Source organism: Salmonella sp. SAL00653, assembly GCF_046552515.1.
Classification (GTDB): domain Bacteria; phylum Pseudomonadota; class Gammaproteobacteria; order Enterobacterales; family Enterobacteriaceae; genus Salmonella; species Salmonella enterica.
The window spans coordinates 172,397-230,067 of sequence record NZ_JBGDTY010000004.1; the positions used below are offsets into that span (position 1 = coordinate 172,397).

52 protein-coding genes (1 of these 52 cut by a window edge) are annotated in these 57,671 nt (G+C 54.4%); 24 read left to right on the forward strand and 28 right to left on the reverse strand.

The annotated features are described in order from the left end of the window. Positions 1-241: 241 nt before the first annotated feature. Both nfuA and gntX read right to left on the reverse strand, forming a co-directional pair. Positions 242-817 carry a Fe-S biogenesis protein NfuA gene (nfuA, locus tag ACLJRU_RS07175; RefSeq protein WP_000619387.1) on the reverse strand — a complete coding sequence of 192 codons (576 nt, stop codon included), beginning with the start codon at positions 815-817 and terminating at the stop codon, positions 242-244. A 58-nt stretch (positions 818-875) separates the two neighbouring features. Further along, positions 876-1,559 (reverse strand): DNA utilization protein GntX, encoded by a 684-nt coding sequence (gntX, locus tag ACLJRU_RS07180; RefSeq protein WP_000958742.1) that lies wholly within the window; start codon positions 1,557-1,559, stop codon positions 876-878. Between the two features lie 37 nt (positions 1,560-1,596). On the opposite strand from gntX, the gene bioH reads away from it, so the two are divergent. Further along, entirely contained in the window at positions 1,597-2,367 is a 771-nt protein-coding gene (bioH, locus tag ACLJRU_RS07185) for a pimeloyl-ACP methyl ester esterase BioH (RefSeq protein ID WP_000998145.1), read from the forward strand. A gap of 35 nt (positions 2,368-2,402) precedes the next feature. Here bioH and ACLJRU_RS07190 read toward each other — a convergent pair whose 3' ends face one another. The 6 genes from ACLJRU_RS07190 to greB form a co-directional block, all read right to left on the reverse strand. Continuing rightward, positions 2,403-3,317 (reverse strand): Rpn family recombination-promoting nuclease/putative transposase, encoded by a 915-nt coding sequence (locus tag ACLJRU_RS07190; RefSeq protein ID WP_000235955.1) that lies wholly within the window; start codon positions 3,315-3,317, stop codon positions 2,403-2,405. A 245-nt stretch (positions 3,318-3,562) separates the two neighbouring features. Next, positions 3,563-3,799 carry a [Fe-S]-dependent transcriptional repressor FeoC gene (feoC, locus tag ACLJRU_RS07195; RefSeq protein WP_000157587.1) on the reverse strand — a complete coding sequence of 79 codons (237 nt, stop codon included), beginning with the start codon at positions 3,797-3,799 and terminating at the stop codon, positions 3,563-3,565. 12 nt (positions 3,800-3,811) lie between these two features. Next, positions 3,812-6,130: a Fe(2+) transporter permease subunit FeoB gene (gene feoB / locus ACLJRU_RS07200; protein WP_000736983.1), complete on the reverse strand. Its 2,319-nt coding sequence runs from the start codon at positions 6,128-6,130 to the stop codon at positions 3,812-3,814. Positions 6,131-6,148: 18 nt separating this feature from the next. Further along, positions 6,149-6,376, reverse strand: a complete 228-nt coding sequence (gene feoA, locus ACLJRU_RS07205) for a ferrous iron transporter A (RefSeq protein WP_001160955.1) — start codon at positions 6,374-6,376, stop codon at positions 6,149-6,151. A 436-nt stretch (positions 6,377-6,812) separates the two neighbouring features. Then, on the reverse strand, positions 6,813-9,143 hold the full coding sequence (locus tag ACLJRU_RS07210; protein ID WP_000980658.1) for a Tex family protein: 2,331 nt from the start codon (positions 9,141-9,143) through the stop codon (positions 6,813-6,815). 98 nt (positions 9,144-9,241) lie between these two features. Beyond that, positions 9,242-9,715, reverse strand: coding sequence for a transcription elongation factor GreB (greB, locus tag ACLJRU_RS07215; RefSeq protein ID WP_000856695.1), 474 nt, complete (start codon positions 9,713-9,715; stop codon positions 9,242-9,244). Positions 9,716-9,940: 225 nt separating this feature from the next. Between greB and ompR the strand changes: the two genes are divergently transcribed. Both ompR and envZ read left to right on the forward strand, forming a co-directional pair. Beyond that, the gene (gene ompR / locus ACLJRU_RS07220) at positions 9,941-10,660 is read left to right on the forward strand and encodes a two-component system response regulator OmpR (protein WP_001157751.1); all 720 of its coding nucleotides are present in this window, start codon (positions 9,941-9,943) and stop codon (positions 10,658-10,660) included. Beyond that, entirely contained in the window at positions 10,657-12,009 is a 1,353-nt protein-coding gene (gene envZ / locus ACLJRU_RS07225; protein WP_001541021.1) for a two-component system sensor histidine kinase EnvZ, read from the forward strand. Before ompR ends, envZ begins: the two co-directional genes overlap by 4 nt. 74 nt (positions 12,010-12,083) lie before the next feature. On the opposite strand, the gene pckA is transcribed toward envZ, so the two are convergent. Further along, positions 12,084-13,703 (reverse strand): phosphoenolpyruvate carboxykinase (ATP), encoded by a 1,620-nt coding sequence (gene pckA / locus ACLJRU_RS07230; RefSeq protein WP_001265689.1) that lies wholly within the window; start codon positions 13,701-13,703, stop codon positions 12,084-12,086. A 379-nt stretch (positions 13,704-14,082) separates the two neighbouring features. Here pckA and ACLJRU_RS07235 point away from each other — a divergent pair, with 379 nt between their 5' ends. Next, positions 14,083-15,792 carry a DUF4153 domain-containing protein gene (locus ACLJRU_RS07235; protein ID WP_000446458.1) on the forward strand — a complete coding sequence of 570 codons (1,710 nt, stop codon included), beginning with the start codon at positions 14,083-14,085 and terminating at the stop codon, positions 15,790-15,792. 110 nt (positions 15,793-15,902) lie between these two features. On the opposite strand, the gene hslO is transcribed toward ACLJRU_RS07235, so the two are convergent. The 4 genes from hslO to igaA form a co-directional block, all read right to left on the reverse strand. After that, positions 15,903-16,781 (reverse strand): Hsp33 family molecular chaperone HslO, encoded by an 879-nt coding sequence (hslO, locus tag ACLJRU_RS07240; protein ID WP_001135571.1) that lies wholly within the window; start codon positions 16,779-16,781, stop codon positions 15,903-15,905. Positions 16,782-16,805: 24 nt separating this feature from the next. Next, entirely contained in the window at positions 16,806-17,207 is a 402-nt protein-coding gene (gene hslR, locus ACLJRU_RS07245) for a ribosome-associated heat shock protein Hsp15 (protein ID WP_000660722.1), read from the reverse strand. A 10-nt stretch (positions 17,208-17,217) separates the two neighbouring features. Beyond that, the gene (gene yrfG / locus ACLJRU_RS07250; protein WP_001541018.1) at positions 17,218-17,886 is read right to left on the reverse strand and encodes a GMP/IMP nucleotidase; all 669 of its coding nucleotides are present in this window, start codon (positions 17,884-17,886) and stop codon (positions 17,218-17,220) included. 64 nt (positions 17,887-17,950) lie between these two features. After that, a complete protein-coding gene (gene igaA, locus ACLJRU_RS07255; protein WP_023235338.1) occupies positions 17,951-20,083 on the reverse strand; it encodes an intracellular growth attenuator protein IgaA in 2,133 nt (710 codons plus the stop codon). Positions 20,084-20,405: 322 nt separating this feature from the next. Between igaA and nudE the strand changes: the two genes are divergently transcribed. Continuing rightward, on the forward strand, positions 20,406-20,969 hold the full coding sequence (gene nudE, locus ACLJRU_RS07260) for an ADP compounds hydrolase NudE (protein ID WP_000045725.1): 564 nt from the start codon (positions 20,406-20,408) through the stop codon (positions 20,967-20,969). Between the two features lie 95 nt (positions 20,970-21,064). Here the strand turns inward: nudE and mrcA are convergent, their stop codons facing one another. Next, a complete protein-coding gene (gene mrcA, locus ACLJRU_RS07265; RefSeq protein WP_001541017.1) occupies positions 21,065-23,617 on the reverse strand; it encodes a peptidoglycan glycosyltransferase/peptidoglycan DD-transpeptidase MrcA in 2,553 nt (850 codons plus the stop codon). 120 nt (positions 23,618-23,737) lie between these two features. Here mrcA and ACLJRU_RS07270 point away from each other — a divergent pair, with 120 nt between their 5' ends. From ACLJRU_RS07270 to trpS, 12 genes are all read left to right on the forward strand, one after another. Continuing rightward, the gene (locus tag ACLJRU_RS07270) at positions 23,738-24,517 is read left to right on the forward strand and encodes a hypothetical protein (protein WP_000874745.1); all 780 of its coding nucleotides are present in this window, start codon (positions 23,738-23,740) and stop codon (positions 24,515-24,517) included. After that, on the forward strand, positions 24,517-25,056 hold the full coding sequence (locus tag ACLJRU_RS07275) for a PilN domain-containing protein (RefSeq protein WP_001541015.1): 540 nt from the start codon (positions 24,517-24,519) through the stop codon (positions 25,054-25,056). The genes ACLJRU_RS07270 and ACLJRU_RS07275 overlap by 1 nt, the downstream gene beginning before the upstream one ends. Further along, complete coding sequence (locus ACLJRU_RS07280; protein WP_000992483.1) at positions 25,040-25,513, forward strand: hypothetical protein; 474 nt, start codon at positions 25,040-25,042, stop codon at positions 25,511-25,513. Before ACLJRU_RS07275 ends, ACLJRU_RS07280 begins: the two co-directional genes overlap by 17 nt. Then, positions 25,503-25,904: a HofP DNA utilization family protein gene (locus ACLJRU_RS07285; RefSeq protein WP_000868830.1), complete on the forward strand. Its 402-nt coding sequence runs from the start codon at positions 25,503-25,505 to the stop codon at positions 25,902-25,904. The genes ACLJRU_RS07280 and ACLJRU_RS07285 overlap by 11 nt, the downstream gene beginning before the upstream one ends. After that, positions 25,819-27,057, forward strand: a complete 1,239-nt coding sequence (gene hofQ / locus ACLJRU_RS07290; RefSeq protein WP_001541012.1) for a DNA uptake porin HofQ — start codon at positions 25,819-25,821, stop codon at positions 27,055-27,057. The genes ACLJRU_RS07285 and hofQ overlap by 86 nt, the downstream gene beginning before the upstream one ends. Before the next feature lie 464 nt (positions 27,058-27,521). Beyond that, positions 27,522-28,043 (forward strand): shikimate kinase AroK, encoded by a 522-nt coding sequence (aroK, locus tag ACLJRU_RS07295; protein WP_000818621.1) that lies wholly within the window; start codon positions 27,522-27,524, stop codon positions 28,041-28,043. A gap of 56 nt (positions 28,044-28,099) precedes the next feature. Further along, entirely contained in the window at positions 28,100-29,188 is a 1,089-nt protein-coding gene (aroB, locus tag ACLJRU_RS07300; RefSeq protein ID WP_000439824.1) for a 3-dehydroquinate synthase, read from the forward strand. A 97-nt stretch (positions 29,189-29,285) separates the two neighbouring features. Further along, a complete protein-coding gene (gene damX, locus ACLJRU_RS07305; protein ID WP_187790637.1) occupies positions 29,286-30,494 on the forward strand; it encodes a cell division protein DamX in 1,209 nt (402 codons plus the stop codon). Positions 30,495-30,674: 180 nt separating this feature from the next. Continuing rightward, a complete protein-coding gene (gene dam, locus ACLJRU_RS07310) occupies positions 30,675-31,511 on the forward strand; it encodes an adenine-specific DNA-methyltransferase (RefSeq protein WP_000742132.1) in 837 nt (278 codons plus the stop codon). Between the two features lie 17 nt (positions 31,512-31,528). Continuing rightward, positions 31,529-32,206 carry a ribulose-phosphate 3-epimerase gene (gene rpe, locus ACLJRU_RS07315; RefSeq protein WP_000816284.1) on the forward strand — a complete coding sequence of 226 codons (678 nt, stop codon included), beginning with the start codon at positions 31,529-31,531 and terminating at the stop codon, positions 32,204-32,206. Further along, positions 32,199-32,957: a phosphoglycolate phosphatase gene (gph, locus tag ACLJRU_RS07320; RefSeq protein WP_000359654.1), complete on the forward strand. Its 759-nt coding sequence runs from the start codon at positions 32,199-32,201 to the stop codon at positions 32,955-32,957. The genes rpe and gph overlap by 8 nt, the downstream gene beginning before the upstream one ends. Further along, the gene (gene trpS / locus ACLJRU_RS07325; RefSeq protein WP_000165562.1) at positions 32,950-33,954 is read left to right on the forward strand and encodes a tryptophan--tRNA ligase; all 1,005 of its coding nucleotides are present in this window, start codon (positions 32,950-32,952) and stop codon (positions 33,952-33,954) included. Before gph ends, trpS begins: the two co-directional genes overlap by 8 nt. A gap of 144 nt (positions 33,955-34,098) precedes the next feature. Here the strand turns inward: trpS and ACLJRU_RS07330 are convergent, their stop codons facing one another. The 7 genes from ACLJRU_RS07330 to tsgA form a co-directional block, all read right to left on the reverse strand. After that, positions 34,099-34,269: a YhfL family protein gene (locus ACLJRU_RS07330; RefSeq protein ID WP_000472323.1), complete on the reverse strand. Its 171-nt coding sequence runs from the start codon at positions 34,267-34,269 to the stop codon at positions 34,099-34,101. Between the two features lie 192 nt (positions 34,270-34,461). Then, positions 34,462-40,098, reverse strand: coding sequence for an autotransporter adhesin BigA (gene bigA, locus ACLJRU_RS07335; protein ID WP_374194426.1), 5,637 nt, complete (start codon positions 40,096-40,098; stop codon positions 34,462-34,464). A 329-nt stretch (positions 40,099-40,427) separates the two neighbouring features. After that, positions 40,428-41,801, reverse strand: coding sequence for a siroheme synthase CysG (gene cysG, locus ACLJRU_RS07340; RefSeq protein ID WP_000349897.1), 1,374 nt, complete (start codon positions 41,799-41,801; stop codon positions 40,428-40,430). An 11-nt stretch (positions 41,802-41,812) separates the two neighbouring features. Next, complete coding sequence (gene nirC / locus ACLJRU_RS07345; RefSeq protein WP_000493576.1) at positions 41,813-42,622, reverse strand: nitrite transporter NirC; 810 nt, start codon at positions 42,620-42,622, stop codon at positions 41,813-41,815. A 183-nt stretch (positions 42,623-42,805) separates the two neighbouring features. Next, positions 42,806-43,132: a nitrite reductase small subunit NirD gene (gene nirD, locus ACLJRU_RS07350; RefSeq protein ID WP_000084814.1), complete on the reverse strand. Its 327-nt coding sequence runs from the start codon at positions 43,130-43,132 to the stop codon at positions 42,806-42,808. Next, entirely contained in the window at positions 43,129-45,672 is a 2,544-nt protein-coding gene (gene nirB / locus ACLJRU_RS07355; protein ID WP_000049249.1) for an NADPH-nitrite reductase large subunit, read from the reverse strand. The genes nirD and nirB overlap by 4 nt, the downstream gene beginning before the upstream one ends. 261 nt (positions 45,673-45,933) lie before the next feature. Continuing rightward, positions 45,934-47,115 (reverse strand): MFS transporter TsgA, encoded by a 1,182-nt coding sequence (tsgA, locus tag ACLJRU_RS07360; protein WP_038394048.1) that lies wholly within the window; start codon positions 47,113-47,115, stop codon positions 45,934-45,936. A 276-nt stretch (positions 47,116-47,391) separates the two neighbouring features. Between tsgA and ppiA the strand changes: the two genes are divergently transcribed. The 5 genes from ppiA (at position 47,392) to ACLJRU_RS07385 (ending at position 50,730) form a co-directional block, all read left to right on the forward strand. After that, entirely contained in the window at positions 47,392-47,964 is a 573-nt protein-coding gene (gene ppiA / locus ACLJRU_RS07365; protein WP_000920482.1) for a peptidylprolyl isomerase A, read from the forward strand. Between the two features lie 108 nt (positions 47,965-48,072). Beyond that, positions 48,073-48,240, forward strand: coding sequence for a YhfG family protein (locus ACLJRU_RS07370; protein WP_001620545.1), 168 nt, complete (start codon positions 48,073-48,075; stop codon positions 48,238-48,240). Continuing rightward, positions 48,230-48,832 (forward strand): putative adenosine monophosphate-protein transferase Fic, encoded by a 603-nt coding sequence (locus ACLJRU_RS07375; protein ID WP_001280676.1) that lies wholly within the window; start codon positions 48,230-48,232, stop codon positions 48,830-48,832. Before ACLJRU_RS07370 ends, ACLJRU_RS07375 begins: the two co-directional genes overlap by 11 nt. A 31-nt stretch (positions 48,833-48,863) precedes the next feature. Then, on the forward strand, positions 48,864-49,427 hold the full coding sequence (gene pabA, locus ACLJRU_RS07380; RefSeq protein WP_001541010.1) for an aminodeoxychorismate synthase component 2: 564 nt from the start codon (positions 48,864-48,866) through the stop codon (positions 49,425-49,427). An 85-nt stretch (positions 49,428-49,512) separates the two neighbouring features. Further along, complete coding sequence (locus ACLJRU_RS07385; RefSeq protein WP_001541009.1) at positions 49,513-50,730, forward strand: aspartate aminotransferase family protein; 1,218 nt, start codon at positions 49,513-49,515, stop codon at positions 50,728-50,730. Positions 50,731-50,772: 42 nt separating this feature from the next. Here ACLJRU_RS07385 and ACLJRU_RS07390 read toward each other — a convergent pair whose 3' ends face one another. Both ACLJRU_RS07390 and crp read right to left on the reverse strand, forming a co-directional pair. Then, a complete protein-coding gene (locus ACLJRU_RS07390; RefSeq protein WP_023235334.1) occupies positions 50,773-52,860 on the reverse strand; it encodes a YccS/YhfK family putative transporter in 2,088 nt (695 codons plus the stop codon). Positions 52,861-52,908: 48 nt separating this feature from the next. Next, entirely contained in the window at positions 52,909-53,541 is a 633-nt protein-coding gene (gene crp, locus ACLJRU_RS07395) for a cAMP-activated global transcriptional regulator CRP (protein WP_000242758.1), read from the reverse strand. 307 nt (positions 53,542-53,848) lie between these two features. On the opposite strand from crp, the gene ACLJRU_RS07400 reads away from it, so the two are divergent. Then, positions 53,849-54,253 (forward strand): OsmC family protein, encoded by a 405-nt coding sequence (locus tag ACLJRU_RS07400; protein ID WP_001148919.1) that lies wholly within the window; start codon positions 53,849-53,851, stop codon positions 54,251-54,253. 95 nt (positions 54,254-54,348) lie between these two features. On the opposite strand, the gene ACLJRU_RS07405 is transcribed toward ACLJRU_RS07400, so the two are convergent. Genes ACLJRU_RS07405 through ACLJRU_RS07415 form a run of 3 tightly spaced genes read right to left on the reverse strand, consistent with a single transcriptional unit; the run spans position 54,349 to position 56,552 of the window. Further along, entirely contained in the window at positions 54,349-55,218 is an 870-nt protein-coding gene (locus tag ACLJRU_RS07405) for a phosphoribulokinase (RefSeq protein WP_001274690.1), read from the reverse strand. Positions 55,219-55,269: 51 nt separating this feature from the next. Further along, positions 55,270-55,488, reverse strand: a complete 219-nt coding sequence (locus tag ACLJRU_RS07410; RefSeq protein WP_000586568.1) for a YheU family protein — start codon at positions 55,486-55,488, stop codon at positions 55,270-55,272. Continuing rightward, positions 55,485-56,552, reverse strand: a complete 1,068-nt coding sequence (locus ACLJRU_RS07415) for a hydrolase (RefSeq protein ID WP_001214115.1) — start codon at positions 56,550-56,552, stop codon at positions 55,485-55,487. The genes ACLJRU_RS07410 and ACLJRU_RS07415 overlap by 4 nt, the downstream gene beginning before the upstream one ends. Before the next feature lie 196 nt (positions 56,553-56,748). On the opposite strand from ACLJRU_RS07415, the gene ACLJRU_RS07420 reads away from it, so the two are divergent. Further along, positions 56,749-57,060 carry a monooxygenase gene (locus ACLJRU_RS07420; protein ID WP_000047689.1) on the forward strand — a complete coding sequence of 104 codons (312 nt, stop codon included), beginning with the start codon at positions 56,749-56,751 and terminating at the stop codon, positions 57,058-57,060. Position 57,061: 1 nt separating this feature from the next. On the opposite strand, the gene ACLJRU_RS07425 is transcribed toward ACLJRU_RS07420, so the two are convergent. Together ACLJRU_RS07425 and ACLJRU_RS07430 are read right to left on the reverse strand one after the other, a co-directional pair. Further along, complete coding sequence (locus ACLJRU_RS07425; protein ID WP_001054025.1) at positions 57,062-57,283, reverse strand: LysR family transcriptional regulator; 222 nt, start codon at positions 57,281-57,283, stop codon at positions 57,062-57,064. Positions 57,284-57,445: 162 nt separating this feature from the next. Next, positions 57,446-57,671 carry the 3' end of an ABC transporter ATP-binding protein gene (locus ACLJRU_RS07430; RefSeq protein WP_023235333.1) on the reverse strand. Its footprint extends 1,682 nt past the window's final position, so only the last 226 of its 1,908 coding nucleotides appear in the window; its start codon lies beyond the right edge, outside the window; its stop codon occupies positions 57,446-57,448.

Below are 57,671 nucleotides of genomic sequence, written 5' to 3' on the forward strand. Positions count from 1 at the left end.
ATATGGATGTTAGGTGCCCATAAGAATGATACGGGTAACATGTGGGTGTTGAAAATGACCCTGGCAGGCAAAATTTAAATTATGAGACACAGGTCATGTTATCGGCGAAAGAAGAAGGACCATCGTTCTGAGATGTGGCTGATGGCGCAGGATGGCGGCGTAGACGCCTTATTCGGCCTACGGTGGGGCAGATAAGGCCCGACAGGCGCAAGCGCCATCGGGCATGGATGCGGGGAAAATCTTAGTAGTAGGAGTGCTCGCCGCGCTGGTGTTCGGTCAGATCGCGAACCCCTTTCAGCTCCGGGAATTCATTCAGCAACTGTTTTTCGATCCCTTCTTTCAGCGTGACGTCAACCATCGAGCAACCGTTACAACCGCCGCCAAACTGCAGAATTGCATAGCCTTCATCGGTAATTTCCATCAGCGAGACGCGACCGCCGTGGCCCGCCAACTGCGGGTTAATCTGCGATTGCAGAGCATATTCCACGCGCTCCATCAGCGGCGCGTCATCGGCCACTTTGCGCATCTTCGCGTTTGGCGCTTTCAATGTGAGTTGAGAACCTAGCTGGTCGGTCACGAAATCAATTTCCGCGTCTTCCAGATAGGGCGCGCTCAGCTCGTCGACATAAGCGGTCAACAGGTCAAATTTCAGTGCAGTATCGGTGGCTTCTACGGCGTCGGGCGGACAATAAGAAACGCCGCACTCTGCGTTAGGAGTACCGGGATTAATGACAAATACGCGGATTTGCGTCCCTTCTTCCTGATTTGCCAGCAGTTTGGCAAAGTGCGCTTGTGCAGCATCGGAAATACGGATCATAGTAATGGCCTAATAGTTGACTATTTTAGTTGGTTATAATACGCCCATCATCGAGGCTCTACAAGGTTCGACACAGGCACCATACCTGGACAGTCGCTGCGCCGTTGCGCAAAAGTAGTTGCGCGATTTCCGCGACGGTACTTCCGGTAGTGACGACATCATCCACAATAACCATATGGAGACCCTGTACCGGCAATTCAAGGCGAAACGCGTTTTTCAAATTGCGTTTCCGTAACCTGGCGCTGAGATGATGTTGTGTTGCGGTCGCCCGTACCCGCGTGATGGTCTGGCTGTCCCACGCGCAGCCCAGCCAGTGCGCTAACGGTTGGCATAACAGATCGCTTTGGTTAAATCCCCGCCGCCAGTGTCGGCGCGACCAGAGCGGAACGCTGACGATTCTGTCGGGAAGCTGCAAGCCAGTGCTGCGGCGCGCCATGAGGACTTCCTGCAACAGTAGACGCGCCAGAGCGGCGGCAATTTCGTTACGGCGGGTAAATTTAAGCTGATGCACCAGTAAACTCAAGGGCGGCGTATAGTTACTGACGCTCACCAGACGCTGCCAGGGCGGCGGTTTTTGCAGGCAGCGACCGCAGGGGAGCGAAGGATGCCTGGCGGGTAATCCACATTGCGGACACACGCTGACGCGCTGGCGGACGGCGCGCGCGCATACGGAACAAATCCCCCAGTGGCTTAACGCCAGCGGCATTCGGCATAGCCAGCATAATCCCGGTACTGTTAGCATAGGTGCATCCTTGTTAGACAAAAGAGAACAGTAACTGATGAATGACATCTGGTGGCAGACCTACGGCGAGGGAAATTGTCATCTTGTGCTGCTGCACGGATGGGGATTGAACGCGGAGGTATGGCATTGCATTCGCGAGGAACTCGGCTCGCATTTTACGCTGCATCTGGTCGACTTGCCGGGCTATGGTCGCAGCTCGGGGTTTGGCGCCATGACGCTTGAAGAGATGACGGCGCAGGTAGCGAAAAACGCGCCGGACCAGGCTATCTGGCTTGGCTGGAGCCTGGGCGGCCTGGTGGCGAGTCAGATGGCGCTCACCCACCCTGAACGCGTCCAGGCGCTGGTGACTGTCGCCTCTTCGCCATGCTTTAGCGCGCGTGAGGGGTGGCCGGGAATAAAACCAGAAATCCTCGGCGGATTCCAGCAGCAGCTTAGCGACGATTTTCAGCGCACGGTGGAGCGTTTTCTGGCGCTGCAAACGTTAGGGACGGAGACGGCGCGTCAGGATGCCCGCACCTTAAAAAGCGTAGTGCTGGCGCAGCCTATGCCGGATGTAGAGGTGCTCAATGGCGGACTGGAAATCTTAAAAACGGTCGATCTACGAGAAGCGCTTAAAAATGTGAACATGCCGTTTTTGCGTTTGTATGGTTATCTGGACGGTCTGGTGCCGCGTAAAATCGCGCCTTTGCTCGATACGTTATGGCCGCACAGTACATCACAGATAATGGCGAAGGCGGCCCATGCGCCGTTTATCTCGCATCCGGCGGCGTTTTGTCAGGCGCTGATGACGCTAAAATCATCGCTGTAACCAGGGCGTTGCCGGGCCTGGACCATTCTGCAAGATTAATGACTTTCAGACGCCAGATCGGCAGGCGCCAGCCCGGTAACCCTAAGCACGGTATCGCGATCGAAACCATCGTTTAGCATGGAGCGGGCAATGCGCAATGCGGCGAGCCGTTGGCCTTCCTGCTTGCCTTGCTGTAACCCGTTACGATGTCCTTCCTGACGTAATCTGTCTGCGATAGTCATGATCTTCTCCTTATGCTGTGGGATACGCATAGCCACCTGGCGGATAAACGTATTGAAGCGCGCGGCGTCGCCAGTGTGCATCATGTAATTAAACAAACTTTGAAGCTGGGTGTCATTAGCGTATCCCTTAACCAGCAGGGCGACCAGCTGTTCGACAAGCCCCATCAGATCGCGCTGGCGGATGTGTTTTTGTATGAGTTCCAGCAGCGCGACCCGTCGGTGTCGCATAATCTCGTCGTCCGGCACGACCGTAATATCGACCAGAGGAAAGGCGGTGGCGTATAGCTTACGCGCCATCACCGGGTCGGCAAATTCATCCAGCCAGCATAATGAGAACGGATACGGGCTGCGGTTTCCGTGATAAAACAGCATTGGCACCACTAACGGCAACGTCTTATGCCCGGCCTCCAGGTGCCGTTGCATTGCAGCCATTGCGTAACGCATCAGCCGAAATGCCATATGCGCGTCCGGCGTACTCTGATGTTCAATAACCACGTAAATGTAACCTTCACCTTCACTTGTTTCCAGCGACCAAAGAATATCGGAATAATGGGGGCGTAAATCCTCTTCAATAAAGCTACCGGACTCCAGCCGTAACGTATTCAGATTACAGATTTGACGTAATGTCGTCGGGAGATGGATTTCCAAAAAATCCCGTGCAGTATCGGGGTGGCATAAAAACTGTTTGAATACCGCGTCATGCGGCGTGGATGTTGTTGAGGTCGCCATATCGATCCGTCATCGGTGAAGTTCAATGGCGTGACACTACGCGCAGACCGGGCTGATTGCAGTAGAGGATTAGTGCGCTTGCGAGGCGCGTGGGGAGATAAATGCGCACGGCGGTAACGCTTTCATCTTTGTGGAAGGCATGACGCAAAATTGCCCGGCAGCGTGACGCGTACCGGGCAACATAACGCGGGATAAAGGCGGGATAAAGGCCGGATAAGACGCGTTACGTCGCTACCCGGCGAAGGCTAACGCAAGGCCCACCATTCGCGCAGGCAGGCTTTACCTTCCGGACAACTTTTACAGCTGCCTGAAAGGCAGCCGTCCGCTTCTTCCGGGATACGTACCGCTTTACCCATGATCTCCAGTTGATTCAGCATGGCGTCGATCATGGGCTGCGGAGCGTGCAGCGTATGGCTGATCTGCGTTGCCTCCATACGCCCCCGTAGCGCCAGTAGATCGCGAACCTGTATCAATGAAGCCATTTTTTACATCCCTTAGTGACAATTGCCCGCAGTGCCCGAACAACAGGAACTGACGTTTTTGCGGGTTGCCAGCAGTTCAATGTCTACACGGCTGCGGGCGCGGCGCAACAGGCTTAACACCACAACGTTAAAGACGATCACCGCCAGAATACAGATCAGACTGTATGTCGGGTGTTGACTGAAGCTGGTAACTTGGTAGAACAGCGTGGCGAGCGAATAGGCGATATTCAGTCCCCACAGGATGGAGAAGCCCATCCAGCCGCGGCTGGACTCGCGGGCGATAGCGCCCATTACCGAGATACACGGTACGTAAAGCAGGACAAAAATCAGGTAACTGTACGCCGCCGCGGCGCTGCCGAATTTTTGATCCATCACGCCCATCGCGCCGGTCGCCATTTCGCCGTCGCCTTTACTCGCTTCGATCGGGTTAGCCAGTACGCTCAGGCTAAAGGTGTCTTTCAGGCTTTGCCAGGTATCGTCAACCGCGCCCAGCAGTTCATCGCCGAGGTGGAAGTCGGCAGGATTAAATGCTTCGTCCTGAATATTTTCGGCGGTGTAGAGCGTGTTCAGCGTACCGACGACAACTTCTTTAGCCATGGCGCCCGTAAACAGACCCACGGTCGCTTGCCAGTTATCCTCATGGACGCCGATCGGTTTAAAGACTGGCGTGATGACCCGGCTTACAGAGGCGAGGGCGGAGTCATTAATGTTATCGACGATTTTGCCGCTCAGCGAGAAACTGTTAAACGCGCTCAGGAAAATACTCACGATGATAATGACTTTACCGGCGCGTAGTACAAAACCTTTCAGGCGTTGCCAGGTCTGGATGATCAGGCTCTTGATATGCGGGACGTGGTAAACCGGCAGCTCCATCACAAACGGAGAGGCTTCGCCGCGCATAATGGTATGCTTCAGCATCAGGCCGGTTAATACCGCCATGACAATACCCAGCACGTACAGCGAGAAGACCGCCAGCGCGCCGTTTTGCCCGAAGAAGGCGGCGGCAAAGACGGCGAAAATCGCCAGGCGCGCGCCACAGGACATAAACGGCGCCATCATGATGGTCATCAGACGTTCGCGCGGAGCGTCAAGCGTGCGGGCGCCCATCACGGAAGGCACGTTACAGCCGAAGCCGACAATCAGCGGCACGAAGGATTTACCCGGTAGTCCCAGCGCCTGCATCAGGCGATCCATGACGAAGGCCGCGCGCGCCATATAACCGGAGTCTTCAAGGAAGGAGAGGAACAGGTACATCATCCCGATTTGCGGCACCAGCGGCAGGACGGTATTGATCCCGCCGCCAAGACCTTGCGCCAGGAAGATGGTTAACCAATCCGGGAAGTGCAACGTGTAGCCAATCCATTGAATGCCATGAATAAAGATGGCGACGGAACCGGCATCAAACAGGGGTTGCAACGCGCCGCCGATGTTAATGGCGAGCAGGAACATCAGGTACATCACGAACAAAAAAATCGGTAAGCCGAGGAAGCGGTTCAGGATAATTTTATCGACCGCCCTGGTGAAGCGGCTGGGTTCGGCTGTCAGGGTATTGCTGACCACGTCGCAAATAGCGGCGATACACTGATAACGGGCGTCGGCGATATGCAGCGCCGGGTCGTCCATTTCATCCTTCAGACGGGCAAGGGAGGTGTCCAGGTTTTGCGCCGCCTCGCCTGCGTAAGCCCGGCTGTAGATATCGCCCTCCAGCATTTGCAGACCCAGCCAGCGGCGCTGTTGTAAAGGCATCTCCTGGGCCATCGCGTCGGCCAGGAAACCCGCTTCGCGCAGCAGCGGCTGGGCATAATGCACCAGTTCGACGTTGTCGTTAGCGTTGTGACGGTCAATGGCCAGTTTCAGCGCCTCGATACCGCGGCCGCGAGTCGATACCAGCGGTACGACAGGGCAACCCAGACGCGTGGACAGAGCGTCGACATCAATACGAACCTGCTGTTTTTCGGCGATATCCAGCATGTTGAGCGCGACAATACAGGGGATACCCAGCTCCAGCAGTTGCAGCGTCAAATAGAGGTTGCGCTCCAGATTGGAGGCGTCCACAACGTTTATCAACAGGTCGGCGTCGCCGCTCAGGATGTAGTGGCAGGCGATCTGTTCGTCGAGAGAGGTTTGTGACGAGATGGTCGTCAGAGAATAGGTGCCGGGTAAATCTACCAGCGTGACCTGGTGGTCAGTTGTCGCGAACTGGCCCTCTTTACGCTCGACGGTGACGCCCGCCCAGTTCCCCACGCGCTGACGCGCGCCGGTGAGTTGGTTAAATAAGGTGGTCTTGCCGGAATTAGGATTACCAATTAAACCAATGGTTAATTTTTTCATTTTTATAGACTCACTGTATTAACAGGAAACCGCTTCCACTTCTATTAACGCCAAATCCTTTTTACGCAAAACCAGACTCACGCGTCGTGTTTCGATATGGATCGGATCGCCTAAGGGCGCGACGCGGACGACATTAAATGAAGAGCCGGGCAACATGCCGAGCGAAAGCAGTTTTTGACGATACGCCGGGCTGATTTCACGCGCAAAGCCGGTGATTTTCCACGCAGTGTCAGGAGTGAATTGCATACGACCTACTTGTTTCTTACTAACTGGATGTATACCTCATGCGGCGCTCAGGGGGGCGGCAGGAGACCCGATGTTTAGCCAACGAAGGAAAGAGTAAATAATCAACAACACAATGATAATGAGAATGGTTTCTATCTTCAACGATTAAAATGTGACGGAATGTACAAATAAGCGATAATTTGCGCCGATGTTGATATGGCTCAACATTTATTTGTCTTTTTGCAAATACCCCTATTGTGCAAATATCCACCGTTTTTAATGTTTAATTAAGGTTTCATCTGTTAATAAAGTGATAATTAATAGTGCGGATAGCAGAAGGAAATTAATTAACAGATTCTAATGGGTAAGATTTAATTGTTAATTAAAAAAGAAAGGGTTGGACGTATTGCAAAATCGCAGGCCGGATAAGAAGTAACCCGGCCTGCGTATTACCCGATTAGCGTTTTTTCCCCATTGCCGCTGCCAGCGCGTCCATCATGGCGCTGTTACCGGCTGGCTGGGCGTCACGACCGCGCGGTTTCGCCGCTTTTGACGCCGGGCGGTTGCCCTGCGCGCGATCGGCGGCGCCGCCGCGGCGAGCGGCGGTTTCGCCGGGCTGTTCATCCAGACGCATCGTCAGCGCAATACGCTTACGTTGCAGATCCACTTCCAGCACTTTCACCTTCACGATGTCGCCAGCTTTTACCACGGTGTGTGGATCGTCGACGAACTTATTCGAGAGCGAGGAGATATGCACCAGGCCATCCTGATGAACGCCGATATCGACAAACGCGCCGAAATTGGTGACGTTAGTGACCGCCCCTTCCAGAATCATCCCCGGTAGCAGGTCGTTCATGGTTTCAACGCCATCGGCGAATTGCGCGGTTTTAAATTCAGGACGCGGGTCGCGGCCCGGTTTTTCCAGCTCTTTGATGATATCGCTCACGGTCGGCACGCCGAATTTATCGTCGGTAAAATCAGCGGCCTTGAGGTGACGCAATTCGTTGCTGTTGCCCATCAGATCTTTTAGCGCTTGCTGCGTCGCCGCCAGAATGCGTTCGACAACCGGATAGGCTTCCGGGTGGACGGTGGAGGCATCCAGTGGGTTATCGCCGTGGTTAATACGCAGGAAGCCCGCGCACTGCTCAAACGCTTTCGGCCCCAGACGGCTCACCTTCAACAGTTGCTGGCGGTTCTGAAACTGACCGTTCTCATCGCGCCAGGCGACGATGTTTTGCGCCATCATGCGCGTTAAGCCCGCAACGCGGGTCAGCAGCGGCACGGAGGCGGTATTCAAATCGACGCCGACGGCGTTTACGCAGTCTTCGACCACCGCATCCAGTTTACGGGCCAACTGGGTCTGGCTGACATCGTGTTGATATTGGCCGACGCCGATCGATTTCGGATCGATTTTCACCAGTTCCGCCAGCGGATCCTGCAGACGACGCGCGATAGAGACCGCGCCGCGCAGGGAGACGTCGAGATCCGGAAACTCCTGCGCCGCCAGCTCAGAAGCGGAATACACGGACGCCCCCGCTTCGCTGACGATCACTTTCTGCGCCGTCACGTTCGGGAACTGTTTTTGTACGTCGAGATAGAAGCGTTCGGTTTCACGCGAGGCCGTACCGTTGCCAATCGCGACCAGTTCGACGTGGTATTTTTCGCACAGCGCGGCGATCACGGTAGCCGCTTTGGCCGCCTGACCGGTATGCGGATAAATGGTATCCGTCGCCACCAGCTTGCCGGTGCCGTCAACGACAGCGACTTTTACGCCGGTACGCAGGCCAGGATCAAGGCCCATCGTGGCGCGCAGGCCTGCGGGGGCTGCCATCAGCAGGTCGTGCAGGTTACGCGCAAACACGTTAATCGCTTCGTCTTCCGCACGTTCGCGCACGGTGCCCATCAGTTCGGTTTCAAGGTGCATTAAGACTTTGATACGCCACGTCCAGCTCACTACGCCTTTGCGCCAGCTATCCGCCGGGGCGTTATTCAGCCGCAGGCCGAGATGGTCCATGATGATTTGCTCGCAGTAGCTCTCTTTCGGCGGCTCATCAAACTGTGGGTCGGCATTGAGCGAAAGTTGCAGAATGCCTTCGTTACGACCACGGAACATGGCCAGCGCACGGTGAGACGGGACGTTAGCAATGGGCTCATGATGGTCGAAATAGTCGCGGAATTTTGCCCCTTCTTCCTCTTTGCCGCTCACGACTGTGGCGACCAGATGGGCGTTCTTCCACAGGTAATCACGCACTTTCGCCAGCAATGCGGCGTCTTCGGCAAAGCGCTCCATCAGAATGTAGCGTGCGCCGTCGAGCGCGGCTTTCGTGTCCGCCACGCCTTTGTCGCCATCAATGTACTTTGCCGCTTCCACGTCAGGATCGTGGGACGGCTCGTTCCAGAGCAGATCGGCCAGCGGCTCAAGGCCGGCTTCAATGGCGATTTGTCCACGGGTGCGGCGTTTAGGTTTATAGGGCAGGTAGAGGTCTTCGAGCTCGGTCTTACTTAACGTAGCGTTGATGGCGCCAGCCAGCTCATCGGTCAGTTTGCCTTGTTCGGAAATGGACTTGAGGATAGCCTGACGCCTGTCTTCCAGCTCACGCAGATAGCCCAGACGCGTTTCCAGGTTACGCAACTGCGTGTCATCCAGACCGCCGGTGATTTCTTTACGATAACGTGCGATAAACGGCACGGTGTTCCCTTCGTCAAGCAGGCGAACGGCAGCTTCAACCTGCCCGGCATTTGCCTGGATTTCACCCGCAATAATGCGGCAGAAAGAATCATTCATCATGGGTTAGCTTCGTCTTCAGGATAAAAATCAGGGGATAGTTATACGGATTGGCTGGCAAAAATGCCAGCCATCAGCGGGGGCTTAGGATTCTTCTTGTCTTATTTGACGTATTCGATCGCATTGACGTACCAGTTTGCTTCGCCGACAGGGGTGTTGACCACCGCCAGATCGCCCACTTCTTTTTTCAGTAGCGCCCGCGCCATTGGCGAGTCGATAGAGATGTAATCCTTACGTCCGAAAATTTCATCGTAGCCGACAATGCGGAACTTCAGCGTATCGCCGTCATCATTTTCGATTTCCACCCAGGCGCCGAAGAAGACTTTGCCCTCCTGCTGCGGGGAATAATCCACGATTTTGAGATTTTCCATGCATTTGGTCAGATATCTGACGCGTCTGTCGATCTCACGCAGGCGCTTTTTATTATACTGATAGTCGGCATTCTCGCTGCGGTCGCCCAGACTCGCAGCCCAGGTCACTTTTTTGGTGACCTCCGGGCGCTCTTCACGCCAGAGATAATTGAGCTCTTGTTTGAGTGTTTCGTACCCTTCGCGGGTGATCAGGGGCGTTTTCATCTCGTTGATTTACCTTTGCTGTCGATATTGCGCACACGGGGTATAACGTGATCGTCCCGACAGAATAAATAATGGGATTGCCGATTAATTGTATATTTAAGCTGCTGTTAAATATGCTTTGTAACAATTTAGCCTGAAATTCATACCAGAATTTGCTGGTGACTCACGTGAGCTTTTTTAAGAATACACACTTACATTTGTTGCGAACCTTTGGGAGTACAGACAATGCAAGAGAATTATAAGATTCTGGTGGTTGATGACGATATGCGTCTGCGGGCGCTACTGGAACGTTATCTGACCGAGCAGGGCTTCCAGGTTCGAAGCGTCGCTAACGCCGAGCAGATGGATCGTCTGCTGACCCGTGAATCTTTCCATCTCATGGTACTGGATTTAATGCTGCCAGGTGAAGATGGTCTGTCGATTTGTCGTCGCCTGCGTAGTCAAAGTAATCCAATGCCGATCATTATGGTCACGGCGAAGGGTGAAGAGGTTGACCGTATCGTCGGGCTGGAAATCGGCGCCGATGACTACATTCCTAAACCGTTTAACCCGCGCGAGCTGTTGGCGCGTATCCGTGCCGTGTTACGTCGTCAGGCAAACGAACTGCCCGGCGCGCCGTCGCAGGAAGAGGCCGTTATCGCGTTCGGTAAGTTTAAACTGAACCTCGGTACGCGCGAGATGTTCCGTGAAGATGAACCGATGCCGCTGACCAGCGGGGAGTTTGCGGTACTGAAAGCGTTAGTCAGCCATCCGCGCGAGCCGCTCTCTCGCGATAAGCTGATGAATCTGGCCCGTGGCCGCGAGTATTCCGCGATGGAACGCTCCATCGACGTCCAGATCTCCCGCCTGCGCCGTATGGTGGAAGAAGATCCGGCGCATCCGCGTTATATTCAGACCGTCTGGGGCCTGGGCTACGTCTTTGTACCGGACGGTTCTAAAGCATGAGGCGAATGCGCTTCTCGCCGCGAAGTTCATTTGCCCGCACGCTGTTGCTCATCGTCACCTTGCTGTTCGTCAGCCTGGTGACGACCTACCTGGTGGTGTTGAACTTCGCGATTTTGCCGAGCCTCCAGCAGTTTAATAAGGTTCTGGCTTACGAAGTCCGTATGCTGATGACCGATAAGCTGCAACTGGAGGACGGCACGCAGTTAGTCGTGCCGCCTGCGTTTCGCCGGGAAATCTATCGCGAGCTGGGGATCTCTCTCTACACCAACGAAGCCGCTGAAGAGGCCGGGCTGCGTTGGGCGCAACACTACGAATTCTTAAGCCACCAGATGGCGCAGCAATTAGGCGGCCCGACGGAAGTGCGCGTTGAGGTCAACAAAAGCTCGCCTGTCGTGTGGCTCAAAACCTGGCTGTCGCCCAATATCTGGGTGCGCGTGCCGCTGACCGAGATTCATCAGGGCGATTTTTCTCCGCTTTTCCGTTACACGCTGGCGATCATGCTCCTGGCGATAGGCGGCGCGTGGCTGTTTATTCGTATACAGAATCGACCGTTAGTGGATCTGGAACATGCCGCCTTGCAGGTAGGGAAGGGAATTATTCCGCCGCCGCTGCGTGAATATGGCGCCTCTGAGGTGCGCTCTGTGACCCGGGCGTTTAACCATATGGCCGCCGGCGTGAAACAATTGGCCGATGACCGTACGCTATTGATGGCGGGCGTCAGCCACGACTTGCGCACGCCGCTGACCCGTATTCGTCTGGCGACGGAGATGATGGGCGAGGAAGACGGTTATCTCGCGGAGTCGATCAATAAAGACATCGAAGAGTGTAACGCCATTATCGAACAGTTTATTGACTATCTGCGTACCGGTCAGGAAATGCCAATGGAGATGGCGGATCTCAATTCCGTGCTGGGCGAGGTGATTGCGGCGGAAAGCGGCTATGAGCGTGAGATTAACACTGCGCTTCAGGCAGGCAGTATCCAGGTGAAAATGCACCCGCTCTCGATTAAGCGCGCGGTGGCGAATATGGTGGTCAATGCTGCCCGCTATGGGAACGGCTGGATTAAGGTCAGCAGCGGCACCGAGTCGCATCGCGCCTGGTTCCAGGTAGAAGATGACGGGCCGGGCATTAAGCTGGAGCAGCGTAAACATCTGTTCCAGCCTTTTGTGCGTGGCGACAGCGCCCGTAGCACCAGCGGCACAGGGCTAGGGCTGGCGATTGTGCAGCGCATTATCGATAACCATAACGGGATGCTGGAGATTGGCACCAGCGAGCGTGGCGGCTTGTCAATTCGCGCCTGGCTACCGGTTCCTGTGGCTCGCGTCCAGGGGACGACAAAAGAGGCATAAGAAAGGGAGGTATTACCCTCCCTTTCTTCTCAACGCCGGATGACGCCGTTCAAAGCCGCCGTCCGGCCTGTTCCTTACAGCTTCGGTCCGGCGCTAACCAGCGCTTCGCCTGCCGGGGTATCCGTATATTTCTCGAAGTTCTCAATGAACAGTTTCGCCAGCGCGGTGGCTTTTTCCTGCCATTGTTCCGGCGACGCGTAGGTGTTACGCGGGTCGAGAATGTGGGTATCCACGCCTGGCAGTTCAGTCGGGATCGCCAGATCGAACAGCGGCAGACGGAAGGTTTCCGCGTTATCAAGAGAACCGTTCAGAATGGCGTCGATAATTGCGCGCGTATCTTTGATGGAGATACGTTTGCCGGTGCCATTCCAGCCGGTGTTAACCAGATAAGCCTGCGCGCCTGCTGCCTGCATACGTTTCACCAGCACCTCAGCATACTGCGTCGGGTGCAGCGTCAGGAACGCGGCGCCGAAGCAGGCGGAGAAGGTGGGGGTCGGTTCGGTGACGCCGCGTTCGGTGCCGGCCAGTTTAGCGGTGAAACCTGACAGGAAGTGGTACTGCGTCTGGTTAGCGGTTAAACGGGAAACCGGTGGCAACACGCCGAAGGCGTCCGCCGTCAGGAAGATAACCTTGGTGGCGTGACCTGCTTTGGACACAGGCTTAACGATGTTATCGATATGATAGATCGGGTAAGAGACGCGGGTGTTTTCGGTTTTGGAACCATCGTCGAAATCAACGGTGCCATCTTCGCGTACGGTGACGTTTTCCAGCAACGCATCACGGCGAATCGCATGATAAATTTCTGGCTCCGCTTCTTTCGACAGTTTGATGGTTTTGGCGTAGCAGCCGCCTTCAAAGTTGAACACGCCGTCGTCATCCCAACCGTGCTCATCATCGCCAATCAGACGACGTTTCGGGTCGGTGGACAGAGTGGTTTTTCCGGTACCGGAAAGGCCGAAGAAGACCGCGACATCGCCTTTTTCACCCACGTTGGCGGAACAGTGCATTGAGGCGATACCTTTGAGCGGCAGCAGGTAGTTCATTACCGAGAACATCCCTTTTTTCATTTCGCCGCCGTACCAGGTGCCGCCAATAAGCTGAATACGTTCAGTCAGGTTGAACGCCACGAAGTTTTCCGAGTTCAGCCCTTGCTCTTTCCACTGCGGGTTGGTGCACTTCGCGCCGTTCATGACAATAAAGTCAGGTTTGAAGCCTACCAGCTCTTCGTCCGTTGGGCGAATGAACATATTTTTAACGAAGTGGGCCTGCCAGGCGACTTCCGTAATAAAGCGCACGGAAAGACGCGTATCGGCATTTGCGCCGCAGAACGCATCAACAATGAATAAGCGTTTACCGGAAAGCTGATGCGTCACCAGACCTTTCAGGTGTTGCCAGGTTTCCTGGGAAAGCGGCTTATTATCGTTTTTACCTTTACCCTTATCGGACCACCACAGCGTATCACGCGTGGTGTCGTCGCGAACAATATACTTATCCTTAGGCGAACGACCGGTAAAAATACCGGTATCAACGGCAACAGCGCCCAGGTTAGTTAACACGCCACGCTCATAGCCTTCCAGACCAGGATTAAGTTCTTCCTGATAAAGGGTGTCGTAGCTGGGATTGTAAACGATATCCTGGACGTCGTTGATACCATAAGCCTTGAGATCTTGCGGGGTTAAATTGTTAACGCGCATATCACTGCTCCTTAGCCAATATATATTACCGAAAATAGTAAGGTTTTTTGAGGTTGGTTAACCGCGACAAGGCTCATAGATTTACGTATCTGGACAAAATCACGATTGACGAAAAACACTGTGACTCCTGTCACGCAGCGGCGGTTATTATGGCAGGAAACCTACTTTTGTTGTGGAAAATGTTCTGAAAACGTTAAAAGGAAGTGTTTTTGACCGACATAATGTGACTGTAATCGCATTCATGTAAGAAAGTTACGTAACACCAACATTAACAATATCGATTCACCTCTCTGCGTTTTTTTCTGAATTATGCATGACGACGTCTGGCGGTGAACAGATGATGCAATAATGCGACTTTCTCATCATTCTGGATAACGACATGGAAAGTGTAGCGCTTTCACGTACTACTCGCTGGGGTATGTTGCTCACCGGTTTGCTGCAGGGCGTTTTGTGCTACCTGCTGATGGCCTGGCTGGTACCACAAAATAGCGACTGGCTGTTCTATGGTATGCCTGCGACGATAGCGTTGTCGTCAATGCTATTGCTTACCGTGGTCTCTTTTAAACAGCGCGCGCTGTGGGGCTGGCTGGGGCTGACCTTTGTGGTCGTGCTGGCAATGAGCGGCTGGCTGAAATGGCAGGTTGAGACGGTGGAGAAATGGCGCCTAGCCGAGCTCCTCTGGCTGTATGGTCTCCGGCTTGTGTTGATGGCGATGCTGGTCTTACCCTGGATGCAATATCAGTTACATTCGCAAACCGGTTCGGCGCGTTATCCCCAGTTTTATCTGCGGTTATGGCATAACGTACTGACATTGTTTATCGTCCTGGTCGCCAACGGACTGTTCTGGCTGGTGCTTCTGCTCTGGAGCGCGCTATTCAGGCTGGTGGGCATCCGCTTTTTCAGCACCCTTTTCTTTGAAACTGAAGCCTTTATTTATGTGACCATCGGCCTGATTACGGCGCTGGCGGTCATTCTCGCCCGCACGCAGTCGCGCCTTGTGGCGGCGGTGCAAAAGCTGCTGACGCTGATCGCGACAGGTTTACTGCCGGTGGTGTCGCTGCTGGCATTGCTGTTTATTGTGACGTTACCCTTTACCGGACTGGAGGCGATTTCTGCGCGTGTTTCCGCTGCGGGGCTGCTATCCACGCTGACGCTGATGCTGCTGCTCCTCGTGGCGATTGTCAATGAACCGCAAAAGCGCGTATTACCCTATCCGCGCGTACTACGCGGCATGATTAGCGCCTCGCTGTGCGTTGCCCCGATATATATGCTGCTGGCGGGCTGGGCGTTATGGGTACGCATTCAGCAATACGGCTGGACGCCGGATCGTCTGTATGGCGCGCTGACGGCGTCTGTCTTGCTGGTATGGTCTTTCGGTTATCTGATCGGTCTGTTACGCCGCGGACGCGACCCTGGTGAGTGGCAAGGCAAGGTGATACTGAGCGTCTCTTTGCTGACGCTGGTGATATTGCTGTTGCTGGCCTCGCCTGTACTTGATGTCTGGCGTATTAGCGTCAACAGCCATATGGCGCGTTACCATAGTGGTAAAATTACTGCGGATCAGATCAGCCTGTATATGCTGGATCACAGCGGCAAACCTGGCCAGGAAGCGCTGAAATCGTTGCGGGATGACGAGGCGTTTACGCAGAACAGAAAGCGCAATCGTAAACTGATGACGTTTTTGCAGAGAAATAAGGTCTCTCCGACGGCGGACGATTTAGCGCGGGTGGTGATGATTGCGCCCGGTAGCCAGAAGCCGGATGCCGCATTTTGGGCGTTTGTCAAAGAGCAGAGTTATTCGGACGATTCCTGCCTTGAACCGGATGCCTGCGTGCTGGTGAGTCAGGATCTTAACGGCGACGGTCAGCCTGAGCAGGTGCTGTATAACTTTATTGTTGCCGAGAGCCAGGTCTACGGCTTAAAAGAGGGGAAATGGACGCAGAAAGCGTTCGCCCGACTGCCGGACGGGTTTTCTAAGACGCAACTGTTGCACGCGATTGCCGGGCATCAGTTAGACTCAGCCCCCAAAGCCTGGCGCGATATCATTGTTGATGGTCAGCGGTTGGATGTGGATTACTACAACGAGTAAGCTTTTTGCCGGATGGCGGCATAAATGCCTTATCCGGCCTACGGAGCGGGATGCTGTAGGCCAGATAAGCGCAGCGCCATCAGGCAATGACGTTGCCGACTACGAGGCGATTAATGAACCTGTGGATCGGCAGGAGAGGCGTTGTTACGGATCTCCGCGATATCCATCGCATTGAACAGGTAATGATTGCCGCAGTAATCGCAGTGCATATCGATTTCACCTTCTTCCGCCAGAATGCTGTCCACTTCTTCATCCGGCAATGTTTTCAGCGCGCCCGCGCAACGTTCGCGTGAACAGGTGCATTTGAATTCAACATCTTGCGGATCGTAGAGTGTGACTTCTTCTTCGTGATACAAACGCCACAGCACGTCATTTGCCGGTAACGTCAGCAGCTCTTCGCTTTTAATGGTTTCCGTCAACATAGCCAGATGGTCGAAATCCTCCGCCTGCGCGTTCTGTGCCGGCATCACCTGGAGCAACATTCCACCTGCTGCCGGTTTACCGTCGACATCGCCGGTACGGATAAACAGGCGCGTCGGCAACTGTTCGGAGCGCAGGAAGTAATCTTCCAGGCACGCCGCCAGAGTATCGCCTTCCAGACCCACCACGCCCTGATAGCGTTCACCCTCTTCCGGCGTAATGGTGATCACCAGATAGCCGTTGCCAACCAGCGTTTTGAGATCCGCATTGTCAGGGATGTCGCCCTGAACGCGAGCCACGCCGCGCATCTGCTGCTGATTATTGCCATTGATTACCGCCAGGCTTAACGGCCCGTCGCCCTGGAGCTGTACCGTAATGTCACCGGCAAACTTCAGCGTTGCGGTCAGCAGGCTAGTGGCGACCAGCAGTTCGGCCAGTACGGTTTTCACCGGCTGCGGGTAGGTATGATTGTCGAGGATCTGTTGCAAGGTTTCCGAAACGGTCACCAGCTCGCCGCGAACGGCAAAGTTTTCAAACAGATAACGATGTAATTGGTCATGTTGCGGCATAATCATCTCTCTTGCGGGTGACAGTTATTCGCTGTCGCCGTGTTTAAATCGTAACAGGTCGCGGCGCTCTTTCTTGTCCGGTCGCCTGTCCGGATGCGGCATGGTCAGGGAGTTAAGCTTGCGCGCCTGCGCCATTTTTTCGCGTTTTTCCACGCTTTCCGCCGTCTCTTCATACAGAGCGACGGCTTCGCTGGCCGGACGGCGCTGTTCGGTGATGGCTTTAACGATCACCGTCCGTTCGTCATTTCCCTGACGCAGGGTAAGGGTTGCGTTCAGCTCGACGATTTTGCTCGGCTTACTGCGCTGGCCGTTGTAATGCACCTTACCGCCTTCAATCATCTCGCGGGCCAGTGCGCGGGTTTTATAAAAACGCGCGGCCCACAGCCATTTATCCAGTCTGACCTCAACGGAGGACTTTTCTTTCATGGCGTCTCCTTCACATCAGTGAGGGGATCAGACGGCGGTAGTCGTTCAGGGACGGATGGCGCGTATAGTGCTTTTCCGCCAGACCGGAATCAGGATTCGTCACGCCAAGACAGTAGTGAATACCAAACCGGGCGGCGGCGTCGAGAATCGGTTCGCTGTCATCGATAAACAGCGTTTTCTCTGCGCTTATTCCCGTTTCCTCAGCGACAGCGCGCCATAACCGCTGATCCTCTTTGGGATAACCAAATGTGTGGGTGGAAAGTAATAAATCAAGGTGTGAGGCCAGACCGGTATGCTCCAGCTTCACCGCCAGGTTATGTGGATGCGCATTGGTGAGCAGAATCCGACGTTTTCCGCTGGCTTTTAACGCATTCAGAAACGGTACGGTATCGTCGCGCAAAACGGCGCGCGGCCCTTGCGCCGTCGTCATGGCGCAAATATCCAGACCCAGACGCTCGCTCCAGTAATCCAGACAGTACCAGTTTAGCGTATGCTGTACGGCATGATACTGCTGGCGAATATATTCCTGCGCGTCCTGCGGCGAAATACCCTGCTGCGCGCCGTAGGTTTCCGGTACCAGCTTTTGCCAGAAATAGTTATCGAACGCGAGATCGAGCAGCGTGCCGTCCATATCCAGCAAAACGGTATCCACGTTTTGCCAGTCAATATCAATATGCATGGGGAACTCCAGGGTAACGCAATTTGCGCGACAGGGTAGCATACCCTGTCGCACGGCGGCGCTATCAGATGAGATTTTCCGGAGAGACGGTTAACTTGGGATTGAGGCAGCTTTCATAGTATTCCTGGATGTCCGCCATACGGGTACGGTGGCGTTGATAACGCCTGAACGCCTGAATGCCGTTGTAGACCGCGCTCACTATCATTGCCAGCATCAGCAGCGTGGTGCCGAGGTAACGCCACCAGCCGGATTTATCGGGGATACGATGCAGGCTGATATGCTGCGTGCCGTTGGCATCGGTATACACGCTGGTGACAATGCCCTCGGCGCTAAATGGCGTCTGCATGAGCGTTTGCGCCAGACGCTGGAAGGCGCTCCACTGTTCCTGCGCGGGATAGTCATACAGCGGCGTTGACGGCCAGGCCTGATCAACCAGTTCGCTGCCTTCATCGCTGGCGATCAGGAATCCGCCGGGAGCGGGGCTATTCAGCGACTGGGCGGCACGCGCGGTCTCGCGAGAAATAAACGGCGCCGTTGAGGTCGTGACCAGATTTTCCAGCGACTCTGCGCTTACGGGGCGTAGCAGCACGTTGACGCCGTCCAGTTTGCCAGCGTTCGCGCGTTTCACCAGCGCGTTCCAGTCCTTACTGTTACCGAGATTAACCAGCGCATTTTTCAGACGCACGCACTCGTCTTCCGCCGCGCACAAATCAGCGGTTTTCAGAACAATATCGCCAAAGTCATCTAATAATACCATGCCCGATTTTTGGATCGCGGAGCGTAAAGATGCGCTGACGCGCGAGTCGTCTTCGGGTTTTGGATGGAGCTGACGATTTACCGCCTGGCTTAGCGCCATCGCTTTATTCACCAGATCTGATTCCGGCAGCGGTAGCGCAGGCGCGTCATTCCAGATGATTTGCGAGCAATCGAACGGCATAAACGGGGAGTTAGACTGGCCGCTCCAGGTCGCCCCGGAATGAATATTACACATTCCTTTACCGCTCAGGTGCAGCGTATCGCCCACCCGTACGCCAGCCTTTTCAAGCTGTTTTACCGTTGTCGCTTCAATGGTTTGCGCGCCTTTCATCCACGATAGCGTGAACTTGATTGGCATATCCAACGGGATCCAGAACAGCAGCATAAACAACACCAGCAGCGAACCGATAGCAATAACAGTGCTGCGTAACCAGTGCTGCAAGGGAAAGTTTTTCACTTCATCATGCAGGGATAAAAACCGGCCCTGGCGCGCGACATGGCGATCAAGGTAAATATCAATATCCGTTTGTTGCCCAAGATCCTGCGTAATGTAAGGTTGCCAGTGGGCAGGGTAAATAAGGTCGATGATGCCCAGGGAGATATTGTTAATCTGCTCCTGATTATTCTCCCCAAACAGTCCCCAGCGGCGGGGCGTTCCCCGCAGACAGTGAATTTCCCGCAGCGCGCTTTTCGACGGCGGCGCAAAAAGCCCCCAAAGTCCGGCTGCCAGCAGCAGGATAGCGCCGCCTATCATCCACGGTACAAAAACGTCTGGCGTTATCAGACAGAAAAAGAATAACAAAAAGGAGGCGACGATTAACAACGCTTCGCGCAAGCCAGCCGGGCGGCTGAGCGCATATTCTTCGTGGGTCTCCTGACGGATATTCAACAGCTCAATCTGCTCGCTCTCTTCGCCGCGAATCGACGCCTGCGTAGAGGCGGTATTCTGTAGCGCGTAGCCGCGCGACTCCTGCATATACTCTTGCAGCGTATGGCCGTTTAAAGAGATCACCAGCGGCAGCGTATCCGTGAGGATCAGCTCAACGTTGTTTTCATCATTGATGTACTGTTCCCAGAAAGGCGGCAGATGGACTTCGACGGAGTCGAGGTAGTAGCGCCATTTATTAGGATCGTCAGTGGTAATGCCGTAGCGGGTGATGGAGTGGGTCAGTATCACGACACTGTTGCTTTCCGCGTTCAGCGTCAGCGAGATGGGCGCAGCACTGGCGCCTGTCGGCCCCGGAACTTGCTGGATCTGGCTAAGGTTATCGAGATAGTTTTCTACCGCGCTGCGCTCTTCGGGCAACAGTTTACGCGTTTGCGCGTCCTGAAAGGCGCTGATCCACGGTAAACTCCCTCGTCTGGACTTTACCCGGAACCGCCATATTGCCAGTAGAGAGCAGGCCAGCAAAGCAGCTATAAAAATCAGAATGGTGCTCATGCTTTCCCCATCTTACTAAGTCTGTCAGGCGTGGTCAGTCGCACCCTGTCCAATAAACATTTTTCTGTGGTTGGCTATCGGCAAGCGTGGAGTTGAACTTGAGCATTGTAAAGCGCATCCCAGTGAAGGCAAATCATAGCAATACCACCAAAAACGGAATATCAGCAAATTCCTGGAGTTATTTCAACCTATTGACTTTTAATTTGAAATAAGAATTAATTTTTATTACGTTACATAAATGTAAATAAACGGCAATTCGCATTGCCGAAACCGTGCGGTATGTCGCACAATGACCACAGATTACACTGCAAAGATTCTCACAATGAGCAAATCATTACAAAAACCCACCATTCTGAAAGTGGAAACCGTCGCACAATCCCGACTGTTTAACGTAGAAAGCGTGGATCTGGAGTTCAGCAACGGCGTGCGTCGCGTGTATGAACGTATGCGACCATCAACCCGTGAGGCGGTAATGATTGTGCCGATCGTTGATGAGCATCTGATTCTTATTCGTGAGTATGCGGTGGGAACCGAATCCTATGAGCTGGGCTTCTCGAAAGGATTGATCGACCCGGGCGAGACCGTTTTTGAAGCGGCGAACCGGGAGCTCAAAGAAGAGGTCGGGTTTGGCGCGCATAACCTGACCTTCTTAAAAAAACTCAGCATGGCGCCCTCTTATTTTTCCAGCAAAATGAATATCGTGGTGGCGGAAGATCTCTATCCGGAGTCGCTGGAAGGCGACGAGCCTGAGCCATTGCCGCAGGTACGCTGGCCGCTGGCGCATTTAATGGATCTGCTGGAAGACCCCGATTTTAACGAGGCCCGCAACGTCAGCGCGCTGTTTCTGGTACGCGAGTGGTTGAAAGCGCAGGGCCGAATTGCCTGATGGCGCGGCGTTGATCAAGCCAACGGAAAGTTTGTCTCCCCGTTCGCCGTCATCCGCTAAACACAATAAAAAAGGCGCCGGAGCGCCTTTTTTGATCAGAACAGTTCGTGTGTTTCACCATTATCAATAATGGTAGTTCCCACCTCGTGTACCGCCTGTTGTGTCGGCTGCGTGCCTTCGATGAAATACTCTTCACGGCTATTACCGCCGCTCGCCAGTTGTCCGGTACTGCGGTCGATATTCACCGTGACGATGCCCGGCGGCGGCGTTAGCGGCTGTTCCGGCACGCCTTCCAGCACGGCTTTCATATAGGCGTCCCATGCAGGTTGCGCGCTCTTCGCGCCGCCCTCATAGCCGGAGATTTGATCTTTGATCGCGCCGGAAGCGGTGGTGCGGCCTAAATCACGGCGGTGATCGTCAAAGCCGATCCATACGGAAGTGACGACGCCAGGACCATAGCCAGAGAACCATGCGTCTTTCGAGCTGTTGGTCGTACCGGTTTTGCCGCCGATATCGCGACGTTTAAAATCGCGCGCCGCACGCCAGCCGGTACCCATCCAGCCGGGTTCGCCGAAGATATTGGTGTTCAGCGCGCTTTTAATCAGAAACGCCAGCGGCGTATTGATCACATGCGGCGCGTACTCCTGCGTGCCGTTTTGCGCGACCAGCGCCTGGTTTGCCTGTTCCAGCTCAGGCATCGGTACGGCGCTGTTTTGCTGCTCTTGCGAAACCGCGACCTCTTCCACATTGGTGTTTTCCAGCACGTCGGATTTCTGCGTATTGCCGTAAATGACCGGGATATCGCACTCCGGGCAGGCGATTTTCGGTTTCGCTTCGAAGATCACGCCGCCCTGATCGTTCTCAATCTTGCTGATGAAATACGGGTCGATCAGGAAACCGCCGTTCGCCATCACCGCATAACCGCGCGCAACCTGCATCGGCGTGAAGGAGGCGGAGCCCAGCGCCAGCGATTCGGTATGCACGATATTCTGCGCCGGGAAGCCGAAGCGTTGCAGATACTCCGCCGCATAGTCGACGCCCATGGCGCGCATGGCGCGTACCATCACCACGTTTTTCGACTGCCCCAGCCCCTGGCGTAAACGAATCGGTCCGGCGTACTGCGGCGGAGAGTTTTTCGGACGCCAGTCTGAACCTGCCCCGGCGTCCCAGCGGGAAATCGGCACATCGTTGAGCATACTGGCGAGCGTCAGGCCTTTATCCATTGCGGCGGTGTAGAGGAACGGTTTGATGTTCGACCCCACCTGACGCAAAGCTTGCGTCGCGCGGTTAAATTTACTCTGATTAAAATCGAAACCGCCGACCAGCGCCAGTACCGCGCCAGTTTGCGGGTTAAGCGAAACCAGCGCGGAGTTCACTTCCGGTACCTGCGCCAGCCACCAGTCGTTATCCACCTGACGAACCCAGATTTGCTGACCTGTCTGGACGACATCGGTAACTTTACGCGGCGTCGGCCCCTGCTGTGTATCCGAGCGGTAAGGTCGCGCCCAACGCATTCCTTCCATATGTAGCGAAACGGACGTACCGTCGGCAAGCGCAGCGGTCGCCTCTTGCGGATTAGCGCTGGTGACCACGGCGGGAAGCAGCGGTCCGTAGGTCGGCAACGCTTTCAACGTATCGGTAATTTTTTTACTGTCCCACGCTGTTTCGCCCACTTTCCATAGCACATTCGCCGGGCCGCGATAACCGTGGCGCATGTCATAGTCCAGCACGTTATTACGCACCGCCTGTTGCGCGGCCTGCTGCACTTTGCGGGTGATGGTCGTGTAAATACGATAACCATCTTCGTAAGCGCTTTCGCCATAACGGTTATACATTTCCTGGCGCACCATTTCCGACAGATAAGGTGCGGAGAAGGCGATTTCCGGCGCGTGATAATTTGCGTCGATAGGTTCGCTACGGGCCTGATCGTACTGCGCCTGAGTGATATATCCCTCGCTTAACATTCGCGAGAGCACTACGTTACGGCGCGCTATCGCCCGATCCATCGAGTAGAGCGGGTTAAAGGTAGAAGGCGCTTTAGGTAGCCCGGCGATAACCGCCATTTCGCTTAAACTAAGCTGGTCGACCGTCTTACCAAAGTAGACCTGTGCCGCCGCGCCAACGCCATAGGCGCGGTAGCCGAGATAGATCTTGTTCAGATAGAGTTCGAGGATCTCATTTTTATTCAGCAACTGCTCAATACGAATCGCCAGAAACGCTTCCTTGATCTTGCGCATTAGCGTGCGTTCGGGGCTAAGGAAGAAGTTTCGCGCCAGTTGCTGGGTAATGGTACTTGCTCCCTGCGATGCGTGACCGGAGAAGAGCGCGACGCTGGCCGCACGGAAAATACCTACCGGGTCAATGCCGTGATGCTCATAAAAGCGGCTATCTTCGGTGGCGATAAAGGCGTTGATCATTTCCGGCGGAATTTGATCGAGCGTAACGGGAATACGGCGTTTTTCGCCATATTGCGCGATAAGTTCGCCATCCGCGCTGTAAACCTGCATCGGAATTTGCAAACGCACATCTTTCAATGTCGCGACGTCAGGTAGCTGCGGCTCAATATAGCGATAAAGGCCATAAATCGAGCCTGCTCCCAGCAGGATGCAACATACTGCAAGGATCAATAAATACTTTACGAACTTCACTGGAGATTTCCCATTTAGTGTCATTTGGGCAGTTTATAAACAAACGCGCGGTAGTATAAAGGCAAGCCAGACGCATTGATATACCCGTTAACGCGACGGGTGATAAGGAGATCGACCGTTATGGCTTTTAAAACCTGGCAAATAGGATTGCATATTCAGCAGCATGAAGCGCTGGCCATCGCCGTTATTCGCGGCGCATCGGGCTGGTCCCTGCAACGTTGGTGGCGACTGCCGCTAATGAACGCCTCCACGGCAGAGGGTACGATTCCTGACCCGCAATCGCTGGCTCACGTACTGCGACCCTGGAGCCGCGAGCTGCCGCTACGTCACCGTATTTATCTCTCTTTTCCCGCAAATCGGACATTGCAACGCGCTTTTCCACATCCGCCGATGCGTCTGCGGGAACGTGAGCAAGTCGCATGGCTTTCACAAACGATGGCGCGTGAGCTGGATATGGATCCGGACTTATTGCGTTTCGACTTTCAGGACGATGCGCTAAGCCCCGCGTTCAACGTTACCGCCGTGCAAAGCAAAGAAATTTCAGAGCTGTTAACGCTGGCGCAAACGCTCAATGTGCGCATCGCTGCTGTAACGCCCGATGCCTGCGCGCTACAGCGCTTGCTGCCGTTTATACCTTCGGGGCGGCAATGTCTGGTCTGGCGCGATGAGAGCCAGTGGCTGTGGGCGACGCACTATGCGTGGGGGCGTAAATCGGCGCGAGAGGCGATGACGCTGCATGACCTTGCCGCAACATTATCCGTCGTGCCGGAACATATTTCATTATGCGCCGAAGGCGAATTCGACCCCTGGCGCGCCGTAACCGTCCGCCAACCGCCGGTTCCGCCGGACGGTTATCGCTTTGCGATTGCGCTGGGGTTAGCCATAGGGGAGATACGCTGATGGCGCATTCTGTCAATTTGCTCCCCTGGCGGCGCCAACATTACGTAGCGCGTCTGCGGCTGTGGTGCGTGGTATGGGGCGCGTCCCTGCTGCTGATAGCAAGCCTCGCGACGATCGCCCGGTTGGTTTTTTGGCAGGAGGGGAGGATTAACGAGCTGCTACTGACGGCGGAAAACGGACACACGACGGCGCTTGCGGCGAACATACCGCAGTTGCAGCAGCGTCAGCGACAGCAACAGGCGCGATTACAACGTCAGGCGCAGCGTGAACTGACGCAAGCCTGGCAATCTATCTTAACTGACCTTGTCAACCTGTTGCCAGAGCAGGCATGGCTGACAAGCCTCAATTATCAGCAAGAGACGCTAGAGCTGGAAGGGCTGGCGAGAACGTTTGACGCCCTGCTCACGCTTGAGACATCGCTTCGTCACTATGTCAGTTTTCCGCTAAACCGCACGGGCGCCACGCGGCAGGATGCGCAAGGGCGCTGGCAGTTCCATTATCAGTTAACGAGGAGCGCCGCCCGTGAACGCGCTCTTTGATATCTGGTACGGGATGTCGCGCCGTGGTCGGGTTTTTTGTTGGTGTGCAGGCGTGCTGTGCCTGACGCTGACGGTTGCGTTATCTGTGGGCTATCCCGGCTGGAAAACGCTGGATACGCAACAAATGCGGTTAAGCCAGCAGCGCGAGGCCGCCCGGCAACAGTGGCGTCATCTGCGCCGTCTGAGCGTCGCGGCTGAACCGCTTTTCGGGCGCACCGTTGAAAATCCGCGTCCTTTTTCGCCGTTAGATTTCCAGGCGCCTCCCCTGCGTTTGCTGCACTGGCAGCCATCGGCGCAGGGGGGAGAAATGGCGCTGAAAACGTCCTGGGATGCGGTGCCGTCGCTGTTTGTCCGGTTGGCCGAAAGCGAGATGAGCGTAAGTCGGTTTTCATTGCGTAAAGAGGGGGCGGAATTATTGATGACGCTGCAACTGGAGCGACTGGCGAATGAAGGTTAGCCGCGGTGTATTGCTCTGTTTTTGTTTGCTGACGTTGACGGGAATGCGCGATCCCTTCCGCCCGCCGGAAGATCGCTGCCGGATAGCCGAACTCTCGCAGTGGCGATATCAGGGCGCGGTGCGTAAAGGCGAGCGATGGACAGGCATTCTTAAAGACAGCCAGCAAAAATGGCGGCGAGTGGAAGAAGGGCAGATGCTGGAAAACGGTTGGACGATTGTCCGCCTGACGGCGGAAGCCTTAACGTTAACGACCGGTAAAAATTGTGCGCCGCCGCAGTGGCGGTGGTTACGTCAGGGAGCGGACAATGAAGCGATGGATAGCCATAATACTGATAGCCTTGATGCCCGCCGCGCAGGCGGGAAAAGCGGCGAAAGTGACGCTGGTGGTTGATGACGTCCCTGTGGTGCAGGTTTTGCAGGCTTTAGCCGAACAGGAGCGGCAGAATCTGGTGGTGTCGCCGGACGTCAGCGGGACATTATCGCTACATCTGACGGATGTGCCGTGGAAACAGGCGCTTCAGACGGTGGTCAATAGCGCGGGGCTGGTGCTGCGTCAGGAGGGGAATATTCTCCATGTTCATTCACAGGCCTGGCAGAAAGAGCACAGTGCGCAGCAGGATGCCGAGCGGTTAAGGCTTCAGGCTAATTTACCGCTGGAAAATCGCAGCATTAACCTGCAATACGCCGATGCCGGCGAACTGGCGAAAGCGGGCGAGAAACTCCTGAGCGCGAAGGGAACCATCATGGTAGATAAGCGCACCAACCGCCTGCTGTTGCGCGATAACCGCGCGGCCCTGGCGGAGCTGGAAAAATGGGTATCGCAAATGGATCTGCCGGTGGCGCAGGTGGAGCTGGCGGCGCATATCGTCACCATTAACGAAAAGAGTCTACGGGAACTGGGCGTAAAGTGGACTCTGGCTGACGCGACGCAAGCGGGCGCGGTGGGTGACGTGGCGACGCTTTCCAGTGATTTATCCGTCGCCGCCGCCACCTCACGCGTCGGGTTTAACATCGGGCGCATTAACGGACGCTTGCTGGATCTGGAGCTGTCAGCGCTGGAGCAAAAGCAGCAGTTGGATATTATCGCCAGCCCCCGGCTGCTGGCTTCCCATCTGCAGCCAGCCAGTATCAAGCAAGGCAGCGAAATTCCTTATCAGGTTTCCAGCGGCGAAAGCGGCGCGACCTCCGTGGAATTTAAAGAAGCGGTGCTGGGAATGGAGGTGACGCCCACCGTTTTGCAAAAAGGGCGCATCCGCCTGAAGTTACATATCAGCCAGAATGTCCCCGGTCAGGTACTACAACAGGCTGACGGCGAAGTGCTGGCGATAGATAAACAGGAAATTGAAACGCAGGTAGAGGTAAAAAGCGGCGAGACGCTGGCGCTGGGCGGTATTTTTTCGCGAAAAAATAAATCGGGTAGCGATAGCGTGCCGCTGTTGGGGGATATTCCCTGGCTTGGTCAGCTCTTCCGCCATGACGGTAAAGAGGACGAGCGACGCGAATTAGTGGTGTTTATCACCCCCAGACTGGTGGCGACAGAATAATTTATGCATAAAAAAGCGCTGTTTTTGCACTGAACGCATCTGCGGGATTTGACGTGCGGATGTATTTAGCATACAAGGAGTACCGATTTGAGAGTCGTGCTTTTCGTTGCTTACGCATTGATTAATGCGCTTTGCCTTGCCGAAGGTGTGCATAAGACCGATGATAAACGGCTGAATGTCCGCTGATGCAGACGTATTGGTTCTGCGGATTGCGCGCAATTGTTTGAAAGTAGAGCAATTTGTAGGCCGGATATGTTGTTCTGGTCGCCATTCGGCAACGCTAACTCGGGTTTTGCAACAATCAGGCTTGGTGATTTATTCAGTTGCCAAACCCGCTTGAGTATTGAGATAATTTTCAGTCTGACTCTCGCAATATCTTATGAGGTTTCAGTTCATGTCCTGCTGCGCTGGGTGTCTGTGAAGCGGGTTTACCATTAACGAATAGTCTTAGTAGTACCGAAAAAATGGCAGAGAAACGCAATATCTTTCTGGTTGGGCCTATGGGTGCCGGAAAAAGCACTATTGGGCGCCAGTTAGCTCAACAACTCAATATGGAATTTTACGATTCTGATCAAGAGATTGAGAAACGAACCGGAGCTGATGTGGGCTGGGTCTTCGATGTTGAAGGTGAAGACGGCTTCCGTAATCGTGAAGAAAAAGTTATCAACGAATTGACGGAAAAACAGGGTATTGTGCTGGCAACCGGCGGTGGCTCTGTAAAATCGCGTGAAACGCGTAACCGTCTCTCCGCGCGTGGCGTCGTGGTCTACCTTGAAACGACCATCGAAAAACAACTGGCGCGCACGCAGCGTGATAAAAAACGCCCGCTGTTGCAGGTTGAAGCACCGCCTCGCGAAGTTCTGGAAGCGCTGGCTAACGAACGCAATCCGCTGTACGAAGAGATTGCCGACGTCACCATTCGCACCGACGATCAAAGCGCTAAGGTTGTGGCAAACCAGATTATTCATATGCTGGAAAGCAACTAATTCAAGCAGAATACGCTGGGTAAGCGGGCACAAGTAACTAAGGTGGATGTCGCGTCATGGAGAGGATTACAGTCACTCTCGGGGAACGTAGTTACCCGATCACCATCGCGGCTGGTTTGTTTAACGAACCAGCTTCATTCTTGCCGCTGAAATCAGGCGATCAGGTCATGTTAGTGACCAACGAAACCCTGGCGCCGCTTTATCTGGACAAGGTTCGCGGCGTACTCGAACGGGCGGGCGTTAACGTAGACAGCGTGATTCTTCCTGACGGCGAGCAGTATAAGAGCCTGACGGTGCTGGATACGGTGTTTACGGCGTTACTGAAAAAACCGCATGGTCGTGATACCACTCTGGTCGCGCTTGGCGGCGGCGTGATTGGCGATCTCACCGGTTTTGCGGCGGCCAGCTACCAGCGAGGCGTACGTTTCATCCAGGTACCAACTACCTTACTGTCGCAGGTTGATTCTTCCGTGGGCGGGAAAACCGCCGTCAACCATCCCCTTGGCAAAAACATGATTGGCGCGTTTTACCAACCCGCTTCTGTGGTTGTCGATCTTGATTGCCTGAAAACGCTTCCCGCACGCGAACTGGCATCGGGGCTGGCAGAGGTGATCAAATACGGCATTATACTCGACGCAGACTTCTTCACCTGGCTTGAGGGTAATCTGGATGCGCTATTGCGTCTGGACGGCCCGGCGATGGCGTACTGTATTCGCCGTTGTTGCGAGCTGAAAGCCGAAGTTGTTGCCGCCGACGAGCGTGAAGCGGGCTTACGTGCTTTACTGAATCTTGGACATACCTTTGGCCACGCCATTGAAGCGGAAATGGGATATGGCAATTGGTTACATGGTGAAGCCGTTGCCGCAGGTATAGTGATGGCTGCGCGCGCATCCGAGCGTTTGGGGCAGTTCAGTTCTGCTGATACGCAGCGCATCATCGCGCTACTCGAACGGGCCGGGTTGCCAGTCAATGGCCCTTGCGAGATGTCCGCGCAGGACTATTTGCCGCACATGCTGCGAGATAAAAAAGTGTTAGCGGGGGAGCTGCGTTTAGTGCTTCCGCTGGCCATAGGGAAAAGTGAAGTGCGCGGCGGAGTGTCGCACGAAGTCGTTCTTAGCGCGATTGCTGACTGTCAGCAGGCGTAACAACAAGAAAGGTCAGACTGATATTGCGTAGCTGTCAGTCTTTTAGCTTCAGGTTATGTGCAATGTCGTAAGCATTAACCTTTGAGTGGGGTGTTAAATGGATGAATTCAAACCAGAAGACGAGCTGAAACCCGATCCCAGCGATCGTCGTACTGGTCGTTCTCGTCAATCTTCAGAACGCGATAGTGAACCGCAGATCAACTTTGATGACGTTGATCTGGATGCCGACGATCGCCGTCCGACGCGTACGCGTAAAGCGCGTAGTGAAGAACCTGAAGTTGAAGAAGAGTACGAATCCGATGAAGACGATACGGTGGACGAAGAGCGTGTTGAACGCCGCCCACGTAAGCGTAAAAAAGCGGCCCATAAGCCAGCCTCTCGTCAGTACATGATGATGGGCGTTGGCGTACTGGTGCTGCTGCTGTTGATTATCGGTATCGGCTCCGCGCTGAAAGCCCCCTCAACGTCTTCCAGCGAGCCGTCGGCCTCTGGCGAAAAGAGTATCGATCTTTCCGGTAACGCCGCCGACCAGGCGAATGCGACCCAGCCTGCGCCGGGCGCCACCTCCGCAGAACAAACCGCGGGCAATACGTCGCAGGATATTTCGTTGCCGCCGATTTCTTCAACGCCGACGCAGGGACAGTCGCCTGTGGTCGCTGACGGTCAGCAGCGCGTGGAAGTGCAGGGCGATCTGAATAATGCGCTGACGCAGAATCCAGAGCAGATGAACAATGTTGCGGTGAACTCTACGTTGCCGACAGAGCCTGCAACCGTCGCGCCAGTTCGCAATGGCAGCACGACGCGTCAGGCGGCGGTTAGCGAACCTACTGAGCGTCATACCACGCGTCCGGAACGTAAACAGGCCGTCATTAAACCTAAGAAACCGCAGACCACGGCGAAAACCACGACTGCGGAACCGAAGAAACCGGTCGCGCCAGTGAAACGCACGGAACCGGCAGCGCCGGCCGCGACGCCGAAAGCGACCACCACGACGCCTGTCGCAGGCGGCGGGAAAAGCGCCGGCAACGTTGGCGCATTAAAGAGCGCGCCATCCAGCCACTACACATTGCAGCTCAGTAGTTCTTCAAATTACGACAACCTGAACGGTTGGGCGAAGAAAGAGAACCTGAAAAATTATGTGGTATACGAGACGACGCGTAATGGACAACCGTGGTATGTGCTGGTAACGGGGATGTATGCTTCGAAAGAAGATGCTAAACGTGCGGTGTCCACCTTACCTGCCGATGTGCAGGCGAAAAACCCGTGGGCAAAACCGTTGCATCAGGTTCAGGCCGATCTGAAATAATCCAGGCTGTGTCCTGCAATTGCCTGTGAGTGTCGCTGACAGCTATTTTTGTTCAGGACAGGCGCGAGGGGCGCATTTGCTACCGTCAAATGCGCCGTAAAGCAACGCGGCACAGCCTAAAGCGCAGGATGCTGTCGGAGCTTTCTCCACAGCCGGAGAAGGTGTAATTAGTTAGTCAGCATGAAAAAAAATCGCGCTTTTTTGAAGTGGGCAGGGGGAAAATACCCTCTGCTTGATGATATCAAACGACATTTGCCAAAAGGCGAGTGCCTTGTCGAACCTTTTGTGGGTGCCGGATCGGTGTTTCTTAACACCGACTTTTCTCGTTATATCCTCGCCGATATCAACAGCGACCTTATTAGCCTCTATAACATCGTGAAGTTACGTACTGACGAGTACGTACAGGCTTCGCGCGAGCTGTTTATGCCTGAAACTAACCAGGCTGAGGTCTATTACCAACTCCGTGAGGAGTTCAACACCTGCCAGGACCCCTTTCGTCGGGCGGTACTGTTTTTATATCTGAACCGCTACGGTTATAACGGACTCTGTCGCTATAACTTACGCGGGGAATTTAATGTACCGTTTGGTCGTTATAAAAGACCTTACTTCCCGGAAGCGGAGTTGTACCACTTTGCAGAAAAAGCGCAGAATGCGTTCTTTTACTGTGAGTCATACGCAGACAGTATGGCGCGTGCGGACAAGTCGTCGGTGGTCTATTGCGATCCGCCTTATGCGCCGTTGTCCGCCACGGCTAACTTCACAGCGTATCACACCAATAGTTTTAGCCTGACGCAACAAGCGCATCTGGCGGAAATCGCTGAGAATCTGGTCAGTAACCGGATACCGGTGCTCATTTCCAACCATGATACGGCGCTCACACGCGAGTGGTATCAACTCGCAAAATTGCATGTCGTCAAAGTTAGACGCAGTATAAGCAGCAACGGCGGCACACGTAAAAAGGTGGACGAACTGCTGGCTCTGTACCAACCAGGAGTCGCAACGCCTGCAAGAAAATAATTCTCAAGGAGAAGCGGATGAAACAGTATTTGATTGCCCCCTCAATTCTGTCGGCTGATTTTGCTCGCCTGGGTGAAGACACCGCCAAAGCGCTGGCTGCCGGTGCTGATGTTGTACACTTTGACGTCATGGATAATCACTATGTGCCGAACCTGACTATCGGCCCGATGGTGCTGAAATCCCTGCGTCAGTACGGTATTACCGCGCCTATTGATGTCCACCTGATGGTCAAGCCAGTCGACCGTATCGTGCCCGACTTTGCCGCCGCTGGCGCGAGCATCATTACCTTTCACCCGGAAGCCTCCGAACATGTTGACCGCACGCTACAGCTGATTAAAGAACACGGCTGTAAAGCGGGGCTGGTATTCAACCCGGCAACGCCGCTCAGTTATCTCGATTACGTCATGGACAAACTGGATGTGATCCTGCTGATGTCCGTGAACCCAGGCTTCGGCGGCCAGTCTTTTATTCCGCAGACGCTGGATAAACTGCGCGAAGTGCGTCGCCGCATTGATGCGTCCGGTTACGACATTCGCCTGGAAGTGGACGGCGGCGTGAAGGTGAACAATATCGGCGAGATCGCCGCAGCAGGTGCGGACATGTTTGTTGCGGGGTCGGCAATTTTCGATAAACCCGACTACAAAAAAGTAATTGATGAAATGCGCAGTGAGCTGGCAAAGGTAACTCATGGATAAGTTACAGAATATTCGGGGCGTCGCCTTTGATCTTGACGGCACGCTGGTGGATAGCGCGCCGGGTCTTGCCGCGGCGGTGGATATGGCGCTGTATGCGCTGGAACTGCCGGTCGCGGGCGAGGAGCGCGTGATTACCTGGATTGGTAACGGCGCAGACGTATTGATGGAACGCGCGCTGACCTGGGCTCGCGAGGAGCGCGCCACGCTGCGTAAGACGATGGGGAAACCGCCCGTTGATGAAGATATTCCTGCCGAGGAACAGGTACGCATTCTGCGTAAACTGTTCGACAGGTATTATGGCGAAGTGGCGGAAGAAGGCACTTTTTTATTTCCGCATGTCGCCGACACGCTGGGCGCGCTGAACGCCAGCGGATTGTCATTAGGTCTGGTGACGAATAAGCCGACGCCGTTCGTCGCGCCGTTGCTGGAATCGCTTGATATCGCCAAATACTTTAGTGTGGTTATCGGCGGCGATGATGTGCAAAATAAGAAGCCGCATCCGGAGCCGCTGTTGCTGGTGGCAAGCCGGCTGGGCATGATGCCGGAGCAGATGCTTTTTGTCGGCGATTCGCGTAATGATATTCAGGCTGCAAAAGCGGCGGGCTGCCCTTCGGTTGGCCTGACATACGGCTACAATTATGGCGAAGCGATCGCTCTTAGCGAGCCGGACGTCATTTATGACAGTTTTAACGATCTTTTGCCCGCACTTGGGCTTCCGCATAGCGATAACCAGGAAATAAAAAATGACTAAGCCCATCGTTTTTAGTGGCGCACAGCCCTCAGGTGAATTGACCATTGGCAACTATATGGGGGCATTGCGTCAGTGGGTAAACATGCAGGATGACTATCATTGCATCTACTGCATCGTAGACCAACATGCTATTACCGTGCGTCAGGACGCGCAGCAGCTACGTAAAGCGACGCTGGATACGCTGGCGCTGTACCTGGCATGTGGTATTGATCCTGAAAAGAGCACTATTTTCGTTCAGTCCCATGTGCCGGAGCATGCGCAGCTTGGCTGGGCGCTGAACTGCTATACCTATTTCGGCGAGCTGAGCCGTATGACGCAGTTTAAAGATAAATCTGCGCGCTATGCGGAAAACATTAACGCCGGCCTGTTTGATTACCCGGTGTTGATGGCGGCAGACATCCTGTTGTACCAAACCAATCTGGTGCCGGTAGGCGAAGATCAGAAGCAGCATCTGGAACTGAGCCGCGATATCGCCCAGCGTTTTAATGGGCTGTATGGCGATATTTTCAAAGTACCGGAACCGTTTATTCCAAAATCCGGCGCGCGCGTGATGTCGCTGCTGGAGCCGACGAAGAAAATGTCCAAATCGGACGATAACCGTAATAACGTGATCGGCCTGCTGGAAGATCCGAAATCGGTAGTGAAGAAAATCAAACGTGCGGTCACTGACTCCGACGAGCCGCCGGTAGTGCGTTATGATGTGAAAGAAAAAGCGGGTGTCTCTAACCTGCTGGATATTCTTTCCGCCGTGACCGGTCAGAGCATTCCTGAACTGGAAAAACAGTTTGAAGGTAAAATGTATGGCCATTTGAAAGGCGAAGTGGCGGAGGCTGTTTCCGGAATGCTGTCTGAGTTGCAGGAGCGCTATCACCGTTTCCGCAACGACGAAGCGTTCTTGCAGAAGGTGATGAAAGACGGGGCGGAAAAAGCCAGCGCACGTGCGGCCGAAACGCTGAAAGCCGTTTACGAAGCAATTGGCTTTGTGGCGAAACCGTAACGGTAATTGCTTGCCCGATGGCGATGGCTTATCGGGCCTACAAACGAGCGTAAGTTGGACAAGGCACCTGTGCCGTACCGTTTATCAGACCTGTAAAAAAACCGGGAAAATCCCGGTTTTTTTGTATCTGCGCAGTCGTTTCTATTATTGATCGGCAGCCGGGCCGCAACCGCCAATAATTTTAGAAATAGAAATTGCAGGGTGCAGCAAATAATCGTAGCTGCAGTTATTTTTTTTGTTTTCGATATGACCAGTACAAGCAGTGAGCGTCGCCAGAACCCCTGCCACAACGGCAATTTTTACAAATTTAAACATTTCAAAATCCTTGTTGATAAAACGAGCACTACTGGTGGAATAAATATAAGATCTATTTAGCGTATAGTACGATAGCAATTAATGAATCATCCAGGTAGTCCAAATAAGGACTTTATCTTTACCAGGGGATATGATTTAAAAAGGCCGCTTAATAATAAGCGGCCTGTATTAGTGTTATATAATGTCGTTTATTTAACGAAATGTTTTCTTAACGTTAAGCATAAAGCCTTTATCGCTGATACCGTCTTCCTTCCACTGGTAGGCATCCAGATGTAGCGCGGTATCATTGCTGCTGTATTTCACGCCGATGGTTGCCAGACCATTAACGCCGCCGCCTTTTTGACCGTCATCCACGCCGAACGATTGACCCGCCGCACCCTGTAATGACGCTGTACGCTGGCTCTTGCTGTAGCTCAGGTTCGGGCCACCTTCCAGGGTAGCGGTGGCGCTCCAGCCGTCTTTCCCGGCGTAATCCAGCTTCAGGCCGACAATAGAGTCTACCGCCGTTTCGTTGCCAGAGTTCATCGACAGGTTAAAATCTCCGGCGCTGCGCTCTTTGTAGCCATCTTCCATGGTGTGACGGAATTTCACCCCGGCATACGGCGTGACTTTCAGCGCATTGCCCATCATGGTGAAAGTTTTCGCCCCTTCACTGCGAAACTCAAGGTACTGCTGACGCATGTCGGAATCGGCAATTTTGTTGACATCGCCATAGGCAACAGAACGGCTGCTGTCGAGGTTATGCACGTCATAGCGTAGGCTGTTGTTCCACGCCAGACCTTCATCAAACGCCATGCTGTGCTTCAGGCCAAAGAACTGGCTGTAGCCGCCTGTCAGGCCGTTATCGCCCGCAGTTTTCGAACCGTCGCCATCCAGACGCGCAATACCGTACTCCAGCGTCAGATTCTGGCTGGCGGTGAGATCCAACGTCTGGCGTAATGCCAGCATGTCGTACTGGGTGTCGTTGCCCAGCTCCGCACGTGGGTCGCCTTTCGCCACCACGTTGAACGCCAGACCATCTTTAATTTGCGGCGCGGCGTCGGCCAGCATGGTAAAGCGGTTGCTGAGTACACGCGCTTCACGGAATACCGTGGTGGCTTGAGCACCGTTCACCTGCTTGAGTGCGCTGTTCAGCTCGGCGGTAGTCCCCACATTAAGGCTGGTGTACAGCTCGTTGTTGGTGTAACCGGCGTCCAGCGCCTGCGCCACGTCGCTTACCGAGCTGTCGGTCGCCACATCGGCATAGGCGTTTTTGGTCATGGTGACGTCAACGTTGCCGTCGGCATCCTGGCTACCCTGGGCGTTCCACACCACGCTGGTGGAAGTGATGTTGTCCGCGCCCTGGATATTGCTGCCGGTGAAGGCGTTATCCACCACCACGGTGGTATCCGCCGTACCGCTGGTAAAGCCGGTATCCACCTTCACGTTGTCGCCAATCACCAGGTTATTGGCTTTCAGCGTACCGGAACTACCGTCGGCGTTGGTGCCAACAATATAGTTGGAGAGCTGCTGTGGCGCGTTGGGATCCTCTGGCGGCGTCGGGATGCTGCCCTCGGTCGGGGCGGTAGTCGCATCCGGAATAGCGATGTCCGCTGTCCCGTTATGGTCGTTCTGCGTACCCGTAGTACCCGGCGCGTAGATGTCGCAGCCGCTGTCGCACAGCAGGTTGATTTCGCCGTTGTTGATGATGGCTTTGGTCGTGCCGCCAAACGCATACGAGTCATCCGCGTAAACGTTAATCACGCCGTCTGCGGTGTTATTTATGGTGGTGGCATTACCGTTGCCTTTGATGCCGATAAGCCCGGTGCCGTTGGTGCCGTCCTCCTTGCCCTGCTCGGTACCGACGTTGATGGTGCCGCTATTGACCAGGTTAATGACATAACTGCTGGTGCCGCCGCTAATCGCCACGGCGTTATCGCCCTGCACGTTGATAGTGCCCTGGTTGCCGAAGTTATAGCCGCGGCCCAAATTGATTAGCGGCGCATCCGGGTTAATACCGTTAATCACGCCGGTTGCGGTGTTCCAGATCCATTTGGGGTCATTGCTGCCGTTGACCGTGGTGATGGCGCTGTAACCGTTAGTGGCGGTGATGGTGCCGCTGTTCACCTGGGTCAGCGAATCGTTGGCGCGCGTCAGATTGATGATGGTGTTCTCGCCGCCTTCCACCGCGCTGCCGCTGTTGGTAAGCGTTGCGTCCTCTTCGTTATAGAAATAGAAGCTGCCGCTGACCAGCGATTTGCCATCTTCCGCCACCGTCATATCGCCAGTATTGACGATTTCCTGCTGGTAGCTGGTGCCCGCTATGGAGCCGGTGAAATCGCCGTTATTGTAAAAAGTGACGTCGCCATTAAGGGTTAACAGATCGGTGGTGATGCTGCCGTCCGCTTCATTAAAGAGGCTGTGCCAGGTGGAAATAGCGTCCGCGTCCAGCGTCCCGTAGTTAGCCAGCGCGTTAGCCCCGCCGTTAATCGTCACGGTGCCGTTGACGGTGAGCGAGGCGCCCGCTTCGTTGTACAGCCAGCCCCCGTTAACGTCCACATCGCCGTTCAGGGTTTCAGTACCGTAGTTGGCCAGCGTACCGGCGGTGAAGAAACCTGTGTCGGAGGTCCTGGTGTCGCTGTCGCCGCTGCCGGGCAGAGACTGAATCCAGATTTTGTCCGTTGGCGTGCCGCCCATGTGTGAATCAGTATCATCCATCGGGCTGCCGTTAAGGTTGATAGAGCCGTTATTGATGATGTAGCTGGAACTGTCGCTCAGAAACGCCTGGCCGTAATCGGAGTCGATGTTAATCACGCCGCTGGTGTCGTTGATGACGACGCCGCCGTTGAGCGCCGCCATCCCGACCAGCTCGTCTGCCTGACCGGTCACGCCGTCATCGGCGGTCAGGGTGATCACGCCCTGGTTAATGGCGGTGCCGCCATTAAGCGCCATCATGCCGAACCCGGCGTTGTTGACGGTAATGTTGCCGGTGTTGATGGCGGTGGCGTCGCCATCGGCATCGGTGGAACCCGCCACCATTCCTGAGCTGGTGAGATAGAGCGATGATGGCTGCCAGTAGCTGGTGCTGGTGATGTTATTTTCATCGTCCAGCGTCGGGACAAGGCCATCCAGATAGATATTGCCTTCGTTTAGTGCTTTACCTCGGCTGGCGGTAACGCCATATACACCTGCCCCCTGCAAATGGATCGTGGCGCCCTCATCGTTAACGACATCGCCATAATCCGAAGCCATCATGGCGTAAAAGGTGTGGGTGTACCATTTCAATGGGTATACTTCAATACCGCCACTGCCCTGCGGCGTCTGATCAGAAATGAGGGTGATATCGCCGCCGGCTTTGTTATGAACAGCCGATCCCTCGCCACTAGCCCTTGTGATGGCTGCACGATCCTCACTACTGTTGCTACTGGTCGCGTAGACCAGAATATCTCCGCTGTTGCTGACTTCCGAGCCGTTATCTGCGCGAATGACGGAATACACGCCATGGCTTGTAATATCGCCTTTATTTTCAATTGATGTGCCTTCGCCATCAGCCATCAGCAACGCGTTGTAGGTGTAATAGCCTGTGGGTATATAACTGACATTAACGTCAACAACCGAGTCATCATCCAGAATCAGGGAGCCGCCGTTGTTGACCCGCGCCAGTACAACGTGACCTCCCACTACCGTGTTGGTATCAATGGTAGAATGACCGTTTAGCGTAACGGTACTGTTACCGCTGACGCTGATGCCGGTAATGTCTGCAGAGGTTCCATCAAGTGGATCCTCGCTGTGGGTGATATTAATACCGCCGTCAATCTCAACGTCGTTATCATCACCTGTTACGCTCAGGCCAACAACGTCCAGGTATTGTCCGCCGGTGGCGGACAGATCGTTGTCATCAATATTCAGCGCGCCATTAAGGGTAACGGTATTGCCGTTACCGCCGACGACAACGCCGGTTAACGGGGGAGCCCCGGCAGCCAGATCATCCTGCCCGTAGTCGGCGCTGATATTTACGTTGCCGGTGATATCAACGGCGTTGCTGTCGCCGCTCACGCTCACCCCTGTCGCTGAGCTAAACACGCCTTCGCTGTCCTGGACTGAGACAACGTTAATATCGCCATCCAGCGTAACCTGCGACATATCGCCGCTCACCAGCGCGCCGGTGCCGTTAAGGCTGACGTCAATATCCCCTTTGTTTTTGAAGGTGTTTTTTTCGCCTGCAACCACAAAACCCACCGAGTCCGCATCACGCACGGTGGCGTTGCCGGTATTTTTTGCTTCATTTCCGGTGCCGTAGGTGATGATGCCCATCGCGCCGTCGGTGACCAGCAGATCGCCCGCCTGGGTCAGGCTGCCGTTGTCGCCGTTGATAATCACGGCGGCAGAGCCCGCGCCATCCACCGCGATATCACCGGTATTGGTGGTATGGGCGTCGTCGCCGTCAATGCGCGTACCGACGGCGCCGCCGGAGATAGTCTGATTACCTTCGTTGATAACGAGCGCGTTGTCGCCTTCGATATACAGCGCCGTGGCGTCTGCGCCGCTGACGGTAGTGCTCCCGGCGTTATCGATAACCACGTTGTCGCCGGTAATGTGGCCGCCGGTGCCGCCGTCGGTGATGGTCATATCACCGTCATTGTTGACGCGGGCGTTATTGCCGTCAATGACGGTGCCGGTGGAGCCTGCGCCGCTGATGTTAGAGGTACCGGTATTCTTAATCGTGGCGTTGTCGCCGTCGATGATGATGGCGGTGCCGCCGCCGCTCACGGCAATGTCACCGGCGAAATTAGTGGTGGTGCCGTTGCCGGAAATCAGCGCGCCGGTGGCGTTGTCCACCGTGGAGTGGCCCGAAATGGTGTTGGTGGTGCCGTCACCGGAGATAACCATGCCGGTGGCGCCGTCGGTCACACTGGAGTCCCCGGTGAGCGTGTTGACGGTTCGATCGCCGGAAATAATCACGCCGGTGCGATCCTGGCCGCTGATATCCATGCCGCGATCGGAATTATGCGCCTGGTCATTGCCACTGATAACGGTGGTTTTATCGTCGGCAATAATCAGATAGCCACGGCTGTCGTACTTCCAGTAGAGACCGTTTTCCTGGGTGCCTTCAATCACGGCGGCATTGGCGTCGGTCACGTCCCAGCCGGTGACGTTCAGCGTTTTACCGTCTGCGGTGGTGAGCTGCCACTGGTTGTCCGGTTCTGAATAATTCCACACGGCACCTTCGAGAACGCTGCCGCTATCCAGTTTGAAGCTATCGAAGGCCAGGGTGTCTTTGCCTTTATCGATGGTGACGCCGTTGCTGAAGGTAGTAACAGAGTCATCTGGGGGCGTGTCGTCGTCATCGCCGCTATCGTCGGGCGGGGTCACATCGTCATCGCCGCTATCGTCGGGCGGGGTTACATCGTCATCGCCGCTATCGTCGGGCGGGGTTACATCGTCATCGCCGCTATCGTCGGGTGGGGTCACATCATCATCGCCGCCATCGTCAGGCGGGGTGACGTTGCCGCCATCGTCAGGCGGGGTAACGTCGCCGCCATTATCGGGCGTAGGGGGGGTATAAGAATGATTAGAATCTCCGCCACCGTTATTTTCAACGCCAATAGCCACACCTGCGACCAGTGCAGCAACGCCGCCAGCAACCCAGCCCCAGTGATTATCATTTTCAGGTGTAGCAAGGCAGGTCGGTGAGAGTTTTGCGCGTTTTTCTTTAGGCAGGGAGGAGATATTACTGGGACATTCTTTTTCATCATCGTTATTTTCTGCGGCGATGGCCGGAATGTAATAACTTTGTAGCGTTAAAGCGATAGCGATAGAAATAAGTTTTTTCTTTTGCATAGGGTTCATCCTTAATTAATATTTTCCTTGCGTGCATAAACATATGCAGAGAGCGATACAGGCAATGATGAAATGGCCAGAAGAAAAATTATGCTTTAGTGTTTATTTTATCACCCGATAACCAGGTCAGGTCAAATTGAGTGCTTAACGGTGTTATTTATTGTATGAATTAATAAGAGGTGAATTTGACGAATAAAAGGGTTTTTAGGCAGAATTATTACTATTTAAATTTTTCTGGTGTATTTAAAGTTGATTTCTTAATTCACTTTTAAGTAAAAATAATTTGAGATTACGAGTAGTTGTAAAATAAAGCCCTGTTATTCAGGGCTTTATTTTAATTAATAATTAGAGAACCAATTTAATTTATCGCGTAAGCCAACGACCCGGCCAACGATAATCAGCGCCGGGCTTTCAACCTGTTGCGCTAATTCACCAAGCTGCGTCAGCACACCGTGGACGACGCGTTGCTTCACAGAGGTACCGTTTTCTACCAGCGCAACCGGCATATCGGCCTGCATACCGAATGCGATCAGTTTTTCCTGGATAGTCGCTGCCTGATTCAGCCCCATGTAGAACACCAGCGTCTGTTTTTCTGCCGCCAGGTTTTCCCAGTCCAGCTCGCCGCCGGTTTTCAGGTGACCGGTGACCAGACGTACGCTCTGGGCGTAATCGCGATGGGTTAGCGGAATACCGGAGTAGGCGGAGCAGCCGGAAGCCGCGGTAATCCCCGGCACTACCGAGAAAGGAATACCGGCATGACACAGCGTTTCCAGCTCTTCGCCGCCGCGACCAAAGATAAAGGGATCGCCGCCTTTCAGGCGTACCACGCGTTTACCTTTTTGCGCTTCACGCAGCAGGATCTGGTTGATTTCCTCCTGTGGGACGCAGTGGTAACCCGCGCGTTTTCCCACAAAGACCCGATCGGCATCGCGGCGTACCAGGTTCATAATGTCGTCGGAGACGAGGCGATCGTAAACCACGATATCCGCCTGTTGGATTTGTTGTAACCCTTTCAGCGTCAGCAGTCCGGCATCGCCCGGCCCGGCGCCGACCAGCACGACTTCGCCACGGTGATCCAGCGGTTCGCTAAACAGGCGTTCGGTTGTCGCGTTAACCGCTTTCTCATCGGCATTCGCCAGCGACTGCGCCAGCCGGTCATTGACGAAAAATTTTTCCCAGAAGCGACGACGCTCGCCCATCGTGGCAAACTGCTTTTTCACTCGGGCGCGGAGTTGTCCGGCATAGCGCGCGACCTGCCCCAGATGCTGCGGCAGCAGCGATTCCAGTTTCTCGCGCAGCAGACGCGCCAGCACCGGGGAGGTGCCGCCCGAGGAGACGGCGACCATCAGCGGCGAGCGGTCAATAATGGAGGGCATGATAAAGCTGGCGGCTTTCGGCGCATCCACCACGTTGCAGAAGATACGGCGTGACTCCGCCGCGTCGCTGACACGCTGGTTGACGGTATCGTCGTCGGTGGCCGCGATCGCCAGCCAACACGAGTCGAGAAGCGTTTCGTCGAACGGACCCTCAACCAGAGTCAACATGCCTTCATTTGCCCATACGGTGAACTGTGGAATAAAGGTTAGCGCATTGACCGTTAAACGTGCGCCTGCTTCCAGCAGTAACCGTGCTTTGCGTTCTGCGACATCGCCACCGCCGACGATCAGACAGTCGCGGTCGCGTAATTGACAAAATATAGGCAAATGGTCCACGACATTACCCCTTAATGGTTGGCTGTAACCTTAATTTGGTTGGTTTTTTGCGGAACAGGACGCTCCGATTTCGGCGTAGCATACCAATAACCCAATCCCATGAACACGACGCCGGACAAAGTATTACCCAGAGTGACCCATAACAGGTTGTGTCCGATTCCGGACAGGGTATAGGCGTCGCTGTGATGACCAAACCAGGAGAGGGCGAACAGCGTCATATTCGCGACGGAGTGCTCGTAGCCGGAAGCGATAAACGCCAGCAGACACCACCAGATAGCAAGAAATTTTGCCGTGCCTTCGGTGCGGATTGCCATCCAGATTGCCAGACAAACCAGCCAGTTACACAGCGCGCCTTTGAAGAACAGTACCGTGGCGGGCGCGGTGGTTTTCGCCAGCGCGACTGAGTGAACGATGCTGGTATCGACCGGCAACAAACTGCCGCCGCCCCAGCTGTAAAGCAGGGCGACAAACACGGAACCGACCAGGTTGCCGAGCCAGGTTTGCGGCAGGATAGCCCACATTTGACCGTGGCTGATAGTGCCTGCTTTGACGCCCAGCGTCAGGAACATGGTGTGGCCGGTAAACAGTTCGGAACCGGCGATGATGACCAGCGTTAAGGCGATACCGAAGGTGGCTCCCATCACCAGAGGACGTACGGACGGGTCGAGCAGATTGCCGAGGGTGAAAATAAGAATGATGCCGAGACCGACATAAGCCCCGGCCATTGCCGAACTGACCCAGAAGCCGAGCGGATTATTCGCCGACAGGCGTGCGATGCGCGCAGCGTTAGCCGCACACTTATTGATAGTGTCTGTAAACATTTGATTATCCTTGAAGTACAAAAAATAAAAAGAAATCGTAACCGTAGGCCGGATAAGGCATTTATGCCGCCATCCGGCAATGTGCTTTTGCAATTGTCTGATGGCGCTACGCTTATCAGGCCTACCAATAAAAGACCTACAAGTACGTCAAAAAAGGGGAGGCGTTGCGCCTCCCAAAAATAATTAACCGCGCAGCTGCACCACGCCGTCTTTTACCCGCGCGTCGTAATGTTTCACAGAAAACTGCTCATCTTCCATGCATAAACCATCGCTCAGGCGGAAGCGCTGCTTTTTCAACGGGCTGGCGACCCACAGTTCGCCCTGGTGTTCCGCAATCAGTCCACGAGACAGCACGCTGGCCTCAAAGAACGGGTCGATGTTGCTGATCGCAAACACCTGATCGCTATGGTAAGGACGGAAAATTGCCACCTGCTCGCCGCCTGACAGCGCGCAGACGCCGGTTCCCGGCAGGATGTCATCAATTTTGCAGATGTTTTGCCACTGACTCATGCGTTTTCCTCCACCAGAGTGACCGGGATACGTTCATACGGCGTGGCCGGACGATGCTGTTCACGTTCAGGCACAACCTGGACGTTCGGGTCGCGTTTGTCGCTGTTGATAAAGTGCTTAAAGCGAACCTGTGCGGATGGGGTGTTAACGGTTTCTGTCCACTCGCAGACCACCGCTGCGCGCAGGCGCGCCATCTCTTCTTCCAGATGTTCGTTCAGGCCCAGCTTATCGTCGATGATGACCGATTTCAGGTACTCGATGCCGCCTTCCAGATTATCCAGCCACGGCGCGGTACGGGTCAGTTTGTCGGCAGTACGGATGTAGAACATCATAAAGCGGTCGAGGTACTTGATCAGCGTGTCGCGATCGAGATCGGCTGCCAGCAGATCCGCATGACGCGGTTTCATCCCGCCGTTACCGCAGACGTACAGGTTCCAGCCTTTCTCCGTGGCGATGATACCCACATCTTTGCCCTGCGCTTCCGCACATTCACGGGTACAGCCGGAGACGCCGAATTTCATTTTGTGCGGGGTACGAATGCCTTTGTAGCGGTTTTCCAGCTCCACGCCGAAACCGACGCTGTCGCCCACGCCGTAGCGGCACCAGGTGCTGCCGACGCAGGTTTTCGCCATCCGCAGCGCTTTGGCGTACGCGTGACCGGTTTCGAAACCGGCTTCAATCAACTGACGCCAGATTTCCGGCAGATCGTCTTTTTGCGCGCCAAACAGACCGATACGCTGAGAACCGGTAATTTTGGTATAGAGGTTAAACTCGCGGGCGATACGCCCCACGGCCACCAGGCCTTCCGGGGTGATTTCACCGCCCGCCGAGCGCGGGATCACCGAGTAGGTGCCGTCTTTCTGGATATTCGCCAGGAAGTTATCGTTAGTATCCTGTAGCGGCGTGTGCTGCGGTTTGAGGATGTATTCGTTCCAGCACGACGCCAGCAGCGAACCGACGGTCGGCTTACACACTTCGCAGCCGTAGCCTTTACCGTGTTTCGCCAGCAGTTCTTCAAAGGTTTTGATACCTTCCACGCGGATTAAGTGGAACAGTTCCTGACGAGAATAAGCAAAGTGCTCGCACAGGTTGTTGTTGACTTCAATACCCTGTTTCGCCAGTTCGGCGTTCAGTACCTGCGTCACCAGCGGGATGCAGCCGCCGCAGCCGGTTCCGGCTTTGGTTTCCGCTTTCAGCGCCGCCACGGTATGGCAGCCTTTATTGATAGCGGCGATCAGATCGCCTTTAGTCACATCGAAGCAGGAGCAGATCTGCGCGCTGTCCGGCAGTTTATCCACGCCGATAGCGGGTTTACCACTGCCCGCGTGCGACGGCAGGATCAGCGAATCCGGGTTTTCCGGCAGTTCGATGGCGTTCAGTACCAGTTGCAGCAAATTGCCGTAATCGCTGGTGTCGCCGACCAGTACTGCGCCGAGCAGCGTTTTGTTATCTTCGCTGACAATTAGACGTTTGTAGACTTCTTTGCTTTCATCGAGGTAAACGTAACTACGCGCGCCCGGCGTGCGGCCATGCGCGTCGCCGATGCCGCCGACGTCCACGCCCAGCAGCTTCAGCTTGGCGCTGAGATCCGCCCCTTCAAAGGCGTTTTCACTGCCGAGGATATGGTCAACGGCGACCTGGGCCATTTTATAGCCTGGTGCGACCAGACCGTAAACGCGGTTGTTCCAACTGGCGCACTCGCCGATAGCGTAGATATCTGGGTCAGACGTCTGGCAGGTGTCGTTAATCACGATCCCGCCGCGCTGCGCGACGGCCAGACCGCACTGGGTAGCCAGCTTGTCGCGGGGGCGAATACCGGTAGAGAAGACGATAAAATCGACTTCCAGCTCGCTGCCATCGGCAAAACGCATAGTCTTACGCGCTTCGTTACCCTGCTGAACAATCTCTTGCGTGTTTTTACTGGTGTGTACACGCACGCCCATGCTTTCGATCTTGCGACGTAGCTGCTCGCCGCCCATCTGATCGAGCTGTTCTGCCATCAGCATTGGCGCAAATTCAATGACGTGCGTTTCCACGCCGAGGTTTTTCAGCGCGCCAGCGGCTTCCAGCCCCAGCAGACCGCCGCCGACCACCGCCCCGCGCTTGCTGCGACGGGCGCAGGCTTCGATAGCGTTGAGGTCTTCAATGGTACGGTAAACGAAGCAATCCTGGGTTTCGGAGCCTTTAATCGGCGGGATCCACGGATAGGAACCGGTCGCCATGATCAGCTTGTCATAATAAACGGTACGACCCGCGCTGGAGTGAATCACTTTCTCCTGACGGTTAATGGTAATTGCGCGTTCGCCAACCAGTACCTTTACGCCGTGCTTCTCGTAAAATCCTTCACGCACCAGAGAGAGCTCTTCCGCGGTATGGTGAGAGAAGTAGGATGACAGGTGGACACGGTCATAGGCTTTACGGGGTTCTTCACAGAACACGGTAATGTCGAACAGGCTAGCGTCGGATTTATCAAGGAGATCCTCAATAAAGCGGTGGCCGACCATACCATTACCGATAATAGCGAGTCTGACTTTGCTCATTTTTGCCTCGATTTCTTTTCTATTACCGCCTACCTTAACGATTCAGCAACCCCGCTTATTGATGTAAATCAAATTCACCTTTATATACCTCTTAATGGGTATATGGCTGATTTGTCAGGATTTTTATAAGTGGCGGAATTGTCAGGCTTTTCAGGTTTGTACAAATAACATACAAAATGAGGGATTTTTAGGCCAACAGGCCTACCCCGTCAGGAGGGGGATAGAGTGCCGGAGGGCGACGTCGCCATCCGGCAAGGATTATCAATGCGTAGCCGGCGCGCTATGCTGACGATGACGGGATACAAAACCGAGCGCAAAGCACATCACAAAGACCACCGCATACAGACCATTCGCGGTGAGTAACGCCGCCTGTGGGCCGCTGTGCGCCACAATCGGGCCGGTGACGACGAAGGTCAGCATCGTTCCGATAGTGCCGCAGGTCAGAATAAAGTTAACCAGCTTAGGCGAGGCCACTTTCGTTTGCTGCGATCCCAGCGTAATGATGGAGGTATAAATGGCGCTGGAGAAGAAGCCCAGCGTCAGAATAAACCACGGCATATGCGCCTGCGTGCCGGTAATAAACAAATACATCAGTACCGCCGCCATACCCGCCAGTACGGTCAGAATGCGTTGCAGATCGAAAAAGCGCAGGATAAAGCTGAACGCCCACATGCCAAACATATAGGACATCCAGAAATCACTCACCAGCGCCCCGGCGTCATTCAGGCTCATGCCGAGGCCTTTGGCGTATTCCGGCACCCAGGAGATAAAGCCCAATTGACCGAGGATATAGCACAGCGCGGCGACGGCGAGAAACAGTACGCCAATGCCCCATTTTTCTTTGACGACAGGTGCCTGAGAGTGCTGCGCATGTTTACCCAGCGCCGGAAATTCACAGCCGAAGGTCAGGATGAAAATCGCCAGGTAGACCAGGCCGATGCAGGCGTAGACCCAGTACCACTCAATACTACGCGCCAGCAGGAAGGCGGCGACCATAGGAAAAATCATCCCCGCCATGCTGAAGAAGGAGTCGGTAAACAGCAGTCGGGAACCGCGCTGACGCCCTTCATACAGTTGCGTAATCAGGAAGGTGCCAATCGACATGGTGAGCCCGCTGACCAGCCCCAGCACAAACATCGCCGCTGAGAACAACGCCAGGCTATGGCCGAACATCAGCCCGGCCACCGCCAGCACCATCAGGATAAAACCAAAGCGTAGCTGTGTTTTCAGCGGGATGATTTCCATCAGCCACGCATTGAGGAAGATCGAGATCAAAATCCCGGCGTTCAGAAAAGTAAAGGTGTTACTCATGCTGGAAACGGGCAGATGAAAATAGTCTGCGATATTTCCCATCACCATCCCGGTGACAATCACCAGCGCCCCGGTCAGGGCGTAGGAAAGAAAGCTGATCCATGTGAGCTTGATGCGGTTGCTGTTAGTCATGTCTGGCCTTGAAGAGAAGTGAAGCGCGTGGAGGGCGCGTTAAGCGGGCAGATTTTAGGCGTTTTTGTGATGTATTTAAATAATTATTAGTGATAGTAATGTTCATTACATTTTTTAATGTGATGTTTGTCACATCATATTGCAAGGACAAGGCGTTGCGTCGTAACGTTACATTTGTTTCATGTACGTAAAATTAGGTAAAGGGCTGGCCTGGCCCAGGAAGGCTCTTTAGAATCATTCCACTTGCTTTATTTCTGCTCTCTTTAAGGAAATCTCATGCTCAAATCGACTCTGGCGGCTGTCGCAGCTGTTTTCGCTCTTTCTGCTCTTTCTCCCGTAGCGTTGGCAGCAAAAGGTGATCCTCATGTGCTGTTAACCACCTCCGCCGGGAATATTGAGCTGGAGCTGAACAGCCAGAAAGCGCCGGTTTCTGTGAAAAACTTTGTCGATTACGTCAACAGTGGTTTCTATAACAACACTACGTTTCACCGCGTTATTCCTGGCTTTATGATTCAGGGTGGTGGTTTTAACGAGCAGATGCAGCAGAAGAAACCGAATCCGCCGATTAAGAATGAAGCCGACAACGGTCTGCGTAATACTCGCGGCACGATCGCGATGGCGCGCACCGCAGATAAAGACAGCGCCACCAGCCAGTTCTTTATTAACGTCGCGGATAACGCTTTTCTCGACCACGGCCAGCGCGACTTTGGCTATGCGGTATTTGGTAAAGTGGTAAAAGGTATGGATGTCGCCGATAAAATCTCACAGGTACCGACGCACGATGTCGGACCTTATCAGAATGTGCCGACAAAACCAGTCGTTATCCTTTCCGCGAAAGTCCTGCCATAAAACATGCCTGCGCGGGTGCGAGCCGCCCGCGTTTTCTCCCTGTCTCAGCGTAACCTGAAATTGCTGCTTATACTTGTGGTCAAGCACAGACATATTCAGGGAGGCCCGGTGAAGAAACTTACCGATAAACAAAAGTCACGCTTTTGGGAACAGCGGCGCAACGTTAACTTCCAGCAAAGCTGCCGTCTCGAAGGTATTGAGATCCCCTTAGTAACCCTGACCGCCGATGAAGCGCTGGCACGTCTTGACGAGCTTCGGAGGCACTATGAGCGATAAATTTGGCGAAGGACGCGATCCGTACCTCTATCCGGGGCTGAATGTGATGCGTAATCGGCTTGGGATTCATCAGGCCCAGCGACTGGCGCAAGCGGCATACGAAATGACCGCGCTCCGCGCCGCTACGATTGAACTGGGGCCGCTGGTACGCGGCTTGCCTCATCTGTGCGCGATTCATCGCCAGCTCTATCAGGATATTTTCGACTGGGCAGGGCAACTGCGGGAGGTCGATATTTACCAGGGCGATACCCGTTTTTGCCACTTTGCCTATATCGAAAAAGAGGGCAACGCTCTGATGCAGGATCTGGAAGAAGAGGGCTACCTGGTTGGTCTGGCGCACGAGAAGTTTGTCGAGCGGCTGGCGCATTACTACTGTGAAATTAATGTGCTTCATCCGTTTCGTTTGGGGAGCGGGCTGGCGCAGCGCATCTTCTTTGAACAACTGGCGCTACATGCAGGCTACGCGCTGAGTTGGCAAGGTATTGCGGTTGAAACATGGAAGCAGGCGAACCAGAGCGGCGCGATGGGCGATCTCTCCGCTTTGCGGGCGATTTTTCAGAAAGCGATAAGCGAAGCTCGCGAAACTGAGTAAAATAGTGCGGTTCTACTCACCCGGAGCCGCCATGATCCTGCTTATCGATAACTATGATTCCTTTACCTGGAACTTCTACCAGTATTTTTGTGAACTGGGCGCGGAAGTGCAGGTCCGGCGCAATGATGCGCTAACGCTGGCGCACATTGACGCTTTGAACCCGCAAAAAATCGTTATCTCTCCTGGCCCCTGTACGCCGAATGACGCTGGCATTTCACTGGCGGTCATCCGCCATTATGCCGGACGTATTCCGATGCTGGGCGTTTGCCTGGGTCATCAGGCGATGGCGCAGGCCTTTGGTGCGTCGGTAGTGCGGGCAGCGAAAGTGATGCACGGTAAAACGTCACCTATTACGCATAATGGACAGGGCGTGTTTCGGGGATTGCCCAGCCCGTTAACCGTGACACGTTACCACTCGCTGATTGTCGACCCTGCCACGTTGCCTGAGTGTTTTGAGATCACCGCCTGGAGCGAAACGCAGGAGATTATGGGCATTCGCCACCGCGAGTGGGATCTGGAAGGCGTGCAGTTCCACCCGGAAAGTATTCTCAGCGAACAAGGACACGCTCTGCTGAAAAATTTCCTCCGGCGTTGATTTGTGGTTGCTATTGAGTGATTTTTTATTCATATTTTGTGATTATAATTTCACTGGCATTTCTACTTAACCGGGTGGTAATGATATGGCAACTGAACAAACGGCTATTACGCGCGCAACTTTTGATGAGGTGATTCTGCCTGTTTATGCACCGGCGGACTTTATTCCGGTCAAAGGTAAAGGCAGCCGAGTATGGGATCAGCAGGGCAAAGAGTATATTGATTTCGCCGGCGGGATTGCAGTGACTGCGCTGGGCCATTGCCATCCGGCGCTGGTCGAGGCGCTGAAATCCCAGGGGGAAACCTTGTGGCATACCAGTAACGTTTTTACCAATGAACCAGCGTTGCGTCTGGGACGTAAACTGATCGACGCCACGTTTGCCGAGCGCGTGCTGTTTATGAATTCCGGCACCGAAGCGAACGAAACCGCTTTTAAACTGGCGCGTCATTATGCCTGCGTGCGCCATAGCCCGTTCAAAACGAAAATCATTGCCTTCCATAACGCTTTTCATGGCCGTTCCTTGTTTACCGTCTCTGTAGGCGGGCAGCCGAAATATTCCGACGGCTTTGGGCCGAAACCCGCCGATATTATTCACGTTCTCTTCAACGATCTTCATGCGGTGAAAGCGGTAATGGATGACCACACCTGCGCGGTGGTGGTCGAGCCGATTCAGGGTGAAGGCGGCGTGCAGGCGGCTACACCGGAATTCCTCAAAGGGTTACGCGACCTGTGTGACGAGCATCAGGCGTTGCTGGTGTTTGATGAAGTGCAGTGTGGGATGGGGCGCACCGGAGACCTGTTTGCCTATATGCACTACGGCGTCACGCCGGATATCCTCACCAGCGCCAAAGCGTTAGGCGGCGGTTTTCCGGTGAGCGCCATGCTGACCACGCAGGAAATAGCCTCGGCCTTCCATGTAGGTTCGCATGGTTCAACCTATGGCGGCAATCCGCTGGCCTGTGCGGTGGCTGGCGCGGCATTCGATATTATTAATACGCCAGAGGTACTACAAGGCATTCACACTAAGCGGCAACAGTTTGTGCAACATTTGCAGGCGATTGACGAGCAATTTGACATTTTCAGCGATATTCGCGGCATGGGGCTGCTGATTGGCGCGGAACTGAAACCGAAGTACAAAGGTCGGGCGCGTGATTTTCTGTACGCAGGCGCGGAGGCTGGCGTGATGGTGCTCAATGCCGGAGCCGACGTGATGCGTTTTGCCCCGTCGCTGGTGGTGGAAGAGGCGGATATCCATGAAGGAATGCAGCGCTTTGCGCAGGCGGTAGGGAAGGTGGTGGCCTGATGGCGGATTGCCGGATAAGCGTAGCGCATCCGGCAGTCGGTCTTAACCTTTTGTATCCCGTAGCCGCTTACTCAGCCAGATACCGTGATGCGGACGCTGACGCCAGGCCATCGACGAAATGGTGTGCATGGTGTTCAGATGGCCAATGATGCGCTGTAAATGTTGTTCCAGAGTGCTCAATAAGCCATGTGACGGCATGTCCGGCGACTCCAGAATATTGACATCGCCGGAGCCGCCTGGCCTGTCGTACTCCAGGCGCTGCTGGCAGCGCTGAATTGCAATCTCGCAAGATTCCAGATAGCGCTGCGCCAGATCAGGCGTCAGCATGGTGTGTTCCCGCGCCAGCGTCGTCATAGCGTTGATATGCTCGACAATAAACTGGCTGTGCGTGACCCACAGTTTCATATCCGACAGATAGTGGGTATTGAATCCGGGTTCCTGCATTGCCTGATTTAACGAGTTGAATAACGTGTTATGCGCCTGGTTGACCCGCATTCTTTGATAAGCGAGCGGGGTGGCCTGCGGATCGTTACTGAGGATCAGTCGGATAGCTTCTTGATCGGCTTCCAGCGCATCATGGGCGTTTTTACGTAATAGCCCGCTTTGCCATTGCGGCCACAGCCAGACCATGCCGCCAAAGGCAATTAAACAGCCAATCAGCGTATCGATCAGCCTCGGCACAATAAACTGTTCTCCGTTTAACGTCAGTAACTGGATGGTGTATACCGCCGTCACCGTAAAGCCGACCGTCGCCCAGCCGTAGTTTTTACGAATAATCAGATAACTTGCCAGCGTTAGTACCAGCATGACCGCCAGCGTAATGCTTTCGGGAATATGTAAGTGCAGCGTGACGCCGGCAATCACCAGGCCGACCAGCGTTCCGACCGAACGGTGCAGAATACGTACGCGCGTCGCGCCATAGCCGTTTTGGGTGACAAACAGCACCGTCATGAGGATCCAGTACGGTTTAGGCAGGTGCAACGCGCTGCCCATCAGACTGGCGATGCTCATCATCACGCTGATGCGTCCGGCGTTGCGTAGCACCGGCGATTTTAGAGACATATAATTTTTCAGCGCCGGAAGTAGCGGCAGACGACGCTGTTTATCGGCCATCAGGTCGCGGGCGTACAGCGGCCGCTGAGTACGCAGCACACGGGCGATTCGACTGAAGTGCCAATAGCAGAACTGGCCTACCGGATTTTCAGGATGCTGATTGGCGATCTTCTCCAGAGCGCCAATCTGTTTTTCCATGGAGAAGCGCGTCGGCAGACGATGATAAAGAATGTCATCCGCCAGCACGCGCAGACGGGCGGCGACCGTTTGCGCATTCCAGCGAATCACCTCTTCCGCATGGCTGCGTTCTACCAGTTTCTGTACCTCTTCCGGCTGATGCAAGCTGACGGAGATGTGCTCCTGCAAATCCATCGCTTCCTGAAAAGCCCGTAGTAGACGCTTGTAATCATTATTGTTGTGCGCCGAAAGCATATGCATCTGTTGGTAACACTGGGTAATGAGATCGACCGCTTTTTGCTGGCGTATCAGCAGGGGAGGCAGCGCTTTTTCCGGATCGATATGTTGGGTGAGCAGGCTGTATTTCGCTTCACAATAATCGGCCAGTTCGCGGTATAACAAACTCAATGACTCGCGCAGCGGCTGTTCGCGCCATAGCCAGAACCAAAACCAGTTAAACACGCCGTACCATAGCGTGCCCAGCGCATAAATGAGCAGCGGCTCCCAGACGGGCATGTATCCCGCAAGGCTCAGGGTAAAGATGGCGGCAATCAGCGACGCTGGCAGTAGCCGCGCGTGAAGCGGGCTAATTTCCGCCGTCACGCCAAGCACCAGCGTCAGCCCGGTCAGGATCAACGGCAGGGGGATGGATTCCGCCAGCAGAAGTTGCGTTACCAGACTGCATCCGGCGAACAGCGATGCGCCGATGATCAGGCGTTTAAAAAAGCGTTTGTGCGGGGTATCCAGACCTGCAATGTTGCAGCAGGCGGGAACGAGAGAGAAAAGCAAGCCCAGGTGTAGCTGGCCTATCAATAAACCAACAGCCACAGGCAGGCACAGCACCAGCGTTTGCCGTAGTGCGTAATTAATCTCTGGGTGATAAATCAGTCTTCGCCACATCGATGCAAACAAAAATGGCGCATGATAAAACGCGCCATTCTGACGGGATTAACGGGTGCCGTAGACGACGATGGTCTTGCCATGCGCGGAGATCAGGTTTTGATCTTCCAGCATTTTCAAAATACGACCAACGGTTTCGCGGGAGCAGCCGACGATCTGGCCGATTTCCTGACGGGTGATTTTGATCTGCATCCCATCCGGGTGCGTCATGGCATCGGGCTGTTTCGCCAGATTCAGCAGCGTCTGAGCGATACGCCCGGTGACGTCAAGGAAGGCGAGGTTACCTACTTTTTCAGAGGTGACTTGTAAGCGACGAGCCATCTGGGAAGAGAGGCGCATCAGAATATCCGGGTTGACCTGGATTAATTGGCGAAATTTTTTGTAGGAAATTTCAGCGACCTCACATGCGGTTTTCGCACGTACCCAGGCGCTGCGTTCCTGGCCTTCTTCAAACAGGCCCAGTTCACCAATAAAATCACCTTGATTCAGATAAGAAAGGATCATTTCTTTCCCTTCTTCATCTTTGATCAGCACTGCCACGGAGCCTTTAACGATGTAGTACAGCGTTTCTGCTTTTTCACCCTGGTGAATCAGCGTGCTCTTTGACGGGTACTTATGAATGTGGCAATGAGACAAGAACCATTCAAGAGTCGGGTCTGTTTGCGGTTTGCCAAGCACCATGCGCGGTTATCCTCTGTTATAAGCTGTCTCCAGAGCCAGAAAACGGCACTGTCTCTGGGGTTGCAAAAATATACTTCCCGCTACCTGGGAAGGGGGCTACGAAAATAGATTGTAGCCTGTAATGTGATGTCCTCTGCATACATGCAGTACGTCAATGTATTACTGTAGCATCTTGTCTGTTTTAGCATAGCTTTCGCCGTGTGTCTCCTGGTGTCTCGCTTCAGCATGACCCAGGTCGCCTTCCATTGCGAGTTTTGTTGTATGCGCGTAATCTTTCAGGAAAATTGAAACATTGGAGTTACGAAATATGCAAGCGCGTGTAAAGTGGGTTGAAGGACTCACGTTCCTCGGAGAGTCCTCCTCCGGCCACCAGATTTTAATGGATGGCAACTCCGGTGACAAAGCGCCGAGTCCGATGGAGATGGTATTAATGGCGGCTGGCGGATGTAGCGCTATTGATGTGGTATCAATCCTGCAAAAGGGCCGTCAGAATGTCACCAACTGCGAAGTGAAGCTGACATCCGAGCGCCGGGAAGACGCGCCGCGCCTGTTTACGCACATTAATCTGCATTTTATCGTTACCGGCAGCGATCTGAAAGAGGCTGCCGTCGCGCGCGCTGTCGATCTCTCCGCGGAAAAATATTGCTCGGTGGCGCTAATGCTAGAAAAAGCGGTCAATATTACCCATTCGTATGAAGTGATTGCGGCGTAACACGTGATGCCGGATGGCGGCGTGGCTTTATCCGGCCTACCCGTTTTTATCTCGTAGGCCCGATAAGCGTAGCGCCATCGGGCATTTCACCGCGGTTATTCGATTTTTTTGCCTTCCATTAATCGCTGCACCAGCGGCAACATAATGAGCTCCATCGCCAGCCCCATTTTGCCGCCCGGCACCACTAATGTATTAATGTGAGAAATGAACGAGCCCTGGAGCATCGCCAGGAGCCAGGGAAAATCGATCCCTTCCAGGTTGCGGAAATGGATCACCACAAAACTCTCATCCAGCGAGGGAATACCCTTTGCGGCGAACGGATTGGACGTGTCGACGGTCGGCACGCGCTGGAAGTTAATATGGGTACGCGAGAACTGCGGCGTAATGTAATTGATGTAGTCGTCCATGGAACGCACCACGGAATCCATCACCGCTTCACGGGAGTGCCCGCGTTCGCTGGTGTCGCGAATCAGTTTCTGAATCCACTCGAGGTTGACGATAGGCACCACGCCAACCAACAGATCAACATGACGCGCGACATCATGTTGCGGGGTGACGACGCCGCCGTGCAGTCCTTCATAAAACAGCACATCGGTCGGTTCGGGAAGCGGCTGCCAGGGGGTAAACGTGCCGGGAACCTGATTCCACGGTACGGCTTCATCATAGGTATGCAGATATTTACGCGACTGGCCTTTACCCGTCTGCCCGTACTCAATAAAGGTATGTTCCAGTAGGCTGAAGTCATTGGCTTCAGGCCCGAAATAGCTGATATGCCGCCCGGCGTCACGCGCTTTGCGGATCGCCATGTCCATTTCCGGGCGGGTGTAACGATGAAAACTGTCGCCTTCCACCTCGGCGGCGTGCAGATTTAACTGCGCGAAAATTTTACGAAACGCGAGGCTGGTGGTGGTGGTCCCCGCGCCGCTTGACCCTGTTACTGCTATCACCGGATGTTTGGCTGACATGGCAACTCCATGATTGAGCTTTAGTAATAATGTATTGTCGGCAAAGGCGTTTTATTCGCGAAACTGCTTTTTCGGCATAATATTGACCGTTTCATGTAATTCAGACCATACCAGCACGGCCTCGCCGGATTGCAGTTGGCGTTTTACGTCAGCGACTTTTTGTTCAAGCGAACGTTCATGTTCACCATAATCGGTGCCTTCGCGCAACACAAAGCTTTCGATCAGGTTGTCCAGCGTGTCGGGGGCGAGCCCCTGCCAGGGAATGATCATGATGACGCCTCAAGGTACGTTGTCAGCCAGTCAGGAATTCGGCGTTCCAGCCACATTTCAGGGCGCAGCGGCGTACCGCCGATAAATCCTACGTGTCCGCCATGCTCAGTCAGCTGATACTCCACCTGCGGGGGCAGATCTTCCGCTTTAGGGATCACATGATGATCCATAAACGGATCGTCTTTAGCGTGAATAATCAGCGTCGGTTTAGCAATCTGGTTAAGCAACGGCATGGCGCTACACTGACGATAGTAGTCGATGGCGTCGGCAAAGCCGTGAATTTTCGCGGTGATCAGGTCGTCAAACTCACGAATTCGGCGCATTGATTTCAGTTGCGCCAGATTCACCGGCAGCGACCCGGGGTACGCCGCCAGCTTGCGTGACGCATTCGCTTTTAACAGATTAAGCAAATAACGCTGATAGACGCGGGAAAACCCTTTGTCCATGTGGTAGCTACAGGCTTCGAGAACAAAGGGCGCAGAAACAATCACCGCCGCCTCGATGGGAATATCGCGGCCTTCTTTCGCCAGCAGGCACGCCAGCATATTACCGCCGAGCGAATAGCCCACGGCGGCTGTCGGAACGGCGCCGAACTCCCGCTGTAGCCAGCGTAAAAACCAGGCTCCGTCCTCCGTTTCACCGGAGTGGTAAATACGATTCAGACGGTTGGGTTCGCCGCTACAGCCGCGAAAGTGCATCACCACGCCCAGCCAGCCGCGCTTTTGCGCCGCCTCAATCAGCCCGTGGGCATAAGGGCTGTTCAGGCTGCCTTCCAGACCGTGAAAGACCACCAGCCGCGGTTTATGCTTTGCCTGTTGCGGTTCTTCGCTCCATGCCAGATCGACAAAATCGCCGTCCGGTAGCTCCAGCCGCTGCCAGTGGGCGTTGAACTTCACTTTGCGGCGGATTAAGCGCGGCAGCATAGTTTGTAAATGGCGATTACGAATGCCACGCATGGGAATAAATTCATGCGAGTCATTGACAGGCGGGGTCATTTCTGTGGACGTGATCTCAACCATAGCACCAGAACAATTGATAATTGGAAACAATACTATACCGCGCATAAGGTTCACAGATTAGTCAATATGTGATTTTACGTTCAATTGGTCGTCTGGCGAAATAAAATTGCGCCTCATTTCACCAGAGGGGCGGTATGCAAGGCGCGCGCAATACCCCACAGAAATCGCGTGAACCTCTGCATCAGCCGAATTAATCGTGGTAGTGTGGCAACACGATAGTTATGTGACTCAAGGAGAAGGCATGTCGAAGACACTTTTACAGATCCATTTTAACTTTAGCGGCCCTTTTGGCGAGGAGATGACTCAGCAACTGGTCGGGCTGGCGGAGTCTATCAATGAGGAGCCGGGCTTCATCTGGAAAATCTGGACAGAAAGCGAGAAAAACCAGCAAGCTGGCGGCATTTACTTGTTTGAATCCGAAGAAACGGCGCAGGCTTATATTAAAAAACACACTGCGCGTCTGAAAAATCTTGGCGTTGATGAGGTGACGTTTAAATTATTTGGCGTGAACGACGCGCTGACGAAAATAAATCACGGCAACCTTTGCCGCTAAATCACATAACGCAGCCTTCTGTTCCGGTGCTGCCGACCGCAACGGTAATCTTTATACCGGGACGAGTACCGAAGAGGCCTTTATGGACGAACAGCGGACCACGAACGTTCTCTTCCAGCGTGTGCAGCGCCTCGGCAGTGCGGGCGATGTTACCCTTCTCCACAAACATCATGAAGATGGTGAGCTTGCGGAAGGTAATGTCATCGGTAATTGACAGGTTCATCGTCCGCCCCGTGCGTTAGAGCCTATCCCAGTAGGCGTAAGTGTTGAAGCCAGTTTGGGGCCGGACAGCGCGCAGAAACCGGAGCGTACACATAGTACGTGAGGATTTCGAGCACTGCCCGGCCCTAAAATGGCGAATAAAATAGCCTAATGGGATAGGCTCTTAGTCGTTCTGCATCATCTGCTCAAGCTGCTCCTGCGCCTCAAGCCATGCCATTTCACACGCTTCCAGCCCGGATTTGGCGCTGGCATGCAGTTGCAGACACTCGGTCATCTCCGCTTTACGGCTGGGGTCATACAGGCTGCTGTCGCCGAGCTTCTCTTCCGCCTGCGCTAACTGGGCGTTGAGCTTTTCCATCTCTTTTTCCAGACGGGTAATCTCTTTACGC

Excerpts from the sequence above, each read along its gene's own strand:
- ppiA (WP_000920482.1), top strand. The coding sequence starts at position 47,392 with ATGCTCAAATCGACTCTGGCGGCTGTCGCAGCTGTTTTCGCTCTTTCT.
- pckA (WP_001265689.1), bottom strand. The coding sequence starts at position 13,703 with ATGCGCGTTAACAATTTAACCCCGCAAGATCTCAAGGCTTATGGTATC.
- yrfG (WP_001541018.1), bottom strand. The coding sequence starts at position 17,886 with ATGCATATTGATATTGACTGGCAAAACGTGGATACCGTTTTGCTGGAT.
- ACLJRU_RS07410 (WP_000586568.1), bottom strand. The coding sequence starts at position 55,488 with ATGATCATTCCCTGGCAGGGGCTCGCCCCCGACACGCTGGACAACCTG.
- dam (WP_000742132.1), top strand. The coding sequence starts at position 30,675 with ATGAAAAAAAATCGCGCTTTTTTGAAGTGGGCAGGGGGAAAATACCCT.
- ACLJRU_RS07270 (WP_000874745.1), top strand. The coding sequence starts at position 23,738 with ATGGCTTTTAAAACCTGGCAAATAGGATTGCATATTCAGCAGCATGAA.
- feoB (WP_000736983.1), bottom strand. The coding sequence starts at position 6,130 with ATGAAAAAATTAACCATTGGTTTAATTGGTAATCCTAATTCCGGCAAG.
- ACLJRU_RS07400 (WP_001148919.1), top strand. The coding sequence starts at position 53,849 with ATGCAAGCGCGTGTAAAGTGGGTTGAAGGACTCACGTTCCTCGGAGAG.
- ACLJRU_RS07385 (WP_001541009.1), top strand. The coding sequence starts at position 49,513 with ATGGCAACTGAACAAACGGCTATTACGCGCGCAACTTTTGATGAGGTG.
- crp (WP_000242758.1), bottom strand. The coding sequence starts at position 53,541 with ATGGTGCTTGGCAAACCGCAAACAGACCCGACTCTTGAATGGTTCTTG.
- hslO (WP_001135571.1), bottom strand. The coding sequence starts at position 16,781 with ATGCCGCAACATGACCAATTACATCGTTATCTGTTTGAAAACTTTGCC.
- ACLJRU_RS07405 (WP_001274690.1), bottom strand. The coding sequence starts at position 55,218 with ATGTCAGCCAAACATCCGGTGATAGCAGTAACAGGGTCAAGCGGCGCG.
- ACLJRU_RS07415 (WP_001214115.1), bottom strand. The coding sequence starts at position 56,552 with ATGCGCGGTATAGTATTGTTTCCAATTATCAATTGTTCTGGTGCTATG.
- igaA (WP_023235338.1), bottom strand. The coding sequence starts at position 20,083 with ATGAGCACCATTCTGATTTTTATAGCTGCTTTGCTGGCCTGCTCTCTA.
- ACLJRU_RS07190 (WP_000235955.1), bottom strand. The coding sequence starts at position 3,317 with ATGGCGACCTCAACAACATCCACGCCGCATGACGCGGTATTCAAACAG.
- ACLJRU_RS07285 (WP_000868830.1), top strand. The coding sequence starts at position 25,503 with ATGAAGGTTAGCCGCGGTGTATTGCTCTGTTTTTGTTTGCTGACGTTG.
- hofQ (WP_001541012.1), top strand. The coding sequence starts at position 25,819 with ATGAAGCGATGGATAGCCATAATACTGATAGCCTTGATGCCCGCCGCG.
- ACLJRU_RS07275 (WP_001541015.1), top strand. The coding sequence starts at position 24,517 with ATGGCGCATTCTGTCAATTTGCTCCCCTGGCGGCGCCAACATTACGTA.
- feoA (WP_001160955.1), bottom strand. The coding sequence starts at position 6,376 with ATGCAATTCACTCCTGACACTGCGTGGAAAATCACCGGCTTTGCGCGT.
- ACLJRU_RS07235 (WP_000446458.1), top strand. The coding sequence starts at position 14,083 with ATGGAAAGTGTAGCGCTTTCACGTACTACTCGCTGGGGTATGTTGCTC.
- nirD (WP_000084814.1), bottom strand. The coding sequence starts at position 43,132 with ATGAGTCAGTGGCAAAACATCTGCAAAATTGATGACATCCTGCCGGGA.
- tsgA (WP_038394048.1), bottom strand. The coding sequence starts at position 47,115 with ATGACTAACAGCAACCGCATCAAGCTCACATGGATCAGCTTTCTTTCC.
- greB (WP_000856695.1), bottom strand. The coding sequence starts at position 9,715 with ATGAAAACGCCCCTGATCACCCGCGAAGGGTACGAAACACTCAAACAA.
- ACLJRU_RS07420 (WP_000047689.1), top strand. The coding sequence starts at position 56,749 with ATGTCGAAGACACTTTTACAGATCCATTTTAACTTTAGCGGCCCTTTT.
- aroK (WP_000818621.1), top strand. The coding sequence starts at position 27,522 with ATGGCAGAGAAACGCAATATCTTTCTGGTTGGGCCTATGGGTGCCGGA.
- bigA (WP_374194426.1), bottom strand. The coding sequence starts at position 40,098 with ATGAACCCTATGCAAAAGAAAAAACTTATTTCTATCGCTATCGCTTTA.
- nfuA (WP_000619387.1), bottom strand. The coding sequence starts at position 817 with ATGATCCGTATTTCCGATGCTGCACAAGCGCACTTTGCCAAACTGCTG.
- pabA (WP_001541010.1), top strand. The coding sequence starts at position 48,864 with ATGATCCTGCTTATCGATAACTATGATTCCTTTACCTGGAACTTCTAC.
- ACLJRU_RS07210 (WP_000980658.1), bottom strand. The coding sequence starts at position 9,143 with ATGATGAATGATTCTTTCTGCCGCATTATTGCGGGTGAAATCCAGGCA.
- trpS (WP_000165562.1), top strand. The coding sequence starts at position 32,950 with ATGACTAAGCCCATCGTTTTTAGTGGCGCACAGCCCTCAGGTGAATTG.
- hslR (WP_000660722.1), bottom strand. The coding sequence starts at position 17,207 with ATGAAAGAAAAGTCCTCCGTTGAGGTCAGACTGGATAAATGGCTGTGG.
- ompR (WP_001157751.1), top strand. The coding sequence starts at position 9,941 with ATGCAAGAGAATTATAAGATTCTGGTGGTTGATGACGATATGCGTCTG.
- bioH (WP_000998145.1), top strand. The coding sequence starts at position 1,597 with ATGAATGACATCTGGTGGCAGACCTACGGCGAGGGAAATTGTCATCTT.
- aroB (WP_000439824.1), top strand. The coding sequence starts at position 28,100 with ATGGAGAGGATTACAGTCACTCTCGGGGAACGTAGTTACCCGATCACC.
- ACLJRU_RS07425 (WP_001054025.1), bottom strand. The coding sequence starts at position 57,283 with ATGAACCTGTCAATTACCGATGACATTACCTTCCGCAAGCTCACCATC.
- gntX (WP_000958742.1), bottom strand. The coding sequence starts at position 1,559 with ATGCTAACAGTACCGGGATTATGCTGGCTATGCCGAATGCCGCTGGCG.
- ACLJRU_RS07375 (WP_001280676.1), top strand. The coding sequence starts at position 48,230 with ATGAGCGATAAATTTGGCGAAGGACGCGATCCGTACCTCTATCCGGGG.
- rpe (WP_000816284.1), top strand. The coding sequence starts at position 31,529 with ATGAAACAGTATTTGATTGCCCCCTCAATTCTGTCGGCTGATTTTGCT.
- feoC (WP_000157587.1), bottom strand. The coding sequence starts at position 3,799 with ATGGCTTCATTGATACAGGTTCGCGATCTACTGGCGCTACGGGGGCGT.
- ACLJRU_RS07330 (WP_000472323.1), bottom strand. The coding sequence starts at position 34,269 with ATGTTTAAATTTGTAAAAATTGCCGTTGTGGCAGGGGTTCTGGCGACG.
- nirB (WP_000049249.1), bottom strand. The coding sequence starts at position 45,672 with ATGAGCAAAGTCAGACTCGCTATTATCGGTAATGGTATGGTCGGCCAC.
- nirC (WP_000493576.1), bottom strand. The coding sequence starts at position 42,622 with ATGTTTACAGACACTATCAATAAGTGTGCGGCTAACGCTGCGCGCATC.
- gph (WP_000359654.1), top strand. The coding sequence starts at position 32,199 with ATGGATAAGTTACAGAATATTCGGGGCGTCGCCTTTGATCTTGACGGC.
- ACLJRU_RS07390 (WP_023235334.1), bottom strand. The coding sequence starts at position 52,860 with ATGTGGCGAAGACTGATTTATCACCCAGAGATTAATTACGCACTACGG.
- nudE (WP_000045725.1), top strand. The coding sequence starts at position 20,406 with ATGAGCAAATCATTACAAAAACCCACCATTCTGAAAGTGGAAACCGTC.
- envZ (WP_001541021.1), top strand. The coding sequence starts at position 10,657 with ATGAGGCGAATGCGCTTCTCGCCGCGAAGTTCATTTGCCCGCACGCTG.
- damX (WP_187790637.1), top strand. The coding sequence starts at position 29,286 with ATGGATGAATTCAAACCAGAAGACGAGCTGAAACCCGATCCCAGCGAT.